The organism is Planktothrix serta PCC 8927 (genome assembly GCF_900010725.2).
Lineage (GTDB): Bacteria > Cyanobacteriota > Cyanobacteriia > Cyanobacteriales > Microcoleaceae > Planktothrix > Planktothrix serta.
In genome coordinates, this window is sequence record NZ_LR734878.1 from 1 (window position 1) to 57,671 (window position 57,671).

Here is a 57,671-nt window from a genome sequence, read left to right on the forward strand (position 1 = left end):
CTTGTTAAGGGGGGTTAGGGGGGATCATTGACTGGGAATCAGATAGCGCGTGAATTCGGGTTTGAGCGCCTACTTCTAGCGTTAAGTTGACACGCTTTGGGGGTTCCCCCGCCCCTACAAATTTGTGATCTCCTCCTACAATTTCCCAGTAATTTGTTGCAAGATCTGAAGACTTTTTAAGGCGCTGCGAATCAGTTTTAATGCCTTAAAAGGATGTTTTAACATGATTTTAAGTAAGGGAATGGTCTGTAATTTTCCATCGCAACTAATGGCTGGGGTTAAATCAGGTAAATTTTGATCATAATCATCACTAACAACTCGTACTATTGCCACTTTAATTCCTGCTTGTGTTAAAATTTCTAATAAAATTATCCCTTCCATATCCACCACTTGAACGGGATAAAGTTGACCTAATTTTTGTTTTTCGTCGGCGGTTATAATCACCCTTTCGGTCGTTAATCCCCAAACTAAATAGGAGGGAATTAAGCGGTGGTGTAAGGCAAGAGTTAAGTTAAAATCGCAGGGAATCACACTATTTTTATCGGGGGAATTTTGAATAGAATTTTGTGAAATCAGAGGTAAACAGTTTTGATAAACAACAATATCTCCGACTTGTAGCTTTGGAGATAAACTTCCACATAATCCCAAAACTAAAACTTGAAGGAAGGACTGACTTTTAACCGCTTCTGACTCTAGCCATTCCTTTAAATAAACGCTTAAATATTTACCGCCAATGGGAATCGGTAAAACTTCAATTTTCGAGGATTGAATCGGTTGTAATCCTCGGATTACGGCTTGATATTCTTGACCTTGGGGAACAAGAATAAAATTCAATGGCTGCATCCTTCGCTCTGATTTTGATTCTGTTTCAGCCCGGTGAGACTCAGGATGCAATTATATCATTTCAGTTAGACCAATACTAATTTTTTAACCGTTTTTTCCAAAGAGGAAGTGTAGGTCAGAATTGGTGATTGAACAGCATTCAAATCAGGCATTTCTTGCCAACAGTGGCGACACCGCCAAACTAGATGACCTCTATGAAAGTGTCGCAGCATGGGATGAGCACAACAAGGACAGTTAGGCATAAACGTTTGTTAAACCTCGTCAAAATTGATCATGGATGGTTCCCCGACTAGGGGTAAAATCTAAAAACTGAATTAAAATATTGACTTGAGGATAAAAAAGAAATTTGAAGAAGTTTTGAAGATTGGGAAAATCCCGAAAAGTGTAACAAATCTATACATTTAAGCTGAATTTTCAAAGGTTTTGCTAAATACACAGACGCGATTTCTTCCCTGTTGTTTAGCTTGGTACAACGCAGAATCTGCCGCCCGCACGACAGACTCACCCGTTAAACCTTGGCTGGGAAACAGAGCAATTCCTAAAGATAAAGTAATCTGACCTAAATCTAGGTCATGATGTTTTAGCTTTAATTTTTGCACTTCAACTCGAATATTTTCTGCCCTTTCCTGAACAATTTCCAGAGAAACTTCGGGTAAAATCAGGGTAAATTCTTCACCTCCATAACGACAAGCAATATCTGATCCCCGAATATTTTTTTGTAATACATTACCGAGTTGTTGTAAAACAATATCCCCGGCTTCATGACCAAAAGTGTCGTTATAATGTTTAAAATGATCAATATCAATCATGATCACCCCTAAATTAAACTTTTGACGTTGCGCTCGGTTAATTTCTCGTTCTAAAGATTCTTCTAAATAACGACGATTATATAACCCGGTCAAACTATCTCGAATGCTTTGATATTCCAAGGCTTCTCGTAGTTTCAAGTTAGCTAAAGCTAAAGCAATATGTTCAGCAACGGACGTGGCTAACCGTTGTTGATCTTCAGAAAGTTGTCCCGATTTATGAGATGCTAAACACAACAATCCTAACGCATCTCCTTGAGCAATCATCGGAACACAAAGATGTTCAACCATCGGTGAAGAAATAAAAGATAATTCAGTTTCCGTTAATGAATTTATGGGAATATCACTGGAATTAAGCAGATTTAATTGATGTTGATGTATCTTTTTAGGAATATGTTTACACAATAAACTACTTTCACAAGAAGCTACAAAATGTCGTCTTCCTCGTCGCAATGCCCAGCAATCTTGAGGAGCAAAAATACTCTCGCTCACCCCACTTAACTCCCCCCAACTGGCGACCATTTCCACTAGATTTTTAGAATTTTTGATCACAAATAAATTACCGGATAGATTCGGAAAAAAAGGCTTGAGTAACTCATTAATCACTTGATAAGCTTCTTCTGTGGAATTACAAGCCTGTAAAAATTCGCTCATTTGACCTAATAACAAAGTTTCACGGTTGCGTTGTTCCAAATCATTGACCCAGTGAGTCAGCTTTTCATTCACTTCTTGGGCGGCTTCTTCAGTTTGCTTGCGTTCAGTAATATCTCGACAAGTCACAGCAATGCCATCATAAAGAGGAACAACTTGCAGTTGCACCCATTTCGCTTTAACTGTCGGGTTAGAAACAGCTAATTCTTCCTCAAATCCTTTATGGGTTTTAAACACACGCAAATATTTATCAATATAGCCCAATTCACACCCCCAAGGAAAGACATCACAGAGTCCTTTTCCTATCAGGTTTTCTTTATTTTGTAAAATCATTTCTTCCGCTTTAGCATTCATATCAACTAAAATAAAATCGGTTGATTTCCCGGCTTCATTTCGATAACTTTGTAATAAAAAAAACGCATCTAAACTGCCATCAATAGCCGCCCTAAACCGGGCTTCTGATTCTTGGAGGGCTAGGGTGGTTTTTTGTCGTTCAATCGCTTCTTGTTTCAGGTCTTCAATGGCTTTCCCTAACTCATTGGTTCGTTGTTCAACCCGTTGTTCTAGTTGTTCATTAATTTGATGAAGTTTATTTTCCAGAAGTTTACGTTCAGCGATTTCTCGGATTAATTCATCATTGGAAGTCGCCAGTTGTATTGTCCGTTCTTGAACTTTACTTTCTAGGTCTTCTTGGGCTTTTTGAATTGCCATTTCAATTTGTTTGCGATCGCTAATATCTCGCATAAAAACCGTTAAAATTTTCCCTTTATCTAACAACAACTGAGAAATAGAAACTTCAGCCGGAAATTCACTTCCATCTTTACGGCGACCCCTAACTTCAGCATATTCTTTAATATGTTTAACTAAACCATTAGACGGAAATACTTCGGAATTATCTTGACCCTGATTTTGAATCAATTCTTGAGAAATTAATAAACTAAAGGGCTGTTTTAAAATTTCATTAGCCGTATAACCAAATATTTTTTCCGCCCCTTGATTAAATAAGGTAATTTCTTGATCTTCATTAATTGAAATAATAGCATCCTGAGCCATATCTAAAATACCAGCCAAGCGTAAACCCGAATCAATGATGGCTTGTTCCGCTTGTTTAGCTTTAGTAATATCCCGATTAATTTTAAGAATAGAAATAGGATTTCCGTTCACATCTTTCTTGAGTGACCAACTACTATGAATAATCATAGAATTTCCTTGACAGTTGGTTTGAATTAATTCTCCTTCCCAGTTTCCCTGCTCAAACAGTTCTTGTTTAATTTTGTCTAAGGATTTTGGGAATTGAGTTTTCAGAACTTCAACTAAATTTTTTCCTAAAACTTCTAATTTAGAATATCCATAAAGTTTTTCCGCGCCTTGGTTACAATAAGTGATATAATTACTCAAATCAACTACAATAATTCCATCATTGGCTAAATCTAAAAGTTTAGCCTGATCTTGTAAAACTTGTTGAGTTCGTGCTTGTTCTAATAATTCTTCTTTTAATCGACTATTTAAAGATTCTAACTCGGCGGTACGTTCAGAAACTTTGAATTCCAGATCTTCATTGATTTTTTTTAACGCTGCTTCTGCCCATTTTTGTTCTGTAATATTCGTGAGAATAATCACACAACCTTTAAGATTATTATGGGGAATTGAGAGGGGACTCGCACTCAATAAAAAGTTAAATTTTTCTCCATCTTCTCGAATAAATTCTACCTCTTGTCCTTGATAGGGATTCCCATTAATCACAGAAACAATCGAAAACGTGGAATGGCGTTGTTTTTTTAGAAAAGGTTGACTCCCATTTTGCTTAGGGAGGAGTTCAAGTTTAATCATGTCATCAAAGTTAGAAAGCAGTAAATTTTTACCTAAAATTCTGTGGGCTTCTTCACTCGCTCGAATAATTTTTCCTTGATGATTACAAACAATAATTGACTCCGCCGCTTTTTCTAACAGTAATCGCGTTAACCGTTCTTGAGAAATAATTTCTTCATCTCGTTTTTGTTCTGATAAATCCGTAACAATTAAACAGCCAACATCAACTCCTTGTTGATTTAAGATACTAATCGAAAGATAAACGGGAATCTCCGTACCATCACGAGCAATTAAGGTTAATTCTCCCTTTCCTGAACCTGAATGAGCCTTCTGACATAAAGCTTCAAATAGCATTAAATCAGCAGGTAAAATAAAATCCTTAAAATCCGTCCCCATTAATTTTTTTAACGGTGTTTTAACTAAAGCAGCCAGTCGCTTATTGCAATAGAGTAATAAGGTACTATCGGGGGTAATAGTAGCCGCGCCTTCCTTCATTTCTTCTACTAACAGCCGATAGGAGGAGTCCGCCCCTTGTAGGGTATAAACTTGTTCTCCCTGTGACCCTGCAATCACTAAAGCGTCTACTTCTCCATTCCCGATCGCGCGTAATGTTTCCTGTGCAGTTTCTAACTGATAACGAAGATTTTTAACTTCTTCTTGTAATTCTTTTTCAGATGATCTCCCGTTAACCATAGTTAACTCTCAACGCCTACAAAAACATCATTTAAAAGGATAAATTTAAAGCCGTGAGAATTCTTTCTTTTTGAGATAAATCCCCAATAATTCTTTGTAAGGGTAATGGTAAAAGCCGAATCAAAGTCGGTACAGCAACAATGGGTTCGCCTTGGGTGAGTTCAGGTTGCTGATAAACGTCAATCACTTCTAAATCATAATGATCTTTCAAGTGAGTTTCACAAATATACTTGATGGTTTTCAGAGCCAAAATTGACTTTAAATTAGTTCCAGCAATATATAAACGCAGACAATAATATCCTTCCTCAATGGAGGGTTGAGAGTTCTGTTTGGGTGACAAATAATGGTCTTTCATTAGAGTTTTCCTCTGGGTTTTCAATTAAGAGCTTTCAAGGGTTTTTCCATTCTTCCCCTTTCCATAGTTCTAACCCCACTAAGATTTTTTCGGGATTCGATAAATCTCCAATAATTTGCTTAAAGGGAGGGGGAATTGTTCTAACTAATGTCGGAAGTACGAAAATTTGATCTTCCTGGGCGAGGTGGGGATCTTCTAACAAATCAATGATTTCAATGTTATATTGACCCTGAAGATACTGCTCACAAATTTTTTTTAAATTTGTAAAGGCGGTAATCGCTTTAGGAGTTTGTCCAGCAACATATAAACGTAATTCCCAAAGTTTTGGTTCATTTGGTTTCAAGTTTTTTTGATTATCCATGATGGCTTTCCTGGGCGCAATAACTTTAAATTTCAGGGTCTGGATTTTAAAAAATAGCTTCTAAACAATTCAGTAGCAGCAGGATGAAAAACAGAAGTTTACCATTTTAAGGCAAGTCTAATCTGTTCAATCAACACAAAGGGATCAAAGGGTTTCATGATCACATCAACCACACCTAAATTTAAGAATTGGCTTTTATCAATCTGTTCGGCTTTAGCCGATAAGACAACAATTGGGATGTGTAGATGCTCAAATTTTTGGTTGAGTAACTGCACAAATTTTAACCCATCAATCCCCGGCATCATTAAATCTAAAATAATCGCATCTGGTTTTTCAGATAAGGCTTTGAGCAGTCCTTCTTCCCCATTGTTTGCGGTCAATACTTGCCAACCTGCAATTTCTTCAAAACAGCTTTGCATAATTTCTAAAATGGTTTCATCATCATCAATGAGCAATAGCTGTTTGGAACAAGTAAAATTTTCCTTGATGGGGTTAGATGAATCCATTAAAACTGATGAAAACATGGTTTAGACTCAATTGGAATATTAGGAATTTTCGTAATTGATTTCCAACGCTTGAGATAACTGGTGTAGAGTTGGAGAACAACGGACTACGATTCCTTGATGACAGGACGAACCGGGTTGTTGTTTCGGTAACGTCAGCACTAATACATTCTTATGTAATATTGCGGTTACGGTTTCGGGATGAACCGGATAGGGTAAAGGAATCAAACTTTGAAATTGTTGGGCGGGATAGGTAAAATCGCAATAGCCCAACACTGTTACCTGTTCAATTTGTTCTCCCGATAAAAACACCGTTTCTGATGTCACCTGAATTTGTAAATTTTCGGGTTTAAGACTAGGAATTGAGACTTTTAACAGAATATTGGTGGCGGTTTCTTGCATTTTCACATCCCGAATGGGTGTTGTTCCCTCCTGAGCAACCCAAAGAGTTAGAGGGGAATTAATCGCCGTCGAACGATTGGTGAAAGGCTGTATCCGTTGATACAGATTGCTGAAAAACCGCCCAATGTTTAAATTCTCTAAAATCATGATGATTTCTGTTAGTCTGTTAGCGTTTCCAGAGGAATTCCTGTCAGGGGATTGAACAGGATTCCGTTTGACTGTCATTACCTATACGCTATCAAGGAAATTTGAGGAAAATTTGAAGTTGAGTATTGATTTCTGAAAGTTTTTCAGAGAAATGTACTCCTCCTGTAGATAGGGATTTGCAGACGAGATCGACCCTAGAAACAGCGAAGTTTGTAGCCTAGCTAATCTGGCTACCCTTCAATATCCCAGCCCAAAATAGAGGCAATTTGCTGATGCAAGCTCATGGGGTCAAAGGGTTTCTTAATCAAACCTGCAATATTAAATTGGGAAAAGAGAGCTTGTTCTGTGGCTAATACTTTAGCCGTTAATAATATTACGGGTATTTGCCGATTGATCGGATGATCCTGCAATTGTTTCAACGTTTCAATCCCATCCATCTCTGGCATAGAAACATCTAATAATACTGCATCTAAAGGCTCAATGGCTGCTATTTTAAGCGCTTCTTGACCGGAATTTGCAACGTGAATTCCCCATCCGACTAAATCTTCTAAACAAGCTTGGACGACTTCGAGAATCAACTCTTCGTCATCAACAACTAAAATTTTTTTTGTCATAATTCAGGGAACAGTTACGAAATATTTTCGGTTTCGCTTTACCCTGGGGATGTGGTTGAATTCGGGGGCAGGGGGAGTGTAAAATAGAAACAACTACCTTGATTAAGCTGACTTTCTGCCCATATTTGACCTCCATGTTGTTGAATAATCATTCGACAGATTGCTAATCCTAACCCCGTTCCTCCTTTCTGTCGGGAATCAGACGCATCAACTTGTTGAAACTGTTCAAATATGATTTTTATTTTATCATTAGGAATGCCTCTGCCTTGATCTTTGATACGAAATAAAACATAAGGAGGGACAGGACACAAGTTAAGAATATTCTCATTGGGCAGATTGGCATTTATGTCCTCATCCGTTGTGATCAATTCAGCTTTGATCTCAATGGTGGTTTGAGGAGGAGAAAACTTAATAGCGTTACTAATTAAATTCGTTAAGGTTTGAATAATAGAATCTGGTACTGCCCACACCCTAGCCTCACAGGGCTGAACAGATAATATAATTTGGTGAGATTCCGCAAGTGCTGTCATGGCTTCGGCCGATTGTTCGAGTAAATCAGAGACAAGACAAGCTTGAAATAGGGGTTTAACTTTTCCCGATTGCAATCGTTCAAAATCTAAAATATCATTAACTAATCGCACTAATCGTTCCGTTTCTCTGTGGGCAATATTTAACATTCGTTTTCTCTTTTCTGGTTTCTGATCATAAACCCCATTCGCCAATAATCCTAATGCTCCGAGAATACTCGTTAACGGTGTCCGCAATTCATGACTAACAACTGAAATAAACTCCCGTTTCATCTGTTCAATTTGTTGTTGTTCCGTAATATCTTCCAGCGAACCAACATGACCGATTAAATTACCCATTTTAGACACAATTGGAGCCATTTTTAGCCTCGCAAATCGAACCGTACCATCCCGGTGTTGATAGCGGAATTCATCTTGATTTTTGGGGTTTTTAGGCTTATTTTTTGATGAATTTTCTATAACCCGTTCTCGATCTTCAGGATGAATAAAATTCTGCCATCCTTGACCTAATGCTTCCTCAAAAGTATAACCTGCAATTTCTTGAGCACGAGGGTTAACATAGATGCAATCTTCCTGATGATTAACGAGAAAAATCCCATTAGGGGCGAATTCAATCAAAGTTCTAAACTGAGCTTCACTTTTCTCTAAGGCATATTGAATTTTTTTAGTTTCTGTAATATCAGTATTAATTTCTAAAATTTTAATCGGAACATCCTTCTGATCTCGTTGTAATACCCAACGACTCAAAACAATTAGACCCGTCCCATCTTTTTTGCGATGAATTAATTCTCCTTCCCAATATCCAGTTGCTAAAAATTTGCCTTCAATATCAATTAAGGGTTCAGGAAATTGTGTACAGAGGAAGCTATGGGTTGATTGTCCTAACGCTTCTATTTTTGTCCAACCATACATCATTTCTGCCCCGCGATTCCAGAAGGTAATAATATTATTCAGATTGCGGGTAATAATAGTATCATGGGCAAGATCTAATAATTGGGCTTGTTCCTGAAGCCGATCTTGAATCATCTGTTGGTCTTCAAGGATCAGTAGTAAACGTTCATTGATCGCCTGCAATTCTGCTGTTCGTTCTTGAACTTTATCTTCTAATTCTAATTGATATCTTCTCAATTCTATTTCAACTTTTTTGCGTTCTGTAATATCCATCGCAGCACAAGTGACCCCCACAATTTCACCCTGTAGATTTCTTAAAGGCTCCACCGTTAAATCATAGTAACCCAATTGTTGCTTCAGGGTGACAGAAACTTCCGTTCTCATTCTTTTTCCCGTTGACAAAACTGATTGTTTAATTTCCGTTAATTTTTGAGCCTCTTCAACCGTCATTAAGTCAGCATCCGTTTTGCCTAGGGTAAAATTGGGATCTAAATTTTCAACCGGATTATAAATCCAAGTATACCGCAATTGTAGATCTTGATTAAACGCAGTAATTGGTGAATTTTGCAGGGCGACTCGAAATCGTTCTTCACTTTTTTGCAGACTTTCTTGAAGTTGCTTAATATCGGTAATATCAACCGCATTTCCGATAATTTTATTCGGTATTCCTTCCTTATTTCGAGAAAAAACCATCTCCCAAGTATGGAGCCAGCACCATTCTCCCGCCACATTTTTTACCCGGAATTCATTTTCGATTCTCTCCCCGTTTTGAAGTTGAACTAAACGCCGGGGAAGTTCCTCTAATTTATACAGATCATCAGGATGAATGATTTCTTGAAAAAAGGCTAATCCCCTTTCTTGAATTTCAGAAATTGACCGACCAAAAAACTCACTTCCTTTGGGGTTAAGATAAATATTTTTTTGATTTAAAACATCATAAACATATAAAAGATTGGGCGTAGTATCTGATATTTTTTGAATAAATTTCTGGGTTTCTTGTAAGGCTAATTCTGTAGTTTTAAGCTCAGTAATATCGACAACAATTCCATTCCAAAGCATACGACCATCGCTTAAACGACGGGGAGCAGAGCGACTATGTGTCCAGCGAATTTCTCCAGAAGTAACTTGTTGACGGAGTTCGGCATCGAAAAGAGATAAATTTTGATAAGCTTCTTCCATCTTTTGTTGCCAAACAGAATAATCTTCCGGCAAAATTTGGCTCATCAGCAAACTAGGTTCCTTTAAAATATCTTCCGGTTTAAGCCCTGTAATTTGTTCAATCCCAGCACTAATATAGTTAAAACAGAAACTTTTATCTAACTCTTGAATAATCTGAAAAATCGCCCCATTTGGTAAATTATCCCCAAGGGAACGTAACATCATTTCCCGTTCTTGTAACGCAGTTTCGGTTTGTTTGCGTTCTGTAATATCCCGTTGAATTGCAATCCAATGGGTATACCAACCCGTTTCATTTTTTATGGGAAAGAGATTCAGTTGCACCCAAAAAGGAGTTCCATCTTTACGATAGTTAATTAACTCGACCTCTATCGATTGCCATTGCTGCAAAGCCGCCCGAATTTGATCCAAAACCGCCCGTGAACATTCAGGGCCTTGAAGTATTCGAGGGGTTTTTCCCAGCACCTCCTCCAAACTGTAGCCCGTCATCCGGGTAAAAGCCGGATTTGCATACAGAATTCGGGGGCCCGGAAAATCAATCGGTTCAGCTTCTGTAATCAAGATGGCATCATGGGTGCAGTGGACAGCAGATTCCAATAGTTGCAGTTGGGCTTCCTTCGCCTGATCCAAAGCCCTCGGTAGTTGTTCCTCTGGCTTCTGACTGACATCATCATCGTTCATCTTTCTTCCCCCCTGCTTGCTTCTTGTTATATAGCAATCGGCGCCTTCGAGACCGAGGTTGTAATATTTTAGGGTCGGGTTGGCATCATCGGTGTCAACTTTAGCCAAAAACTTCGATCCCCCTAAATCCCCCTTAACAAGGGGGACTTGGATGTCCTCTTCCCCCCTTAACAAGGGAGACTTGGATGTCCTCTTCCCCCCTTTTTAAGGGGGGTTAGGGGGGATCGTTTAAGTTGACCCGTCAACCGTCAACACCTCACCTGGGAATGGGTTGCAGACGTCTAAGAACTTGAACAATTAGAGTTTCGGTTGCTATGGTTTTACTGAGATAGTCGGAAGCTCCTACTGCAAAAGCTTGAATAATTGTATTTTCTTCAGTATGAACCGAAAAAAAGATAATCGGTAGATTCCGCCAGCGTTGATCTGTTCGCACCGCTTGACAGAGATCTATGCCATTGAAACCCGACATTTCCCAATCTAAAATTAACAGGTCTGGACGACAATCTAACAACACTTCCCAAAAATGTTCGGGATTTTCTAGGGTCGTAACTGTTAAACCTGTTGCTTCTAAAACCCTAGCAACATAGGCCAAAAGACTGGGATCATCATCCACAATTAAAACACGATTTCCCTTACCTGGTCGAGATTGAGAAAGTACCTCAGTCACTGTTTTGAGGATTTCATAAGCGGGTAAAGGTTTTTGGAGAAAAGCTTTGACTCCTAAACGAGCAACGGTGACTCGATCGGTTAAGCTTTGTCGTCCTGTTAAAGTAATTACAGGAATTTGAGGAATCCGATCCGTCAATTCTTCTAATAGGGTTAAACCGTCCTCCTGAGCATTGGGAAAAGTCAAATCTAGTAAGATAATATTGGGGGGGTTTTGAGCAATCATTTTACGCGCCACAGAAAGATCCGTAGCAATTTCAATTCTTAATCCCCAAGCGATCGCTTCTACCCGAATTCGTTCGGCTAACATTAAGTCATCATCAACAATTAAAATTAAGGGAGAATAGGCGACAGGTTCTGAGGAAAAGGGCGTTAATAGGGTTTCTCGACTGGCTTCAAGACTCAGCGCCACAACTAAATCAGAAATTAATTGAGCTTGGCTAATGTCTAGGTTAGGGTTTTCGAGAAGATCTTCAATTTCTCGCGCCACTTGGGAGCCTTCTCGGAGTCCAAAAACTCCTAATGATCCGGCTAATTTATGGGCTTCCTTTTTGGCTTCTTGCTGGAGTTTTGCACTCAGTTTGCCGTTAAGTAACGCGGGAGAAACTTGCTCTAAAATAGAAATTTGTACCCTAACTTTGTCTTTAAAATTTTCCCAAATCCTCGAAGTAATCGCCGTCATTTCTTTTCGAGAGTTTTGGGATTGATCCACAGGTTGGGACTCTGGAAGATTAGAGGGCTCTCGCAAACGATATCCCAAACCGTGAACGGTTTCAATCGGGTCTGAACTGCCAGCAGCTTTGATTTTTTGGCGTAAACATTTAATATGGGTGCTAACAGTTTCTTCGCCAGGAGATTCGGCAAAATCCCACAATCGATCTAAAATTGCCCGACGGCTAAAAATTCGTTTAGGATTGAGTAGAAATAGTTCAAGTAAGCAATATTCTTTCGAGGTCAGATGCACTAAGCGATCGCCTGATTTGATCTCATTATTAATCGGATCAAAACAGAGGTTTTCCCAGGTCATAACCGCCCCAGAAACGGATTTTCCCCGACGCAATAAAGCCCGGATTCTTGCCATTAATTCGTCGGTGTCAAAGGGTTTAACCACATAATCATCGGCTCCCGCATCTAACCCCATGACCCGATCTGTACTGCTATCTCTGGCGGTTAATAGTAGGATCGGATTTTGATATCCTTTGATGCGGAGTTGTTTACAAACACTAATCCCATCGAGTTTAGGAATTTCAATATCTAATAGAATTAAGTCATAGATAAAGGTTTCAGCCATTTCTAAAGTTGTAATCCCATCTGCAACTGTATTAACGGTGTATTGATGAGCGTTCAAAATTTCAGCTAAGGCGGCACTGGTCAGCGTGTCATCTTCGACCAACAGAATTTTCATAAAAATTCCTCCGTTGCTGTTCTCTATTCCTATCCAGGGGTGATAACTCTATTGTATTCAAAGATGAGATTAAAAGGGAATCCAGGGAACTGATTCCCCGGAAAAGATATACACAATATTAGTCTGATTTGGGTTAGAAAACTCTTTAATTCCAATTCAACCGTATTCCTAAAAAATCCTCTAACTGCTGATTATAGGGTTGAAAATAATCTTTGAGCAAGGCGCGTGTTGATTTAGAGAGGGGGGGATAGGGCCTGGTATTATATTGATGATATTTTGATAAGTGATATTCAGGTAAACCCAAAAATTGAAGCACTTGTGTTGTTCCTCGATCGGGATTTGCATAAAAATCTTCACTTTTTAAAATTAAAAATTGTTCTCTGGGAAAGATTTTCATCCATTTTTCTAAGAAATGAATATACAACCCTTTAGCCAGATATCCTTGAAATTGAGGATGGGTGAGTTTTGTCCAAAAATCAATCGTTTGATCCTGTAATTGTTCTAGTTCTAATTCCATTGCTTCTTCCAAAGAATGCAACTCCCATTTTAAGCTCAACCAATGATAATAATGAGAAACAGCCCGATCAATGGGATTTCTTAACAGAAGAATTAATTTAACATTCGGAAAAACTTTGACTAAGTTTTCAGGAACTTCTGGATGATTAAAATTAAGGGGTGTTGCTTCTCCTACTAAACAATTATAGCCGGGAGGAATCGGGGGAAAATGAGAAAAATACCACTCTAAACCTCGATCAACTTGATTTGACCAAAAGGGCATTTCTTTAATCATTGAAGAGATGATATTTGGATGTTCAGACAGATAATAATTTAAAGAGGTTGTCCCTCCTTTTTGAGTTCCAATAATTACATAATCGAGGTGATTAACAGGTTGTAATATTTGCTCAATATTCTGCCATTGAGGACGGAATTTAGGGATAATTTTTTGACCTGCAATATGATTATATTCGATAGCAGATTTTAAATCGCCTTGAGAAGTATATAATACGGCTAAATTCAAATAAACAATAGAGGATTCTGGATTGATTTCAATCTCTTGATGGTAAATATTAATCGCTGTTTTGAGTTGATTTTGTGCTGCAATTAAATCCACAATATTTTGATAATTCCACAGAAATATATCGGGTTTAAGCTCTAAAAATTTGAGATAGGCACAAACCGCTTCATCCTGCTGTTGGTTGCGAAATAAAGCCATCCCTAAGTTGTAATAAGCTTGGGGATCATTGGGGTTAATTTGCACAGCACTTAGACATTGTTCTATTGCTTGCTCTAAAGCTTTCTTTTGCTCTAAAATAGCATTTATTTTTGGAGAAATATCTAAATTATTAGGTTGAATTTTTAAGGCAATGTGATAAAATATTAGGGCTGCAAGTTCATGTTTGTTTTGATTGAGAATTTCTGCTACTTTGATATAGAGTTCAACATCAGTTGGTAAAAATTTACTATTATCAGGTTTATTGACTACCGAGCAATACTCATTAATTACGGAATCTAATCCCTGTTTAATTTGAGATTGAAGCACTTCTGCAATTCGATTTAAACTCTCTAATAAATCCCGGTTTTGTTTCCAAGCGTTAAAATAAGCAACAACCGCTTCCTGTTGGTTTTGTTGGCGGTCAAAAGCTTCTCCTAAATAATAATAAGACCAACAAAACTCTGGGTTGAGTTCAATGGCTTTGGAATAAGCTAAAATCGCCTGATCCGATTGTTTTTGTTGAGATAAAGCTGTTCCTAAGTTATGATAAGACCAGGAAAAGTTAGGGTTAAGTGCGATCGCTTGACGGTAAACAACAATTGCTTCTGTCCACTTATTTTGCTGGGAGAAAATATCTCCCAGTTGATGATACGCCCAAGAAAAGTTAGGATCGAGTTCGATAGTTTTTTGATAAAGTGCGATCGCTTCTTCTAAATTTCCCTGATTTCTATAAAGTTCCGCCTGTTCGTATACGGTGGAAGCTAAAATCGGATTTTCAGGTAATAAGTTAAAATCAAAACTCATTAAAATTTATTCGGATAACTTTTAACCTTTGGTCAATTGATACACCAGATAAAACACTAAACCAGCAATAGCAGGAATTGCCAGTAAATAGATCAATAAAACTTGAGAAATCCCACTCGCTACATATAATAAACCACCGTAAAGCCCAAATACAAAGATTAAGAATAAAATCAGTTTAACGGGAGTCCATTTAACGGGTTTTAGGGTTTGCATATTTTTGCCCCCTAAATTGGGTAACATTACAGATTTAGGGGGAGTTCCAAAGTTATCATGTTTTCCCGATGGCTTTTGTTTTGTCATTAGGCATCAATTTACTTTTTTAAACAATTGATCATCGGTCTCAATAAGAGTTATAATAACAGATTGATTATCTAAAACTTTAAATTTATGTCTAGTGTATTCTCCCAAGTTAGCGTTATTATTCCGGTTTATAATGGCGATCGCTACCTTAGCCAAGCCATTGATAGTGTATTAAGTCAAACCTACTCAAACTATGAGATTATTATAGTCGATGATGGCTCAACAGATAACACTTCTGAAATTATACAACATTATGTGGAGAGTTGCCAAGACTCCTCCCTAATTCGTTACATTTTTCAATCTAATCAGGGAGTTGCAGCCGCCAGAAATCGAGGAATTGAGGAAGCTAGAGGAGAATTAATTGCTTTACTGGATCAAGATGATGTATTTTTGCCCAAAAAATTAGAGCATCAAGTAGCTTGCTTTGAAGCCAACCCCAATGTAGCAATTGTTAATAGTGGTTGGCGTTTAATTGATCACAATAATAACAAAATTTCTGATATTGAACCTTGGCATAACTTACCGAATTTAACATTAGAAACTTGGATAACAAGAACGCCAATTTTACCCAGTGCTTTGATGTTTAGGCGTTCAGCTTGGCAACAAATTGGGGGATTTGATTCTCGGTTTAATGGAGTGGATGACGTTGATTTTATTTGGCGTTTAGCATTGCATGAATATTCAGCAATTTGGTTAACTGAAATTACCGTTAATTATCGACAACACGAGGAAACAGTTTCTAATCAAAAAGCCAGAGAAAGAGCTAATTTGATGATAGATCTTCATGACAAATTTTTTAGTCAACCTAATTTATCCACTGAAGTTCGGAAACTGGAAAAAATAGCTCGATATGAATCTTTGACTTGGATGGCATGGCATTTATATCATACGGATCATCCTCAACAAATGGCTGAATTTTTACAACAATCTTTACCCTATACTCCTTATACTGTAGCGATTACTATTTCTGATTGGGTACATCGATTTATAGGTTATTGTCGGGGTTATGGTTATGAATTTAATTTTAAAATCTTCTATAATTTACCCGAATGGAAACAATTAATTGCTGAAATTAATCCCCAAAATAAACCTAGAGTTAGTGTGATTATTCCAGCCTATAATTGCGATCAATATATTGAACAATGTGTAAAAAGCGTTCTCGAACAAACTTATACAGATTATGAGGTTATTGTTATTGATGATGGTTCTCAAGATCAAACTCAACAAATTCTAAAACCTTATTTTCCTGTGATTAAATATATTTATCAAGAAAATCAAGGCGCCGCTAAAGCCAGAAATCAGGGTTGTGAAATAGCTCAAGGTGAATTTTTAGCTTTTTTAGATGCAGATGACTTTTTCTTACCCCAAAAATTAGCAGATCAAGTAGCATTTCTTGATAATAATCCTGCGATTGATTTAGTCCAAAGTGGTTGGTATTGTGTTAATCAAGAAGGGCAAAACTGGACAGCCATAACACCTTGGAATACTGCACCAGAACTCAATTTAGAAACATGGATTTTACATAAATGTGTGCGTCCCAGTTGTCTGATTTTACGTCGAGAATGGTGGGAAAAAGTGGGAGGATTTGATCATCATTATCCTCCTACAGAAGATTTAGATTTTGTCTTACGTTTATCCTTAATGGGATGCAAAACCGCTTGGTTAAAAGAAATTCATGCTGGTTATCGTCAACATGATAAAAATTTAATGTCAGGAGGATTAAAAGTTATTAAAAATACTGAAATGATTATGGATAATTTTTTTAATCACCCTAATCTTCCTAACAAAATTCTTCGCTTACGTCGAAAAGAAAGTTATGATCGCTGGGTGTGGTTAGCTTGGAGAATGTATCGAGATGGTTATCATAATTTAATGATAGAGTGTTTAGAGAAATCCATAGAATATACTTTCTTTCCTCTAACAGAAACGATTTCTCACTGGCTTGATGCTTTTCAAAATATTGCATCAGACTATGGAGAAAAAGTAGATACTTATGCTTTAATTAACTCTCAGGAATGGAAATCTGTTATCGATAAAATTATGAATCCAAAACTTAGCACTCAATCTAAACCCACTTTAACATCCTCCCCGAATAAACCCCACATTCTGTTAATGAATACGGATGATCCTGGTATTGGCGGGTTAGCCCAATATGATCATTTAATTTTGTGTGAATTAGCAAAATTAGGATATCGAGTAACAGCCGTTAGACCCCAACATGATAACCCCTTAGTTGAGGGGGAAAAAGACTTAGGAATTCAGCAATATTGGTTGGAATATAGCACCAGCCAAGATTTACCTCGAATTTTGAGAAATACCCAAGATGCAGAAACCCTTTATAATGAAATTAAGCCCGATTTTATTATTTTTAGTGATGGCTGGCCTTACTCCCATTTTGCTGCTAAACAAGTGGCAATTCAGCGCAATATTCCCTATATAATTGCTTTAGGATTAGCGATGCCAGAACATATTGATTTTACAATGGGAGATGGTGTTCCCTACAGCAAAGGGGTATTATATCAATATGGATTAGCCCGTACTTTTAATACCGCAGCTTATGAACATATTCGGATTTTACAAGACCAATTTGGCTTACCCAAAGATAAAGGAAATATGGTGTATTATGGGCGATCAGAACAATATTTTGCCCCGCCTAATTTAGCCACTCGTCAACGGTTGCGCCAAGAAATAGGTATTCCTGAAGAGGGAATTATGTGCTTAACTACAGCACGGTTAGCCCCCATTAAAGGACATCGATTTCAATTAGAAGCGATCGCCCAATTAAAACACACTTCTATCTGGGAAAAATTATACTTTGTTTGGGCAGGAACGGGACAGGGAAGTGATCATGATTTAGAATCTGAATTAAAACAAAAAGTTGAGGATTTAGGAGTTAGCGATCGCGTCATATTCTTAGGACAACGGTGGGATATTCCCGACTGGTTAGATGCCTGTGATATCTTTATCTTAACCTCCTTAGCAGAAGCCGCTCCCTCCTTTGCAATTATGGAAGCAATGGCGAAAGGATTACCCATTATTGCTTCGGCTGCGGGCGGTATTCCTGAAGGTTTAGGAGATACGGGGAAACTCTTAACTGATCCCAATATTGATCCTCAAAAAACAGTTAATGAACTTGTTCAAACCCTGCAAGAATTAGCTGTTAATCCTCTGTTATTATCTAAAATGGGTGTAGCGTCTAAACAACGGGCGGAAGAACTCTTTAAAGAAGACCGGATGTTAAAACAAACCCTAACTATTATTCAACAAGCCCTAGAAGCAGAATTTGATTCTAACTTTGCCAATCAACCCCAAATTAAAAAAGGAATTAAACAATTAAATCAACAGTTAAATTATGCTTCCTGTCTGTGGAATGCTTGGTTTGCCTATACCCAAAATAATCAAACCGATATGTTAAAATACCTGCAAGCATCCTTAAAGGTTTCAACCTCGGAATTTATTACCGAAACCCTATTAGATTGGATTGAGGATTTTGTCAGACTCTCAACCTATAAAAATCAACCCTTAAACACCTTAACCATAACCCAATCTTCTCAATGGAAATACCTGATGGAAACCCTCCTCGGTATTCATTCTTAGTTAGCCATCCTATCCCTTCCTGAAAAAATGTTATATTAAGATGAAAACCCCATACATAAATCCACTTTAAGCTATGTCAAATCCTACTCAAATCCTATTAGATATTCCAGAAATTGAACTGCCTCCTACCCAAGATCAACTCCCCTATGATGATGGAATTCCGATGGAAACAGCGCGCCATAAACTGCAAATGGACTTATTAATAGAACCCCTCAGTCATGCTTTACAAGATCAAGATATTTATATTGGGGGGAATATGTTTGTTTACTATAGTCTCGCCCAAGTTCGCAATCAAGACTTTCGAGGGCCAGATGTTTTTATCGTTTTAGATGTTCCTCGTAAAGAACGAAAAAGCTGGGTGATTTGGGAAGAAGGAAAAGGGCCTGATCTAGTCATTGAACTACTTTCTGAAAGTACCGCACAACGGGATAAAAACGAGAAAAAATTAATTTATCAAAATCAAATGCGAGTCACCGAATATTTTTGGTATGATCCATTTAATCCCAAAGATTGGCAAGGATTTCGTTTAGACGGAGGTGATTATCAACCCCTAGAACTAGATACTAAAGGACAGTTAGAAAGCCAGAAATTAGGCTTAAAATTAGTTCGCTGGTCAGGAATATTTTATAATATTGATACTGTGTGGTTACGCTGGGCAACCTTAGAAGGGGAACTATTGCCTAATAGTCAAGAACGAGAAAAAACAGCCCAAGAAAATGCAGAAACTGAACGTCAACGGGCAGAAACTGAACGTCAACGAGCAGAAACTGAACGCCAACGGGCAGACAAGGCGGAACAAAAAGCTAATCGTTTAGTCGAATTACTACGGGCTGCGGGGATTGATCCTGATCAAATTGAATGATTAAATTTTATAATTTTAACAGGTAAAATACCTGTTCCGCCCATCTTCTTAATCACAGAGGAATAGTCAAGCTCAAAATCCCTATTTATTAAGATTTATGGGGATCAAACTATACACATAAAATAGTAGATTAGTTATGAAAACAGCATTAATTTCTGGGGTATCGGGACAGGATGGAGCTTATTTAGCCGACCTTTTATTAAAACAAGGTTATTCTGTTTATGGCACATCCCGCGACGCTCAAATGTCTTCTTTTAGCAATTTATCTCGTCTCGGAATTCGAGATAAAATTAAATTGAAATCCATGATTTTGACGGATTTTAGAAGTGTATTACAAACTCTAACTAAAATTCAACCCGATGAAGTCTATAATTTGGCAGGTCAAAGTTCAGTAGGATTATCCTTTGAACAACCTGTAGAAACTTTAGAAAGTATGGCAATTGGAACCCTGAATTTATTAGAGGCTATTCGATTTACTGGGGCTAAAATTAAACTTTATAATGCTAGTTCCAGTGAATGTTTTGGTGATACTAAAGGAATTCCTGCCGATGAAAATACTCCCTTTCATCCTCGTAGTCCCTATGCTGTAGCTAAATCAACTGCTTTTTGGGAAGTCGCAAACTATCGAGAAGCTTATGGTTTATTTGCCTGTTCTGGTATTTTATTTAACCATGAATCACCCTTGCGTCCTGAACGATTTGTAACGCAAAAAATTATTAAAGCCGCGATTGATATTGCAGCCGGAAAACAAGATAAACTCTATTTAGGAGATATTTCTATTCAACGAGATTGGGGTTGGGCTCCTGAGTATGTAGAAGCCATGTATTTAATGTTGCAGCAGGAAGAACCTGATGATTATGTAATTGCAACGGGAGAAACCTATTCTTTGGCTGAATTCGTGGAATCTGCCTTTGCTTGCGTTGGTTTAAATTGGCAAGATTATGTAGAATCTGATAGCAATTTATTACGACTTACGGATATTGCAGTGGGTCGAGGAAATCCCAGTAAAGCAGAACAAAAGTTAGGATGGAAAGCACAATATAAAATGCCAGATGTTGTCAGAATGATGGTAGTAAGCCCTTCAGGGCTTCAATAAGCTGTTGCTACATACAATCTAGCGCCAAGAGAAGAGGGTTGGGAGACCCAACCCCTACGATCAAATTTACAACCTGCGTCTCAAAGGCGCGGATTGCTATATTTTAGGTACTTAACAGCTTATTCAGTCAAAATGGTTAAATTCATGAGATTAAAATTATGTCTAATTATATACCCTTAAAAACAACAATTCTTCCGTTAGAAAATGGCGATCGCTTAACCCGTCCAGAATTTGAACGGCGTTATCAAGCCATGCCAAATCATCAAAAAGTAGAATTAATTGAAGGAGTAGTTTATATGGCTTCCCCATTACGTTTTCGTAGTCATGGAGAACCCCATGCTCAAATTAATACATGGTTAGGGGTTTATTATGCAGCAACCCCTGGGGTTTTAGCCGCCGATAATACAACAGTACGACTCGATGGAGAAAACGAACCCCAACCCGATGCAATTTTATTTATTAACCCCAATTTAGGAGGACAATGCCATATTAGTGAAGATGATTATATTGAAGGTGCGCCAGAATTAATTGTAGAAATTGCAGCTAGTAGTGCGGCTTATGATCTTTATGATAAAAAAAGAGCTTATCAACGGAATGGGGTACAAGAATATTTAGTTTGGCAGGTGTATGAACGTCAGATTTGTTGGTGGAAACTTCAAGAAGGGGAATATATTGCGTTGGAAACCGATGGAAATGGGGTGATAAAAAGTCAAGTATTTCCGGGGTTATGGTTAGAGGTGCGATCGCTTTTAGAAGGAAATTTAGCTCAGGTTTTAAAAAAATTACAGGAAGGAATAGAAAGTGTTGAGCATCAAGAATTTATCCGTCGATTGTGTTAGAATAGTTAATTTTAAACCCATCTATTATGAGTAAAACTCCTTTTAATACAGCTAAATTAGATGAAATTTTAGCAAATAAACGTTTTAGACTAGAAAAAGAACGCCAATTTTTGTTAAATAAAACGTTAGAATGGTTAGATAAATTTGGAACTGAGTATGGAATTGAGCAAGCTTACATTTTTGGTTCTGTAACTGAGTCTAACCGATTTCATGATCAATCAGATATTGATGTTGCTGTGGAACAAGTTAATCCTGAATACTTTTTTTCAGCAATTAGTATTCTCTCAGAACATCTAGGACGGGATGTGGATATTATTCGGCTTAATCAATGTCATTTTAGCGATCGCATTCGTCAAACAGGAATCCTATGGACAAAAACACCTTAGTTCTTCTTACGGTTGATTTACAAGCTCAACTCGTATTAATTAAAACCATTGATCAACGCTTAATTGAGCGTTCTAAAAATTTACAAGCCGATGATCAAATTCTTCTGGAGAGTATTGCTTATCAAATCCACAATCTCTATAATGCAACTGAAGATTTACTGAAAATAGTAGCTAAATATTTTGAAAATAATATTAGTGATTCTAGTCAATGGCATAGTTTATTACTAAAAAGAATGACGATGAATGTGCCTGAAATTCGTCCGGCTTTGCTAAGTTCTGAAACCCATAGTATTTTGAATGGTTTAAAAGGCTTCCGTCATTTCTTTCGTCATGGCTATGGTGCTATAATTGAATATGATCAGTTGCAAGCTAATTTAGATAAAGCTCTAAAATTAATGCCCTATCTTGAAGCAGATCTCAATCGATTTATTGAGAAGTTATCTAATGATTTAGACATAAATTCCCAATAAAATTAAACATCCCTAGCTCTAGGGTAAAAAATCAGAATCCAACAATTGATCAGCTTTAAAAGGACAATATTCAGGAAATATTGCAGCAGAAAGATCGGTTTTTTTAATCACTTGCTTTCTCGCTTTGGGATAAATTTCTTCTATCTCCTGTAAAAAATAATTATACAGGGTTTTAGACTTTAATAATAATTCCAATTCAAACCGAAAATTGTCAATTTCAGTTTGCCAACCTTTACCACAACGCTGTCGTTCTGATTCCCAATATTGGTAAAGCAATAAATGAATTAGTAATTGTCTTAAATAACTAGAAACTTTGCGTTTTTGTTCGTTACCTAAAGCCAATATTTCCTCCATTAAATGGATTAAATCTAGTCCATTTATATCCTTTTTTTCTAATTTTTGATAAGTGTCCTGTAACCAGAGATAATAATCTTGTTCATAAAGACTAGAACTCTCAATATTGTTCATTGAATCACCTTTGTTTTTGGGATTATTAACTACTTATGCTTGACCGCCACGCCATTTAAAAATGATCGTCTCCTCAGCCTGTTTAAACTCGATATCAAACAAATCAAACACCACCTCTCTACCCAAAAGTATTTCCTCACAAAAATCAGTTTGCGCCCAAGCGATAGGCGCAGCAAAAACATGACCATCCAACTGTATTTCTACCTGTCGTAATAGATACTCAATACTGCCACCAACTCCCTCAGCTTGATTATTAACTTCTTCCGATCCTTTAGTATAACCCAAATCTTCACCCAGTTTTTTGCTTATCAAGCTAAGTTCGGCTCCAGAATCCACCAGTATTTGGACATTTTCCGAGTTCTGAAATTTAATCGTCACTTCATATCTGGGCTGCCAATCGTGAGATTTCAAAGACCTCATTCTGATCGGGTAAAACTTAACAGGCTCAATAAATTCGCTTTCATGTATGCGATCAATTGTATAACTCAATTTAGCTGTATCTGGGGGAATTCCATCTTTCATTTTGTCATAATCTCGATCATGACTAATCACGCCTTGATTAGTATAAGCGATCCATTGGCCCCGATATTTTTTTAATTTAGGGCGATTGGCTTTATACCAATCATTTGTTGTGGCATATTCTGGTTCCATTATTAATGATCTCCCTTGAATAATATCCAGAAAAAATTGAATAATTGAAAATAATAAGCTAATATTAGCATATAATTAGGTTAAACTGGCGGGAATCACTGGGTTTCAGACAACTTTGGACTTGAGTAGAGGAATTGACAAGAAGACCAATTAATTGTAAATTCGATTTCAGTCACCAGTAACAAATACTATGCAGCCGGACACTTCTACAACCTATCTTAAACAAGGTCAGTATTTACAACGGGAAGGCCGACTGACTGAAGCGGAAGTCGCCTATCGTCAGGCTATAGAACTCAATCCTACCTTCTATGGTAGTTTTCGATATTTAGGAGAAGTTCTGGCACTTGAGGGAAAGTTGGATCAGGCGGTTGAGGCGTATCAACGGGCTAAGGAACTTAACCCTAAAGCGTTATGGGTGCATCAAGGGTTAGGTGAGGTATTTCTACAACTGCATAAATTAGGGGATGCGATCGCTTGTTTTCAAACTGCTATTCAGATTAACCCCGATTTTAGTTGGGCTTATAATGGTTTAGGGGAATGTTGGAGTTTGAAGGGAAATGGGGAAAATGCGATCGCTGCTTATCAAAAAGCGGTTGAATTGAATCCTGATTCTGAGACGTTTCGCCACAATTTGGAGAAAGTATTAGCTGAACAAGAATTAGTTTCTGAAGAAGAAATAACGGACAAGGTTGAAGATAGTTTGGAGTTAGAGAAAACTCGGATAGGACAAAAAACTATAGAAGAAGCGATCGCCGATTGGCGACGTAATGGTGAGTTAAATTCACAAGCAGATAATAATAGCTTTTTAAATAGCTTAGAACCAATATCGAGTTTCCATATTTATCCTGAACAGTTAGCTATTCGTTCAGGTCAACTTGTTGAAAAAGGCACTAGAAAACAGTTAATTAGTCCAACGGGAAATCAAGGCTTAGTTTCTTTTGGCCCTTATATCAGAGTATCTGATGGTTTGTATCTGATCAATATAGATTGGGAATTATTAGAAAGCTTAGAAAATTATTTAGAGAATGAAATATCCCAAATTGTATTCAATTTTGATATTGTTTCAGAAGCAGCTATTGTGGTATGGCACGCCTCAACAGTGAATATAGAACAAAAAAAATTGGAATTTTTTCTGGAAATTATAGGTGTGGATAATTTAGAAGTTCGATTTTTTGCTAACGGCATTGGTTTTGCAGTAAATTTTATTCAGTTTACCTTTCTATCACAAAAGTTTAATTATTTAAAAGAATTAGGCGGTTTTTTAACTCGAAATGGTTATCAAGAAGAAGCGAGTGTTGTTTATTACAAAATTGCAAACTCTAATAACAGTAGTTTAGAAGAAAAAATTTCTGCTTGTGAATCAGCACTAGAAATAAAACCTCAATGGCTAGAGATAACCTCCAGATTATCTGAACTCCATGAAAACCTAGGACAGTTAGAGAATGCCATTCAAAATTATCAGAAACAACTAGAAACATCACCTGATTGGATAGAAGGCTACTTAAAGTTAGCAGAAATTTATGAAAAAATTGGTCAAATAGACTTAGCCATTCATCTTTATCATAGAATTTTAGAGATTGAATGGGATTATCCAGAAGTCTATGCAAGAATTGGAAAGCTAGAAAGAAAACAAGGTAAATATAAGAGAGAAATTAGCAGAGAGCCTTTTCCTGATCAGGAATTAAAGTTAACTGTTGTTATTCCAACGTATAACCGATCAACAAGACTTAAGCACTCCCTAGAAAATAATCTCAAAACGGATCGATCTGATATTGAATTTTTAATTATTGACAATAACTCGACTGATAATACTGCTGAAGTGGTACAAAATTTCATGGGAAACGATCAAAGGATTAGATATATAAAGAACGTTGCCAACCTAGGCGCTGCAAGGAATATGTTTTTGGGATTGGTCAGTTCTAAAGCTCCATTAGCAATGATCTTAGCAGACGACGACTATGTTACAGAAGGATTCGTTGACTTAGTGATTTGGATCTTTGACACTCATCCTACCGTTGGTGGTGTTTTTAATTGCTCGCTAGAGGATATTAAGAAATCTATGTTTTCAACAAATCCAAGAGGGGGGCTTCTTTACCAGAAAGGATTGGAGGGAAAAGACGTTGCAGGGTGGGCTGGTACTTTATGTGGTAGTGCATTTAGGCAAAGCTTTGTAAATTATCATGCGTTTAAATTAGATGCTTCCATCATCCCTCAACAGTGGTTTAGCCTTGATCTAGTTATGCGACATGATGTTTACGGTGTTTTTTCAGAAACAGAATATAGTAGGATTAACGCCTACATAAGCATTACAACAACCGATGGACAGACAGGGGCAAACAATATGTTATGCCGAGTCCAAAATGGATTTATATGGGATGTGGGAGCTTATGAGATGACCAATTTTAATTTATATAGATTAGCAAAACTTGGTCTTAAGGAACCTGTAGGTAGATATGTTGATGGATGGATCTTCGCACATTTTAGGATTTGGCTGGCAGATGGTGATCCAGAAGGTGCTTCGATTCTAATTAGTAGAGTAATTAGAAACCCTTACATAAGATACTCAATAGTCTTTTGGAATTCATTGATAAACATAGCTTTTTCTGGAGAAGTAGCCTTGCCAATGCCTAACAAATTTTGTCTGGTTCTGCTAGGTTGTTTTATGTTAATTTGGAGATTGATTCTTAAATTAAGAGAGTATACAGACTCAGGGTTAGCAGATATTTATTATGTTGGGGCATGGCCTCGTAAGGATACCCCTGAACTGAAACACTCTAAACTTGACTGGGAGGCGGAAGGTTCTGCTGATATAGGTTATTCAGCTATTACTGTTATTTTTGACTTAGAGTGCGAGTTGGGCTAAGGTAAGGGAACAATCTTAGATGATTGAAGCTAGTATCAGGTATATATCTGACCCTAACATTACCATGTTGATTTCGAGAAAGGTCACAGGGAGCAACTACAGTCATATTCGCTGCCCCCCCTTATGAATCCAACAAATATCGGTTCCATGAAATAGTCCGCTTAATAGCTGTCTCAATATCAACCTTCAATCCCAAACCCAATGTTTTTTGAGCTAGGGTAATATCAGGAACAAACTTAGAATGATTTGAGTTAGGATCTTCTGCAACACGCGATATTATCTTAGGTCTGAGGGGGAAGTGGTTGGCAATCTTCTCTGCAAGTTGCCTTAACGTTACTCCATAAGGACTACCCACGTTATAACTTAATCCTACCGTTCCCTGTACTAATATATTCAACAGCCAAAAAGCCATATCACTAGGATACATATAGCTTCTAACAGTTTCTCCATCCCCTAAAATACGAATTGGCCCTCCTAATAAACCATCTCGAATAAAGTTATTAATGGCCCAGGGTCTATCTAAAAGCTGGTAAGGGCCGATAAACGCAAAAGGACGAGCATTAACTATCGGTAGTCTATGTTGATTTCGATAAACGGCACACAGAGTTTCTCCCATCCGTTTAGCTTCCGCGTAGGCAGAACCAATAGAAGCGAAATCTAAAGTTCCGCGAAAACTCTCAGGAATTGTCTCTAATTCTAAGGGTTGGGAACCATAAACTAACCCAGAACTAATATTGAGAAATTTTTGTAAATTTGGCAAGCGAGTGGCAGCCATTAAAACTGATTCTGTTCCCTTAACTATGACATCCATTGTTTTTAATGGATCGGAAGCATGAAGGCGATTATCAGGATTAGCAGCGGCATGGATAATCCAACTCACATCACTCGAAATATCCAAAAGACTGCGGATATCTCGCTCTATAATCACTACATCCTTTCTCATTGCCAAGTGGGGAGCTTTAGCACTAAAATTATAAGCCCTACCTGATAGGAGAATTAATTTTGTATTGAAGTTATGAGTGTCATTTAAAAAGGCAACTAATTCAGTTAGCCAAGTCCCAATAAAACCCGTACCTCCGGTAATTAAAACGCACTCACCCTTCAAAGCCGATAAAGCATTAGAGACACCCGTTGTTACCTGCTCGCAATCTTCTTTAATAATCTCAATTAAGTCTTGTCTCATGACTTCACTGCACCTTCTGCTGCTAGTTTCATCGCCACCTCAATAATTAAATCCTCTTGACCTGCTACCACCTTACGGCGGCCTAGTTCAAAAAATACATCCTTCGCATTAACTTTATACTCCTTGGAAATGCGTTCAACGTGTTTGGCAAACCCTGAAAAAACTCCAGATAAGCCACTAACTACACTCAGGGATTTAATACTAGGAATAACAGGCATTAATTCTTTCTCAGCAATATCTGCTGCATCTAGCATTTTATATAAATCAATGCCTGTTGAAAATCCCATTCTTTCTAACACCGCTACCAACACTTCAAGCTGAGTATTTCCTGAGCCAGCGCCAAAACCACGAGCCGTACCATCTAAGATAGTTGCTCCCGCCTGGACAGCCGCCACGGAATTAGCAACTGCCATTCCTAGATTATTATGCCCATGAAAACCCACTGGAATAGTTAAACTTTTTACTAGCTCTGCTATTCTCTCCGTCACATCACTCGGAAGGTAAGCACCTGCTGAGTCCATAATTACAACGGCTTCAGCACCGTAAGATTCCATTTTCAAAGATTCTTCCGCCAAAAGCTCCTTTGATGCCATGTGGCTCATCATTAGGACTCCATACACCTCTTTCCCTTTATCACGAGCATAACCAATATGTCGCTGAGTGATATCTGCTTCGGTGCAGTGAGAGGCAACTCTGACCAAATCTACACCAATTTCTATGGCAGTTTTCAAGTCTTTGTTAATCGTGGCAAAACCAGGAATAACATGAATGCTTAACTTCGAGTTGACTAGATTCTCCCTAGCTACTTCCAGCATTTCTCGATCGCCGATCAGACTTTCTCCTACTTGTAGGGAAGAAGCACCGAGGCCATTACCATGTCCCACCTCAACTATTGGAACACCAGCAGCATCGGCCGCCGCGGCATAGAGAGCGATTTGACGGGCATTTAACTGATGACGAACGGCATGATTTCCGTCCCGCAGAGTGGGGTCACTAATCAATACAGTTGACATAAGGCTCCTCTACTGAGTCACAATCATCATAGTCTAAGTTTCTAATATAGTCTTTGGCATATTCTTCGGCTGTGGCGATCGCAGCACAGTTAATAATATCCAGATTGCCAGCATATCTTGGTAGGTAGTCGCCCAGCCCTTGAACTTTCACCGTAATTACAATCCGGTTATTCTCGAATACTGGAGGTACCACGAGTTGATATCCGGGAACATATAACCGAATATTATTAACCATCTCATTAACAAGAGTATTAAGCTCCTCAATATTAGGCTGATCTACTTTGGCAAATACGGTAGTCTGCATATCAATGCAGGGCTGTGCTGGGTTGAGGATGAGAATTGCCTTAGCGCGATCGCATCCCGAAAACTTTTTAATTCCCTGTTCGGTCGTTTCAATATATTCATCAATATTAGCACGGGTAGCTGGCCCGGCGCCTCGGGAAGCGATGCTAGAAACCACCTCTATATACTCAACATTTGCGTGTGTGCGCCCGATCAGATAGGCTAAAGGTATAGAAGCCTGACCTCCGCAACTCACCATATTAACATTCTTGTACAAGCTGCATTTTTGGATATTCACAGCCGGAACGCACATTTCTCCCACCTTAGCAGGTGTCATATCAATCACAATCTTACCTAGCTTTTCTAGTAAAGACCAGTGATAAATGTGATCTCTAGCGGATGTGGCATCAAAAACCAAATCACAGCAGTCGGGTTCTTTAATAATAGCCTCAATACTCTGGTCAGAAATTTTGACCCCCAGACTATTTGCCTTTGCCATCCCTGGAGATCCCATATTGCGCCCAATAAATAGAACGCACTCAAGAAAAGGCGATCGCATTGTCTTAATTAAAAGATCCGTACCGATATTGCCACTTCCCAGTATTGCTACCTTTAGTTTTCGCATCTTTTTACCTCCTAATTCTTGCCAAATTCCTATTTATTAATACCAGAGAAATTGGGAAATTCTACACAATTTTTTCACGGACGCAATTTTCTAAGTATTCTTCCCGGGGCAGGAATGGAAACATATCATCATAAGGCATTGACATCATTCTACCGTCATCCATCTTTTTAGAAGCCACTCTCGGAATCAGTAATTGGTTGGGCGGTGTCATCACTTCACAAATTACTGCACCCTGATAATTAATAAGTTCAGCCAGTTTAGCATCCAAATCATCAAGACCTAAAATCCTGATAAATTTAATTCCATAGGCATAGGCAATCTTTTCCATATCTGGACAACTCACACCGCTATCTTTATCTACACCGATAAAACGACCCTCCTGAAAATTATTTTGGGTGAGTCGAATCAAGAGGTAGCCATTATTATTTAAAATGACTAATTTGACGGGAAGATTGTTCTGAGCGATGGTTTGCAACTCTTGGATATTAAACTGAACTGAGCCATCTCCAGTAATGCAAAAAACATCTTTTCCCTGACTAGCTGCTGCTACACCTACCGATCCAGGCATATAACCCATTGTGGATAGACCACCTGTGATAATATGTCTCTGTCCGAACTTTACTTGAAATGCCTGGGCGAAAACATGAAAACAAGAACCTGTATCAACTAAGAAAATTGCATCTTCAGAGACTTTTTCCGAAAACCGCCGCATAAAGTGATAGGAGTTAATGCCATCTTTTTCCTGTTGATACTCCGGTAAATCAACGGGATACTTTCCTTTCCAAATTTGGGTTTGTTCTCTCCATAGATTATTGTCTAACTGATAATCACCTAATCTTTCTAGGAGTAAATCTAAAAACAACTTTGCATCTGTCTGGACTGCTATATCTGGGATAACAGAAGGCTTGGTAAGCTCTTGCTCGTCAACATCAACACAGATTTTTTTGGCATGACGGGCAAAGTCTTGAAAATCGTAACCTACTAAACCGATACCCAGACGACAGCCAATATTAAGTAATAGGTCAGAATTTTGAATAGTAAAGTTAGCTGCGCGATCGCCATAAGTCCCAGGTCTACCCACAAACAAAGGATGGGAATGATCAATTAAATCCATCCCTAGTCTCGATGTCATTACGGGAATGCCAGTTTTTTCTGCTAATTTGTGAAAATCTTTAATAGCACCTGAAAGTCTAATTCCCGCTCCACCCAAAATACAGGGTCTTCTGCTTTGGCGAATCGCTTCGACAACCTGATCAACCTTCTCCTTCAGGTCATTACTTGACTGCTGTAATTCTGGGGGTGTAAATCCCTCAAATTCATCGGGGTCAAAGTAAGCACCTTGAATATCAATGGGAGATTCAATCCATACCGGGCCTACACGATGGGAGGTTGCCAGGTAAATACACTTTTCGACTTCATATCTTACCCTAGATAAATCGTTAAGCATGACGGCATATTTAGTCACCTGTTCAAATATGGGTAAGGTATTGAAACCTTGAAGTGCAAATTGTCTCGGCCCTGTAACAATGGCTTGGGATACCTTAGACTGACCCGAAACAATAATACAGGGGGAAGAATCTACATAAGCTCCCACAACTCCTGTCAATGTATTTAATGCCCCAGGCCCGGCGGTAACATAAGCAACTCCCAGTTTTCCTGTGAATCTCCCATAGGCTTCCGCCGCCATAACTGCGGATTGCTCATGGTGACAGCAGACAAATTTCTGTTTCCCATGCTGATACAGTGCATCGGTCAGGTGCATGATCATGCCACCTGTAATCAAGAATACATACTCTCCACCCGCTTCATACAACTTCTTTGTTATAAAGTCTGCAACCCGCATTTTCATTTTTTTTATGACCACCTAATAGGTTTTATATGAAGTAAATAATGCCTAATTATTTTTACTTATCGAATTTTTTTGTGCTTATATCGTTTCCGCAAATGATTGCTACAAATAGAACTGGTAAGCCTCCGCCTAGTCAACCCATTATGTAGCAAACATTTGGGTAATCCATATTACTTAATAAGCTCAATCAAATTCTTACACACGAAGTCAATATCTTCCTCTACGAGATTAGCTGCTGAAGCCAATGAAATACCTCGTTCCCATACTTTCTTGGCAACCGGATTAGGAAAACGTTGCTCCAATACTGGAAACCGACTCATTTGGGGAAAGCCAGGGCGACAATGAATATTTAATTCCTTAAGCTTCTGCAAAACGACATCGCGACTGGCAGAAATACTATCCTCTAACAAAATTGATGGATAGCAATAATTGCTTTTACAGCCTTCCTTTTCTTTAATAATTTTGATACCAGATACATTTTTCAACCTTTCATAGTACCAATTAAAAATCTGACGTTTCTTGCCCATTAATTCTTCAATACGCTCTACTTGAGCTAGTGCTAATGCAGCAGTCAGATTGGCAATTGTGTATTGATAACCGAGCATATCTGACCAAAAAACTGCTTGAGAGTCAGTTCGCCCCATTGAAGCTAATAATTTAGCTTTCTCATACATTTCTTCGTTATTAGTTACGAAAATTCCGCCTTCACCACTGACAGTCAGTTTTGCACCATGAAAGCTAAAACAACCTATATCCCCAAAAGTTCCCACTTTTTGACCTTTAAATTCTGCTCCCATCGCAGGTGCTGCGTCTTCAATAACATATAGCCCATATTTATGAGCAATAGCCATGATCTCATCCATCTGTGCTGGATGTCCGAAAGTATGAACTAACATAATAGCTTTAGTCTTCGGCGTGATAGCTTTCTCAATGGCTTGAGGATCGATACACCAAGTATCTGGATCTATATCGACAAAAACACATTTAGCACCCGTGTAAGCAATCGCATAAGCGGTAGCTACCCAACTAAAGTCTGTGACAATAACTTCATCTTCCTTGCCTAAATCAAGTACGGTGGCTGAAAGGTGAAGTGCTAAAGTACAACAATGAGTTGCCAGCGCATATTTGACACCCAAATAATCTGCTACTGTCTTCTCAAGTTTCTTGGCATATAGATCATAAGTTTCATAGAAACCATTAAGGGTGGCATCCGTGACATAATCTACCTCTTTTTGAGTAATCCAAGGCCCTGCAAAACTAATTTTCTTTCTCATGGTTTAGCCTCTTTATAGTTTTAACAATTGTTCACACGCTTGTTCCAAAATCGCATTCGATTTCGCAAAGCAAAAACGCACTAAATTTTCACCTTTGTTACTAGCATAGAATGCTTCACCTGGCACTGTGGCAACACCCACTTTTTTCAGGATAAACATTGCCTTTTCTTTACTGGTTTTACCTGGCAAAGAACTCACATCTGCCAGTATATAGTAGGCACCGTGTGGAATGTAAGGGGTTATTCCAATCTTTAATAATGTTCCACATAGTTGATCACGCTTTATCTGGTATTCATGAGATAACCATTGATAATAATCGGGTAGCAACTGGTTAATACCTTCTGCTACCCCCTTTTGCAAGGGTGCAGGACTGCAAACATAGATTAAATCACTAACATAACCAATCATTTGTGCCCATTTTTCGTGACAAACCGCATAACCCACACGCCAACCTGTAATGCTAAAAGTCTTGGAATAACCTGATATTGTAATAGTGCGCTCCGCTATACTGTCTAATGAAGCGGGGCTGATATGTTTACGTCCATCATAAAGAAAATACTCGTAAATTTCATCCGTAAACACAAATAAATCATGTTTTATAGCCAAGTCTGCTATTTTTTCTAATTCATCTTTCGTAAATACTTTACCACTCGGATTTGCTGGTGTACAAATCATAATACCTTTTGTTTTTGATGTAACAACTTGCTTCAGTTCATCCATATCAAAAGTCCAGTCGGGGGGTGATAATGTCACATAGATAGGCACTGCACCAACTGCTAACAAGGTACTTATATGATAACCATAGTAAGGTTCAAAAAAGATAACTTCATCTCCAGGGTTAAGTAATGCTAAACACGCAGAGTAAAAAGCACCTGTAGCACCGCTAGAGACAATAATATTTTTTTCTGGATCGGTTTTAACGTTATTGTAGGAAAGCATCTTATGCTCAATAGCCTTCCGTAGTGATTCAATGCCATCATAGCGGGTATAATGATTTTCACCTTGTTCTATAGCCTCTATTGCACCTTGCTTAACAGGAAGAGGTATCTCTAAATCACAAACTCCTTGAGACATATTAATGCCACCTATACGATCACACTCAATAGACATATTTCGTATCTCAGACTGAGAGATTGACTGAGAAAGTCTGCTAAACATTAAAGGCATCTTAGTATTTCTCCCTTAAACAGTTAAAGAGTTTTTGGCACATATTTCATACACACAAAATAATTGTCAGGAGGTTCCTGATCATCTTGACTTAAGGGTATATGATTGATTTCACCGTTGCTTTCTACACGACGCAAGGGTTGTTTTCCTTCTATAATAAATCCCAGATTGGTATAGAAATTGATAGCATGAGTATTGTCTTGGAGGGTTCTTAAACAGAAACCTTTTGGAATAATGGTAGACTCAGCCCAATTTAACAAGGATTTAACCCCATAAGACATGATGCCTCGTTCTACACATTGAACTCCCCGAATAACATTATCTAGTTCCATCAAACCTTCTTCATTTAGTGAATTTGCAAATCCTAAGTGTCCAATGGGATGACCATAGCAATTCACCACCAAAAATAATATCCGGTCTGGAACATCTAAGACAAGTTTACGTAGCCACTGTTTAGTCCCTTCTAGGGTTACTTTAAATTGATTATGAAAAGTAGTAGCTTCTTCTCGCCATTGAGCTAACTTTGCGATCAAATCTTCATCTTCTGCGTACAATTCACTAACACAAAGAAGGTAGCCTTTCTCATCAGCTAACCTTATGCTACATGATACCAATTCATCAAAGCGGTAGATTGACTTGAGAGAGGCAAATTCTGCTATAACTTTTGCTTGATAAACTTTTATTTCTTCCGTACAAATGTTACTCATATTTAACGAATCCTTTGAAAACATTTACCACATAAGCTAACATTTCCTCAGTCAACCCTGGAAATAGCCCAATCCAAAATGATCTTGCCATAACTTGATCGGTTTTTGGCAAATCTCCCACAATTCGATAATTTAACCCTTCATAAGCAGGTTGCTTAATCAAATTTCCACCAAATAATAATCTAGTACCAATCCGTTTTTCTTCCAAATATTGGACTAACTCATTCCGAGTAAAAGGAGCATTTTCTTTAACAGAAATAAGAAAACCAAACCAACTAGGTTCGGAACCAGGAGTAGACTGAGGCAATTGTAACACATCCTGTAAATCTTGCAACTGCTGATACATAAAATCAAAATTATGCTGACGTTTTGCCACAAATTCAGGTAATTTATCCAATTGAGCAACACCGACAGCCGCCTGCATATCGGTTAGTTTTAAGTTATAACCAACATGGGAATAAGTGTATTTGTGGTCATAGCCCAAAGGTAAATCTCCTAACTGCCAACCAAAACGCTTATTACAGGTATTATCAACCCCAGGAGCGCACCAACAATCTCGACCCCAATCTCTAAAGGATTCTACAATTTTTTTTAGGCGTGTATCATTGGTTAAAACTGCGCCTCCCTCACCCATAGTGATATGATGGGCAGGATAAAAACTGACAGTTGATAAATGACCGAAACTTCCGGTTTTTTTGCCTTGATAAACACTCCCTACCGCATCACAATTATCTTCAATTAACCACAAATCATGTTTTTCGACAAAAGCCATCACCGCTTCTAAATTAAAGGGATTTCCCAAGGTATGGGCAATCATAATCGCACGGGTACGAGGCGAAACTGCTAACTCTAATTGATCAATATCAATATCATAAGTAGGCAGTTTCACATCCACAAATACGGGGACTAACTGATTTTGAAAAATCGGATTCACCGTTGTAGGAAATCCTGCCGCCACCGTAATTACTTCATCTCCGGGTTTCAGTTGCTTATCCCCTAATTTGGGCGATGTTAAAGCAGATAAGGCAACTAAATTAGCAGAAGACCCGGAGTTAACCAGTAAGCAGTGTTTAACCCCCATCCACTCTGCAAAACGTTGTTCAAATTCCGCAGCATAGCGTCCTGTAGTTAACCAAAAATCCAGTGACGCATCAACTAAATGTACCAGTTCTTGCTCATCAAACACTTTACCCGAAGCCGGGATATAGGTTTGACCTGGGATAAAGGTTTTGTGAGTAAACTTATATTGGTAGTAGTCTTTGACCGCAGCAAAAACTTGTTCTCTGAGTGCTTGTTCTTGATCGGAGGTACTAGCAGGACGAGGTAAAGATTGAGTCATGATCACTTCCTAAAATTAGCGATTTCTCTTTATTTTAAAGATTTTTTAGCAAAATAAGGACTTGCTGGATTCACAATTAACCGTTGTTGACGAGGATCTATTAATACATCCATATCCTCCACAGGAATAGCCCCTAATAAGACCTCAGTATCTCCTGATAATACCATTGCTCGACAAGTAGTAGAACGATTTTCAAAGCGCACTTCTACAGGGCCAACAATCTCTAGTTTCAACTTTGAACCATCTGCTAATTCAGCAATTTGTTCTTCTAATTTCGGTAAATCTAGCTGGAGTTTAATGCTTTCATTAATAGCTAACATATAAGCACCACTATCAACTAAAGCATTCACTGTTATTTTCTTGACATTTTCCGGCTGGATATATCCCCGTCTTGCTAAAACCAAATCATCGCCACTAATCAATTCGATTTCTGCGTAGGTAAGTCCCATGAGATTTAATTGCACTCCTTTTTTAATTTAAGCGATCGCGTAAAAAATCTTGATACCATTTTATCGTCTCCTGTAAACATTCATCAAGGGAATATTTAGGCTTCCAATTCAACATTTCACGAGCTTTTTTAGCGGAAAGATACTGATGCTTAATTTCATTTTTGGCTTGATTCAAAATAATAGGTTCTAAATCCCTCTTATCCATCAAAGCTAGAATTTTCTGCACCAGTTCTAACACTGTAATTTGCAGTTCATTACTAAAATTGAACGCCTCGCCCCAGATTTCTTTTCTTTCCATTTGTTCCGCCAAATGCAGATAGGCTAATACCCCATCCCTAACATAAAAATAATCCCGAATATAACTACCATCACTACGGATAGTAACAGGTTTATCGCGCAATGCTGAACGAATAGTATCCGGTACAATCCGGTTAAAATTCAAGTCCCCACCGCCATAAAAATTGCCACAGCGAGTAATACAAACTGGCAATCCATAACTAACATAATAAGTGCGACAAATCAAATCTGCACAACTTTTAGACACATCATAAGGGTGTTCCCCTTGTAAGGGTGTGGTTTCATCGTAGGGCAAAATTTCTTGATCCCCGTAAGCCTTATCACTAGAAGCCACTACAATTCGACTCACTCCCCCCACCCGACGACAGGCTTCTAATAGGTTCCAAGTTCCTTTAATATTGGCTTCAAAGGTCGCTAAGGGTTCACGGTTAGCTACTCCGACAATGGTTTGAGCCGCTAAGTGAAAAACAGTATCGACTTCATACTCATTAATCGCTCGTTCTAGGGTTGGTAAATCTTCAATACAACCCCGAACAATATTAATTTGATGATGCCAGTTTTCAGTATACAATCGAGACTGGGGAACACCATCTCGGATTAAAGCCGTTACCCTAGCTCCTCGCTGCACTAACTCCGCTACTAACCAACTTCCTAATAACCCCGTACAACCTGTGACAAACACAGAGCGATCGCGCCAGAATTGACTCATTTCCATACCTTCCAAGGAGCTTGTTGAGTTTCCCACATTTTATTCAGTTCAGTGTATTCTTTAAAGGTATCCATAGCATAAAAAAAGCCGTGATGCTGATAACTCATTAACTGACCCTCCGCCGTTAAACGTTCTAAAGGTTCCCGTTCTAATATACAATGCCCCCCCTCTAAATAATCAAATACTTTGCGGTTAAAGACAAAATAACCCGCACTCACCCATTTGTTATCCTTAATCTTCTCCCCAAACTTCAAAACCCTAGCTTCTCGTTCATCAATATCCACAATTCCATAACGAGAAGGCGGTTGTACTGTTGTGACGGTTGCCAGTTTCCCATGTTCTTTATGAAAACTGAGTAATTCTCCAATATTGACATCAGCCAGACCATCTCCATAAGTGACCATAAACAGATCATCTTCGATATATTTCTCGATCTGCTTAATTCTTCCTCCGGTCTGGGTTTCAAGTCCTGTATTAGCTAACGTTACCCGAAAATTCTGCTCATCGTGATTATTCAGATAACTAATTTGGTTAGGAACTCCTAAACCGATGGTAAAGTCATTGTTCATCGCTTCATAGTTGAGGAAATATTCCTTGATCATATTTCCCCGATATCCCAAACAGGTGATAAAATCTAAGAACCCATAATGGGCATAGAGTTTCATAATATGCCAAATAATCGGGCGTCCGCCCACTTCAACTAAAGGTTTAGGACGATATTCTGTTTCTTCTCGAAGGCGAGTTCCCAGACCTCCGGCTAAAATTACAACTTGCATCGCTTGCCCCAATATTTAATAAACAAACTTATAATAACCGATTAGAAAGATCAAAATTGATTGAATCAATCAGAACTGCCACTTGATGTTAAACTACATATAGCGATCCTAAATGATTTGTGATCAAAACCTGTAGGGGTGATGTCCCTCCAAACCCTCTTTGCGCCTGGGTGGGGAGAACACCCCTACGATAAAATATTACAACCTATTTAGGATTGCTATATAATGAAAACCTATTCAGCCTGATGACAAAATGACGGTAAGCATTTTCACTGAAGCCAACCAATTTCTTAGAACTGGTCAACTGGATAAGGCCGTTATAGCCTATCACCAAGCCATTGATCAAAACCCTAATTTTTATGCTTATTATCAGAATCTCGCAGAAGCTTTAGCTAAAAGAGGAGATTGGCAGGAATCCGTCGCGGCTTACCGTCAAGCTGTCAAGCTCAATCCTCGCTCGGCTGGCTGTGTGTATGAGTATGGCACCGCCTTACTGCACACGGGGAACTTTGATGAAGCGGTGGTGATGCTAGAAAAAGCTATTAGTCTCAACCCGGAATCATCGGATTTGTATTACAGTTTAGGAAAAGCTCTACAACAACAAGGTCAACTGGATACAGCCCTAGACTATTTTCAAAAAGCCCTGAATTTAAACCCGCAATTCCCTAAACTTTACGAACAGATTGGCGATATTTTGATTGCTCAGGGGAAAGGAGAAGAAGCTATTAGCTATTGGCAAAATGCCCTAGAATTGGGGGTTGGGGGTTGGGAACTTTATATGAAACTGGGGGAAACCAGGCAAGAGCAAAAAGACATAGATAGTGCCATTAACTATTATCAACAAGCCCTTGAGTTAAATCCTAATTCCCACTGGCTACACTATAAGTTAGGAACAGCTTTAGTTACCCAAGGTAAATCCCAAGAAGCGATCGCAGCTTACAAAAAAGCCATAGAGTTAGAACCAGGGGCGGCAATTATTCATCACTATTTGGGACATACTCTATCTGCTTTGAATCAGTGGGAAGATGCGATCGCCAGTTATCGTAAAGCCCTAAAACTTGCCCCCGACGCGGCTATAATTTATCAACATTGGGGAGATGCTTTAGCTGCCATGCAACAGTGGCATGAAGCCGTTGAAAAATATCGCAAATCTGTTGAATTAGAACCTAACTCCCTAGAAGCTCAGGATCATTTGGGGTTTGCTCTAGCTCAACTTGGAGACGAAAAGGAAGCGATCGCTTGCTATAACAAAGCCCTTGAACTCAGTCCCAATTCCGATGTTGTCAACTCCCATTTAGCGGACACCCTGCGGAAACGGGGAAAGCCTTCGGATTTAGATGCAGCGTTTAGCTACTATCTCAAAGCAGGTGAGCAGAATGAACTTAACTTAGAAGCGTGCCAAAAAGCCGTTGAAATGAGACCCCATCATGCTCATGCTCGGTTACGCTTGGGGATAGCCCTAAGCAAACATGGACGTTGGCAAGAAGCAATTGTCGCTTACCACCAAGCTATAGAAATTGACCCGCTCAACTTTTGGGGGCCTCATTTGTTGGCAGATGCTTTATCAACTAGCGGTCAAAGACAAGAAGCCATTGCAGCCTATCAAACTGCCATAGAATTAAATCCTGATTTTTCTTGGACCCATCACAATTTAGGCGATCGCTTACGAGAGCAAGGTGAATATGATCAAGCCATTGCAGCCTATCGTCGCGCCACTGAGATCGAACCCGATGTCGCTAAATTCCATTACGATTTAGGGGATACCTTAGCGAAGATAGGGGAAATCAATGAAGCCAGTTTATGTTATCGTCGGGCTTTAGAATTAGAAAGTTAGCTTAACCCATGAGAATTCCCAAATCTCACCCTCCCTTATCGAAAATTTTGGGTTTAAAACCCCGTCCCTTCGACAGGCTCAGGGCAAGCTCTTTCAGGACGGCTTTATGATACAATAGAAAGGCTTTCAGGTTGAAATCCCGCTCACATCGTGAAAATTCTGCTGAAACAATGCAGCACTTTTGAGGAGAAAACAAATAAGCAAGAGCCACTGAATACTCTTTAAACAAGACAGTAACCAGTTGACATTGGTGAATGAATAACTAGGTCAGCTTTTGTCGCCAGATAGATAGGGTAGGGCATACCCGAATCTTGGTTGAAATACCAAAACGCTGGGAGAGCCATCCAGAAACAGGACACTAGATAACAAGTGATCTTCTAGCAAGTTCGGATGGGACATAACAGTGTAAGACCTAAGTATGGGGAACCAAAAAGGGCGGTTGTTAGCTCAAGAATCCCCGCCGTAAAACGGCGAGGGAGTGTCAACTGGTGAGATGAATCGCGAGCCAACAGCGGTAGGTAGTTGCCAAAATTTCAGTTTGTCCTAAACTAATAATGCTAAACATGATGGAGGGAAAATTTTAATTTGAATGCTTTGATTTTCGGTGCTAACGGACAAGATGGATATTACTTAAACGAGCTTTGCCAAGCCCAAGGAATCAACTCAATGGGAATAGCGCGCTCTGGAGATTTTATTCGCGGTGATGTTTCTGATTATGAACTGGTTCAGCAATTAATCAAAGAATATAATCCAGAATATATATTTCACTTAGCGGCAAAATCAACAACGCGACATGATGCAATGTTTGAAAATCATGGAACAATTTGTACAGGTACACTGAATATCCTAGAATCAGTGTACAGGCACTGTCCTCGCTCTAAGGTTTTTATTACTGGCAGTGGCCTTCAATTCTATAATGATGGCACTCCCATTTCAGAAGATAGTCCCTTTGAAGCAAACAGTGCCTACGCCTTTGCCCGTATCCAGTCTGTCTATGCGGCCCGATACTATAGAACATTGGGGGTCAAAACTTATGTAGGATATTTATTTCATCATGAAAGTTCCTTGAGAAAGCCTCATCATGTCAGTCAAAAAGTAGTACAAGCTGCTAAACGTATTGTGCATGGTTCTGAGGAAAAGTTGTGCCTGGGTGACATTTCTGTAGAAAAAGAATGGACTTTTGCGGGTGATGTTGCACGAGGTATAATGATTCTTATGCAACAGGATAATGTTTTTGAAACAGTCATCGGCTCCGGCAAAACATATACTATTCAAGATTGGATAGAAATATGCTTTTCAATGCTAGGTTTAGATTGGCGAATCTATGTAGATCAGACTGAAAATTTTCAACCCGAATATAAGCGGTTAGTCTCCAATCCGTCACTCATACAGAGTCTGGATTGGCAGCCAAGGATAAGTCTGCAAGAACTGGCGGCAAAAATGATTCATAATTAGTTAGGGATTAAAGTAACACTATGCACTTAACACATCGGAAAACCTGTCGGGTATGCGGTTCCTCAGCCCTCACACCAGTGATCAATTTGGGAGATCAATATCTACAAGGTTCTTTTGTCAAACCAGGTAAAGAGGAACCACCGCAGAGAAAAATTCCCCTTTCTTTGGTGCGTTGCGATCCAACGCGAGATGAACACGCTTGTGGTTTGCTACAAATGCAACACACCGTTCCGCCGGAGATTTTATATTCAGCTTACTGGTATCGCTCCGGTACTAACCAAACCATGCGAAGTCATTTGCAGGGAATTGCTGAAGATGGAGTCTCAATGGTTAGCAAAAGCAAAGCTTTTGTTTTAGATATTGGCTGTAATGACGGCACTTTACTGAAGTATTATCCCCAAGATTTTATCAAATTTGGGGTCGATCCTTCTGATGTGGCTCAAGAGGTTGGGGATGATATTACTGTGATCCAAGATATCTTTCCCTCCCCAGAATTGCTCAAGAGAACGGAAGGCGAAAAGTTTGATGTGATTACGTCAATTGCCATGTTCTACGATTTGGAAGATCCGGTGACTTTTTGTCAAGAAATTAAGGCAGTTTTGGCTGATGATGGTGTGTGGATTTTTGAAATGTCATATATGCCATCAATGCTGAAAATGAACTCCTATGACACTATTTGCCATGAGCATTTAGAGTATTACAGTTTAGCGGTGCTGGATATTATTCTGAAAAAAGCTGACTTGAAGATAGTGGATGCGGTTCTCAATGATATTAATGGTGGTAGTATTCGCTGTTATGCGACACACATTGATAATTTCACCTTTAAGAAACAAGAGGCTTTGCAGCGCCTCCAGCAGTTGCGCCAAGAAGAGTTTGATATAGAGCTTGATACTGACAAGCCGTACAAAAACTTCCAAGACAGAATTAATGTCCACAAAGAGCAACTAATAGGAATGCTCAAAAACCTCAAAAAAGAAGGCAAAAGCATTCATATTTACGGTGCTTCGACCAAAGGTAATACAATCTTGCAATGGTGTGGCATTGACAACCGCATTATTGATTATGCGGCTGAACGTAATCCTGATAAGTATGGGGCTTATACTTTAGGTACTGATATTCCGATTATCAGTGAGGCGGAATCAAGAGCCATGAATCCAGATTATTATTTAGTCTTGCCCTGGCACTTTAAGGAAGAGTTTCTCAAGCGTGAGGCAGAAACATTAAAAAGTGGTGTGGGAATGATCTTCCCCCTGCCAACAGTTGACATTATCAAATACTAAGTACCTATGGTAGAGTCAGCGATCAAACCACATTTTGGTGTCAACGTCATCGGTTATGCTACCGGTGAATTTGGGGGGGGAGAAGGTCTGAGATGCACTCTCAAGGCTTTGGAAGCTGCCGGGATTCCCTTCAATCTTCAAAATATTAGTGTACCCTGGCATCGGAATTTAGATTCTACATACACTAATTTTTCTGACGATAACCCTTATCCCATTAACCTTGTACATCTCAACCCCGATTCTTTTTTGCTTGATAATAGCGATACCCAATATTTGCAAAAACGGTACAATATTGGATTCTGGGCATGGGAATTACCGAAATTTCCTAGTAATTGGGAGTTTGCCTTTGATTTGTTTGATGAGGTATGGACTTACAGTAATTACGGCACTGAAACTATTTCAGAAGTCTCGCCGATTCCTGTACTGAAGATAATGCCTAGCATCGAACTTCCACAGCCATCTTTGGACAGGGAATCTTTGGGATTACCAAAAGACAAATTTATCTTTCTGTTCATGTTTGACTTTCATAGTACCCTAGAACGTAAAAATCCGCGAGCAATTATCAAAGCATTTAAACAAGCTTTTGGGAATTCAAATGAAGATGTATTACTTGTGATCAAGTTTTCTAATGCCGAGCATCATCCCCAAAAACTAAGTCAACTCAATGCACTATCAGAAAATGATCCATCAATTCGATTTATAGATGGGCATTTCACAAAAAACAAAGTAAATGCCTTAATCTACAATTGCGATTGCTATGTATCGCTGCATCGATCAGAAGGTTTTGGCTTGACAATGGCTGAAGCAATGTTCTACGGTAAACCCGTAATAGCTACTGGTTACTCGTCTAATACTGACTTTATGAATGTTGGCAATAGTTTTCTCGTCAAATATGAATTGGTAACAACCACTGAGGAGTATTTGCCTTATCCCAAAGGTAGTATTTGGGCAGAGCCAGATATAGCTCATGCTGCGTCTTTGATGCAGTATATTTTTCATAATTATCGAGAAGCTCAAGAAATAGGATCGAGAGCTTCTGAGGAGATTAAATCTTTACTAAGTCCGCACTCGGTAGGGATAAAAATTAAAAATCGCCTCGAACATATTATTAGGAAAATTAACCCTTCAGCAGCAAGTCATATCGAAGAGATTAAGACTGAAATAAATTGGCGGGCTTCCCAACTCAAAGCTTGGCGACAGACAGCAGAGCAAGCTCAAATCGAATTGGAAGAATGCCGAAGACAAATTCTCCTAACCCAGTCTCAAAGGTAACAGTCTTGATTGAAATAAATTTAAGATGAATAAAATCTGCGGCTTTCAAAAGTTACAAACACTAAAACATTTGGTGTGTTAAACAAGATGGTAAATTCTTCTCTAGGTATTAATATTGCGGGCCATGTGAAGGGTGACTTTGGACTTGGGGTAGGTGTGAGGGGGAACATTAGAGCCATAGAGGCTGCTGGTATTCCCTATGTCATCAATAATCTCTTATTAAACTTTAAACCGCCAGAGACAGATACAACTTACACAAATTTCTCTGAGGATAACCCTTACCCAATTAATTTGGTACAGACTAATCCTAATATGATGGGGCAATCAATTAATAAAGATGGCTCACCAGTTTTAACTGAGAAATATTTTCAGGGTCGATATAATATTGCACTATGGCTTTTTGAATTACCACAAATTCCCCCAGAGTGGGATTTTGCTTTTGATTGGTTTGATGAGATATGGGTGATGAGTAATTTCTGTGGAGAAATCTTTGCACCATCGTCACCTATTCCTGTGTTCAAGGTAATGCCAAGCCTGAATCTTCCCAAGCCATCGCTGAACAGAGAATCGCTCGGATGGCCCAAAAATAAATTTATTTTTCTGTTTATGTTCGACTTCACTAGCTGTTATGAACGCAAAAATCCTATAGCTACAATTAAGGCGTTTAAACAAGCTTTTGGTCAATCGAATGAAGATGTCTTACTTGTAATTAAATACCGCTCGCCTCAATATTATCCGCACCTGCGAGATCAAATGGTGGCAGAGGCAGCAGACTGTCCATCGATTCGTTTCATAGACGGCAATTTGAAGCGAGATGAGACGAATGCCTTGGTTTATAATTGTGACTGCTATGTATCTCTGCATCGGGCTGAAGGTTTCGGTTTGACAATGGCTGAAGCTATGTTTTACGGTAAACCAGTGATTGCTACTTCTTATTCCTCCAATGTTGATTTTATGAATGTCAACAATAGTTTTCTAGTAAAATATAAGCTGGTGACCACGACTGAAGTACATCTTCCTTATCCAACCGGAAGTATTTGGGCAGATCCCGATATCGACCATGCTGCGTCTTTGATGCGCTATGTTTTTGATAATTATCAGGTAGCTAAGGAAGTAGGAGCTAGAGCATCTCGCGACATTAAGTATTTATTAAGTCCTCAGACTGTGGGCTGCCAAATTAGAAGTCGCTTAGAGTATATTATGAAGAGGATGAATCAAACTCCGCAATCGAGCAGATTACACAAGCTGATCACAGAGAAAGAAGGACTGATATCCCAGGCAAAAGCTTGGCGACAAACAGCACAGGAGACGATCGCGGAACTAGAGCGATCGCACCGCCAACTACAACAGGCTCAATCTGAGTTGAGGCATAGATAAGCTCCAATTGACACATTCATTCATAAATGTGGTTAACTATACTACTTGTTGACTTAGGAGTTAGCTAGTAAAAATCAAGCCCAAACGAGATTCACAAATTACTACAGAGTCAAAAAAATTATGTTAAACAGTTCTCTAAATTCGGCTTTTGGTATCAATGTGATGGGTTACGTCAGTGGTGAATTTGGGCTTGGGGAAGCTTGTCGGTCTCATATTAGAGCAATGGAAGCTGCGGATATTCCTGTTGCAATTCAGGATTTTCAGGAACAATCACAACTTAACCTAGATAATAGCTATGCAGGTTTATTATCCAAGGATCGCCCCTATCCTATCAGCTTGTTACACGCCAATCCGCACCCTCAAGGAGTCATGGATAAGATTAGTCCTGACTATTTCAAAGGTCGATACAATATTGGTTTCTGGGCTTGGGAACTGCCCACACTTCATCCGGCTTGGCTGTATGCTTTTGATTTGTTTGATGAGATCTGGACTTACAGTAATTATTGTGCGGAAGCTATCTCTGTTGTTTCGCCTATTCCAGTAATTAAAGTAATGCCCAGCATTACTTTATCGCCAGCATCATTGAGCCGCAAACAATTAAATCTACCAGAAAATAAATTTATTTTCTTCTTCATGTTTGACTTTGCGAGCATATTTGAACGGAAAAATCCTTTAGCGATAATAGAATCTTTTAAACAAGCTTTTGGTACGTCAAATAATCGTGTTTTGCTCCTAATTAAATACCGACCGCATCCTCTATTTGGACACCAGGAACAGCAAATGAAAGCTCTGGCTGAGTCCTGTCCATCTATTCGCTTTATTGAGGGAGATTTGAGAAAAGATGAACTAAATGCCTTGATGTACAATTGTAATTCCTATATATCCTTACATCGGGCTGAAGGTTTCGGCATGACAATGGCTGAAGCAATGTTTCTCGGTAAGCCAGTAATTGCTACTGCTTATTCGTCTAATGTTGACTTTATGAATGTCGGCAATAGTTTTCTTGTGAAATATAAACTGGTAACAACTACGGAAAATTATGGCCCTTATCCAGCCGGGAGTGTGTGGGCAGATCCCGATGTGGATCATGCTGCTTATCAAATGAAATATGTGGTTGACAATTCCTATGAAGCGAAGCAAGTAGGAGCAAGAGCTTCTGAGGAGATTAAATCTTTACTGAGTCCCCAGGTAATCGGTCAAAAAATGAGAAGCCGTCTGGAGTATATTATGAGTAAAATTAATACTCCTACAGTTAAAAGTAGACAAGAAATTCAGCTAGAACCTTACAACCTAGCAGGAGAAGTTACAGTTAAAAATCAGTCCGCGTTACAGGGTCAAGCCGAGTATGATTTAACGATTCTTTCTATCTTTAGACAAAGTGAAAGATATGTCTATCGATATTTGCAGCAGGTAACTGAAGCCTTCGAGTTAAATGGAGGAAAATGCCATGCTGTGTGGTTAGAGGGTGATAGTACCGATAACACTTATAAAATTTTGCAACAGGCGAAAGAAAAGCTGGAGCAAACTGGAAATGTTGATGTAACACTCATTAAATTCGATAATGGTGGCCCTTATTGGGGAAGCATTGTCGATTCAGATAGATGGCTTCAGATCGCAACCTGTTGGAATAATTGCTTGGCAGGTCTTAAACCTTCCAAAATCACAATCTGTGTAGAAAGCGATTTGATTTATAATCCGGCTATCATTAAGCCCTTGGCTGACAAAATTGATGACAAACATCATGTCATATATCCCATGCTAATGACCTATGATGGCAGTTACGAAAGAACTCCCGATCACGAAGATTTTCACGATACCTGGGGCATGAGAAGAGGGAATACACATTTTATTAAAGTTCCCCCCTATTGGCCAGAAAGCGATGAATTAACAGAAGAAGAGGATTTATTAGAGTTAACTAGGGGAGGTGGCATGATTGTCACTACCTATGAGCATCAGCAACGTGGTCACTTTGAAACTACCTGCTGTGTAATGAAATATCCTTCTGATGTCAAGCTATTTATGCACAAAGGATTGAGGATATATCATCCTATGCCGGGAGAAGCGAGATATTGGACACCATCTATTCTTTTAGCAGATTGGGAGCGAGCTCAGTTGCAAGTGCGTCAGACTAGGGCTGAGAAAATTTGGTTAGAGGCTCAAGTTCAAGCATGGAAGAAGACGGCACAGCAGACTCAGATGGAGTTGGCTCGCTTTCAACGGGAATCTTTGTTAACACACTCTCAATTCTCAAAATAGACTTGACATTATTTTTGAAATTTACCTTGATCTTAACTACAATTATCTGCCTAGAAGTCGCTCAAAAAAGCTATAGAGGCAGAGCCATCAGGTCAAGGTGTATTCTGTCAAAATTCAATTTTTCAGCTAATTTTTCCCAAAATTTTAACCCATCTGGGTCAGCTTCGCGTCCAAGGATTACTTGATATGCCATCCGCAGATAGCATTCGTCATTTTTGGAGAGAATGGAAAAAATATCTTCGATCATAATAACAATATTTCCGAGTCTAACTCATGATATCATAAAATCTATATTATTTTAATAACTTAGACTAATTTAGGTTAATAAAATTTCTTCTGATGTAATATATTCTCTGTTCTTATCATCTTTTCTGTGACCCCCACTAATATCTGAACCATATTTAGGAGAATTGTAAATCAAAAATATATTATTTGTATCTTTAAAATAAGGTTCAATTTGACTTAATATTGAACTCTTTACAAAAAATAGATTAACACCTTGATTGTTTGCATAAATTAAAGAATACCCTTTAAGTTTTCCTAAGTTATATAATGCTCTGATACTAGCACCAAAGTAATTCGTACTATCCCACACAGCATTCGGATCGTATTTAACAACTTTATCTTCCGTTGGTAAGTGGGAAGCATTATATTCGATAATGACAACACGAGGCTGATAGATTTCATCTAAACTTTTCCAAATATAAAAATCATTATAATCAATATCAATAGATAATAAGTCTAATTCTTGAGGTACCTTATATTTTTTGAATAGCTCGTTGATATTTTCAGCAGTAATAAACTCTTGATATAAACCTATTTCTTTGTTTTCGTAACCCCCATCCATTAATAATCCAGACCATCCGCAATTTTCTCTCAAATTTCTGGTATTACATTCATTTGCATTTTCAACTCCAAACTCAACATAATATTTATTAGTGGTTTTTATCACTTCAAATATTTTTTTAATCACACCATCTTCCCCATTTTGGGAAAATATTTTCCTTTCATGTTGGGAAAGATCAATCTGCTGATTATTAACTGATAAAGAATCTTTTAATTTATCCCATTTTTCATTGTCAATGGTAACATATTGATCTGGATCAAAACCATTCTCTTGAAGAAAGTTAATGACATCATTATTGATAACTTTATATTTATGTAACAACTTTATGAGTAATTTTTTTGACTTGTTTTTATAGAAATTATTTTTAAATTGCGGGAGTTTCATTATAGTTTTGTAGTAGCCAAGTGCCGCATAGTATTTACCCTGGCTATATAACATTTCCATTAATCTATAATGCAACCAAAATGAATGGGGGTTTAAATTGATAGCATGGTAATAATTGGTAGTCGCCTGATTGATATTACCTTGTTTCTCTAAAGCATCTCCTAAATTGTAATATAACCACGACAAGTTAGGGTTTAACTCAAGAGCATGGCGATAGTTGGCAATAGCTTCTATTAACTTTCCTTCCCGTTTAAGTTGGTTGCCAATCTTGATTAAATTACCCGCAGTTCTAGGTAAAATTTGTACTGTAATAGTTTCAGGTTTAGCTCCCTTGTCCTCAAACCAATAATGACCTTCTGCTACCACATCAAATACTAATCTAATTTTTCCTTGCTTTAACGGCTTAGTATCAATTACACATTCAAACTCAATAGTTGCACCATCAACAAATTTATCTACACATAGGGATCTCCTAAATTCCTGACGTCCAGGTTTATTTTCTTCATAAACCTGAATGCCTATTTTAATAGTTTCCTTATCATCAATAAATATATCCCAATCTCGACCACTAATATTTTTAAGTTTACCTGAAACTTTAAGTAAATCTCCCGGTTCTAAAAGCGCAGGGGGTTCAGAAATATTTAACTCATACTGATGAGCATCAAGAGCGATCGCATTCTGTAAATGTCCTTCTCGTTTCAGTTGATTCATTTTTTGATAATTTCCTCTATACTGGCTAAATGGTCGTGTGACTAATGGAACTTGGGATTATTTTGAATCGCTTCATCCCATTCACCTTTTTGTTCCTGTCGATTAGCTTCTCCCAGAAGTTCAACAGCGGTTTTAACCGCCTGAGTTCTTTTAGAATCCGTAAGAATAACCATCCTTTTTATGAATTGATTGACAATATTTATGACTAATNTACTCGATGTTGTAAAGAAGGTGCTAACCATCCTTTTGAACGTTTTCGATTGAGAAATCGAGGTTGACGATATCGAGTTTTACGGTTTCTTCGGGAACGACGTAATGAACGTCGAGATTCCAAAGACATTTTAATTGTTTGACCTCGATGAGTTAATTCTGCGCCCCAAATTACTTTGTTTCCCTGAACTAATGCAATTCCGGTGGTTTTTGAACCGGGGTCAATTTTGAGAGTTATTTGTTCTATTTCTAATTCGGGTTTTGACTCCTTTAAGATAATAGTAAATGGATAACGGCGATAAACAGCAGCTTGACCTTGATTCAATAACAATCGAGCTTGAGCAGGATGTATTGGGCTTTGAGGTTGTTTATTCGGAGCAATTACAAAGACGTAATTGGACATAAAATAACTCCTATTTCTAGGGTAATGTTCGCTTCGCCAATGTTTTCTGAACTTTTGGCGCTAACAACACTGTCTTACCCCTCGTAAAACTGTTTAATTGTTAACAATAGAGCTACAAACTAGCGTCGCATTTTGTAGGTATTATGATCCAGAAAACGTAGCTGTTAGGCTTAGGCTGGTCAGTTATCTAAAGTTAGAGGCATGAAGCCCCGTCTCTTCAGAGCGGGGTGCTGACAGACTGAATTACCTTTTCTACTTATCGTTAACCAGCATATCAAACAAAGCCCCCTATTGGATCGTTGTTCACCAATCAAACCATCAAGTTGTGAGCAATTTGATTCGGGGTAATCAATTACTGCCGAGTGGTAAGCTAGATGAAGCGATCGTGAAGTCTCTGGAGACGAGAGATGGTTTACCCGAAAAAGGCGGACTTTGAGGGTCTTTAGATTCGGTTTCACGGAATAAAACGTTCGGTTATCCGTACTTGATAAATGTTATTTTATGTTTAATGTTCGGTGCGGGTGCTGCGCTTACACACCCTACGATTATCTTTAAATTAATCCTAACCAAGCTCGCAAGGACTGCTCTAGCCTCTCTCCATCTGCATCAGATAGCTTGCCAATAGCCTTAATAATCAAACTCTCATGGGCTGTATATAAACCCCGCTTTACCACTGTAGCTACATTGAGCCCAGCCGCAGACCAATCAGAGAGCAAAAACTCCCCATCCAGTAAAGATGCAGTTCTGCTCGTTAGGGGTACGATCAAAATATCTTGAGAGGGGTGTGGCGTACTCACCACAACCGCAGGTCTGACCTTTGAACTTGACAAGTCTGAAAACGGATAGTGAACCAAAATGATCTCATTTTTTGAGTAATTCGGCATAAATATCATCCTCAGCGTTGTCCCAAACTGCATTTAATGAAACCTGACTGGTTTGCCGCCAAAACTCAGCTTCATCATTAGCAATCAAAGTCACCAATACCTGTGTTCCTTCTACTAACTCTGCTGAATCAAGCAATTCAATTTTTCCTTGTCTAACAGTACCCCAAAATGTTCTCAGCATATTTACAACTCAACAACTTGTTGTTAATTAATTATAGATTTTGACATCCGCCCCGCCGTAAAACGGGCGGGGATTCCATCTATTTCAACAAATCAAAGATTGACAATTGTTGAAATGCTGGACGGGTTGACGCTTCGCCGAGACGATGCTCTCTTTGCAGAAAGTCTTACCTTCTCTCCACGTCCGTTTAGAGTCTCCGAAAGCCCTCCGGCGACTAAAATATTTACTGCGGCGTTAATATCTCGATCATGAGAAATGCCGCAATTAAGACAAATCCACTCTCTAACATTTAACTCTTTTTTGCCACCTTTAAAACCACAACAAGAGCAAGTTTGAGAAGTAGGAGTCCATCTATCAATTACTCGAAAATCACGTCCATACATGACTGACTTAGCCTCTAGCATAGTTCTGAAATACTGCCAACCTAAATCAGAAATAGCGCGAGACAACTTTCGGTTCTTAACCATCCCTGAAACATTTAAGTCTTCCAAGACTATTGTTTGATTTTCACTAATAATCTTAGTTGACAACTTATGCAAAAAATCGTTTCGGGTATCAGAAATTTTAGCGTGAAGTTTGGCTAGTTTCTTTCTAGCAACTTCCCTTCTTCTGCTACCCTTCTGTTTTCTTGACAAATTTTGCTGTAATCTCCTCAAACGCTTTAATTGTTTCTTTAAAGGTTTAGGTGATTTAATTTTTTCACCGTTACTTAATGTAGCAAAATCAGTGATTCCTAAGTCAATTCCAACACTTCTTCCATTCTTTGCTAATTGTTGAGGATTAAACTCAACTACAAAGCTAACAAAGTATCGATCAGCACTATCTTTAATCAAGGTAAGACCCGAAGGTGTTGCGGGTAAATCTCTACTCCAGACTACTTTAATATCACCAATTTTAGCGATGTAAATGTAATCTGAATTGGGATAGAGTTTGAACCCGTTATCTGTAAACTTAGCAGACTGTTTAGACTTACGCTTCTTAAATTTAGGTGGCTTAACTTTCTTACCTTTTCTTTGCCCTTTACAGGATTTAAAAAAGTTTGAATAAGCCTGCTCTAAATCTCTCAAAGACTGCTGCAATGGAACCGAGGAAACTTCTGTTAACCATTCTTTTTCCTCGGTTTTCTTGAGTTCTGTAAGTCTTTTAGAAAGTTCATTGCTGGAAGGTTTTTTATTGCCAGCACGATATTGCTCTTGACAATAGGCTAAGGCATCGTTAAAAACCACCCGACAACAACCAAACAATCGGGATATTAGCCCCTTTTGTTGGTCTGTTGGGTAGATTCTATACCGATACCTTAACTTCATTCTTTGCTCTTAAAATCTTCTTCTTCAGTATACAATACAATTGAATAAAAAGCCTAAGTAGAACTTAGGGGTTTTAAACCCATTTTTTCGATAATAGGGGTTTATTTCCTTATTTGAAATATTTTTTCGGCTGTTGAATTGAGTTCTAAGAAAGTAAGCGATCGCATCCCCACCCTACAATTGTTCACCGATGCTCCAGGCTGTGGTTATGAGGATTGGGGACGAGAGATGGTTTACCCGAAAAAAGAGGACTTTCGGGGTCTTTAGATTCGGTTTCACAGGATAAAGCCTTCGGTTATCCGTACTTGACAAATATTATTTCATGTTTATCTATCGGTGCGGGTGCTGCGATGGAGTATCCTAGGATTTAACCGTCGGGTAATTAAAAGGCGATCGCACTTCAACCCGCGTCGGCGGGTTTTGTTTGTGTAGACGCGGTTTCAACCGCCTTTGTTTAAATAAAGCTTTCAGGCTCTTTAGATNGCTATAATTTAGGAAATTATTCCCAATCTTGGCTAGTATCGCAAATAAAACTATCTGCGATCACTTCCTCAAACTTGTATGGACATTTGGCTGGAAACGTTCTCAATGGCAAGTTTGTATCTCGGAGTGCCAGATCAACTCCTGCCTCAAAGCCATCTTCTAAAGCATCAAGGATGCGAGACTTTAAGCTAGGATTGCGGTGAAAATGACGCTTAAGTGCGCGCCTTTGTTCCCTAATGGTCAGAAACCAACTGCGAGAACGGTTTTCTGGCTGATATTCCCATTTGAGGAGATGACCTAACAAGACACTAAGACGGCTGACCAATTCTCGATACTCCTGTCTCCCCAAAGCTTGTATTTCCTCCTGTAGATTTTGCCAGTCCAATTCTGATATTTGTTTTTGTGCTAATACTTTTACTTGCCACTGTGTCCAGCCATAAAAATCTTGTTCATATTGTGAAACTGTTTCAGAATTCATAACATTGATAGTTAACGATAAGGACAAAAGCGTTTATTAGTGGGTTCTGTTGATTCTATTCGACTCCCTGATACAATAAAATCCGAAAGCTTTCAACTTCAAGCGACCCTCCGTCAACAACCCACCACTGACTTGAGTACAAGTACAGTGGGGGCTTGAAATACAGCCCTAGTTGACCAGCCTAAGTCTTAACTGACTCCGTTATTTAGGTGACGACACCGGAGGATGCGTAGCTAGTCTTCCGCTCTGTCGCTGAGTATTAAACAACCATTTGGGAGGCAGTGTACTCAGCCTAACAAGCCTTGATAACATTGGCGAAGCTAACATTACCCTAGAAATAGGAGGGGGAGAAATCCCCAAACCCAATTAAACGCCCTACCGAGGCGGGTCTAAGCAGAACAATATCGGTAGCCTCAATCCTGTAATGTCAGCAGGTATGCCGGGGAGTTTCGCCACTTCTGAGGCACAACGGTTTCCTCCAAACCCTAAGAATTCACTATGTTGCATAGACCCCGCCCTCCCTTTCCTCTCACCGCCAAGCTGAGTACAGCTATGGCGGGAGTCTCCAGGGAGGAAGAAAGATGAAACTCGACTTCTTCAATCTCTGTCAACAACACAACATCACCCCACGCGGCATTATCTTAATTGGTGCTTATGATGGTAAAACTGTCAAGCGCCTCAACCTCCCCAATACCGTTAAAACTTTACTCATCGATGCCAACCAAGGCGCCGTTAAACGACTGCAAGAGAATTTCGCTGATAGTCCCCATATTCAAGTCGTTCAGGCGGCTATTGCTAACCATAACGATACCGTTACCCTGCACCTAACTTCTCTGGAGTCTAGCAGTTCTATTTTGCCCTGGAAACAGTACAGCGAAATTTACCCTAATATTAAAGAAATTCAACAACTCACCCTTTCCTCGCGCACTCTGGATACTCTCCTGGAAGAATTGAACCTCTCTCCTAGTGATTTTAATATTCTGATTCTCGATATCCAAGGTGCTGAACTTTTGGCTTTGGAAGGAGCTACCCAACTTCTCAACACCCTAGATGCTATTTACACTACCGTTCACTATCAAGAACTATTTGAAGGGGGTGCATTAGCAGAAGAAGTTAATCAGTTCCTCGCCGACTATCAATTTGACTGTGTAGCAGAGGGAAGTCCCTACCATCCTGCTTGGGGAGAAGCGTTCTATGTCCGTCAAACTGTTAGGACTGAGGATGGGGTGCATCCGGTTAAACCCCTATCCCAAACCTCCCAACTGCTTCAAGAAACCCAACAACAGTTAGAAACTCTCCAGTCTCAGTACCAAGATGTTTTGGTAACGTTAGAAGAAACCCAAGTTCAACTGCACGCGAGTAGAGGAAATTTAACTGAGTTAGAATCTCAACGAGATCAAATATTAGCAGAATTAGAACAATCTCAATCTCAACAACAACAATTACAAACCCAGTTAGAACAAACCCAGAAAGAATCTGATCAGTCTCGTTCAGAACTCCATGAAGTTCGAGAAGAATTAGAATTAACTCAATTTCAACTGGATGAAGTGCAGGTCGAGTTAGAACAATATGTTTCCCAGTTTCATCAACAGAAAGAAGAAATCACCCAATTAAAAACGGAACTTGAACAAGCTAAAACTCAATTAACTCAAGTTCAACACCAACCCGAACTCACCGTGAGTAAAAAAGCTAAATCGGATAATGCAGTCCTAGTTAAATTATTAGCAAAAGTTCTAGCAGAAACCATTGAAGATTAGCGAGGATATATTGTGACAGCAACCGCCAAAGAGTTTGGTTTAGGCTATATTTCTGCGGTGAAACTTAATTCTCAAGGCACTCCTCTAGGTGACACCAAACAAAAACCCGCTAACTCCTGCAAGGAGGACGGAAAGCCAAAAATTCACAGGTTGACCCCAAAGCCACAGGTTTAGGCTATTGAGGAGAACATGGGTTAATCCTACACATAACCCGGCTAAAATACCTGCCTTAAGAGATTCTAACCGTTCAGTTGCCGTAAAATTTGAGGAGGAGTTCAGATTCATGCGATCGCTCCGTTTCAAGTTATGATCGATAGTGCAGTTATTTTGCAGCGTTTTTAATACATTACTATGGATATTGTCTCACTGGGCTGGGTTTCGATGTTAGTGTTGTTTACTTTTTCAATTTCAATGGTTGTTTGGGCTCGTAACGGATTCTAACGTTGATTCCACATCTAACCCTTACAAAATCTGTAGAGACGTTGCATGCAACGTCTCTACAATTATTAGGGGGTGCATCTCTATAATTATTCGGACAAATCCCCATATTGTTCTCGATAACGCTGCAATACCGCTTCTAATTCTTCAACTTTTTGTCGTTGCTGTTCTGTCCTTAAACGTTCCTGTTCTATTTGTTCTGTCGGTGTCGGTATCCAGTTCTGATTTTGATCATACCAACGCAACCAACATCCTGCAATTCCTTGATAATATCCTTGCCATAATCCTAACCCTAATGCTAATTCGGGCATCCAAACCCGTGAATTTGAAACCGTTAATTCCTGATAGCGACTGGCATTATTTTGAAATACCCGCAGTTCATTTGTATAACGACTAAAAACCACATAATAAGGGATGCGTAAAATCCGTTCATAGACTTCCCATTTCGTCGGAGGTTGATGAATTTCTCGCAAGGTTTGACCTAAATCTTCGGCTTCTGTTCCCGGTGATAATAATTCTACTACCACAAACGGATTTACTCCTTCTTGCCAAGTCACATAACTTAAGCGTAAATCCCGTTGTTCATACAACCGAGATACCCCCATAACCACAAACCAATCTGGGCGTTTATACCAGTTCAAATGGTGAGGGTCATAATAGAGATTAAGGTCACTGGCAATAAAAATCGAGTCGGGAGAATAACCGGGAGGATGAAAAGTTATTCTCAATAATTCGGGTTGTAAATCATGGAATTCGTCAGGCAAACCGGGTTCCTCCGGGTCTTCACTTTTGAGGTCATACATCGTCGGTAGGACTTCTTTCGGGGAACGTGGGGGGTCAGTTTGATACATAGCAGACTGTATGAATGCTTAAATATTAGGATAGCATAAAATAACCAAAATAGCCATTAATTTAAAGAAAATTATAGCCCTTCTCAATCGTTGATGAATTCCGACCAGAAGCTCAGTTTTTAGCTTGTTTATGATCTAAAATAATTATTAATAAAAATCCAACTACCCAGATCAGCCGTTATTGTAGACATACATCAAAATCCAGTCCGTCTTTTTCCCCAAACCCCATTTCTCCCCATGTCTCCGCCAAAACAATTGATTCGCATCTTAATTCAAACGGATAACACTAACCCGATGATTTTAGAAGGGTTAGAGGTTTGGTTACGTTTGGGTTTATTATCCGATGCACAAATTCGCCAAATTGGGGAACAATATTTAAGTGAACCTCTCCCCCCAAAAATTGTTACTTCTGCCAAAACTAAAGTTTTAGAAGCAGAAAAAATAACTCAAAATCGTGTTGCTTCTAAACCTCCTAAACCTGCTTTTGAATTTCCGGCTATTATCACTGATCTTGTTCAATCTTTAAAAGCTGAGTTGAGTGTTCGCTGGCTATTATTTTTAGGATTATTTTTAGTTATTGTTTCCTCTGGGGTTTTAGCCGCGAGTCAGTGGGAAAGATTTCCATCAACGGGACAATATTTAATTTTATTTGCCTATACTTTTGCTTTTTGGGGAGTGAGTTTATGGGGAAACAAACAGTCTAGTTTACCCGTAACCGCCACTGCCTTAAAATTAGTAACATTAGTCTTAATTCCTCTCAATTTCTGGGCAATGGATGGGTTGAAGTTGTGGTTAGAACCTTTGGGTTTAATTACGATGGCGATCGCTACTTTAGCCCTCACTACTTTAACCATTATTTTATATCGAAATCAAGGACAATTGCAACACCGTCCTCTGTTCAACCATTTAGGATTAAGTTATTTAAACTGGGGGTGGCAGATTCCAGGGTTTCCCGTGATAGCGGTTTATTTAGGAATTATCATCACTGGAATTTTAACTATTGCTAACCCTCCTCCTAATTCCTCCAATCAAAGCCAACGCATTGATCCCAAAATTGTTGTTATTTATCTTCTAACTTTGCTATTCAGTCGGGCAATTTTTGGGGTTAATGTCGAGATTAGTCAATTAGGATTAGCATTAGGAATTTTTTCGGGATTTTTATATGTTTCTCCCTCCTTAATTTTACATCGCTGTAGCTACGGTATTCTATTTTTCGGTTGGTTAATTACGATTTTTACTCAACCCGGGCAAGCTTTTTTAATTAGTGGAATTGGAATTGGAATTTTTACTAATAATTTATTAAAATATTGGAAACGACAAGATTTAGCAGCAATCTTTGGTTTGGGATTATCAATGGTGGTATTAGTCGGTCGTTTAATACCACCTGAATTCAGACAAACAGCGATTAGCGTTGGAGTAGAGGTTGCTAATTCCCAGAATTCTCCTTGGGCTTTACTCAGTTTAACTTGGTTTCCCTATTTAATATTTATTGTTGCTTTAACAGATTGGATTTA

Annotated in this window: 50 protein-coding genes and 1 pseudogene (1 of these 51 running past the window's edge); 16 read left to right on the forward strand and 35 right to left on the reverse strand. The window is 38.7% G+C overall.

Annotation, left to right across the window (positions count from 1 at the left end; all coding sequences use genetic code 11):
• Window positions 1-135 precede the first annotated feature (135 nt).
• The 12 genes from PL8927_RS19525 to PL8927_RS19580 form a co-directional block, all read right to left on the reverse strand.
• Window positions 136-843, reverse strand: coding sequence for a phosphorylase family protein (locus tag PL8927_RS19525; protein WP_083624922.1), 708 nt, complete (start codon window positions 841-843; stop codon window positions 136-138).
• A gap of 65 nt (window positions 844-908) precedes the next feature.
• Window positions 909-1,085 carry a P-loop NTPase family protein gene (locus tag PL8927_RS19530; protein WP_156093257.1) on the reverse strand — a complete coding sequence of 59 codons (177 nt, stop codon included), beginning with the start codon at window positions 1,083-1,085 and terminating at the stop codon, window positions 909-911.
• A gap of 159 nt (window positions 1,086-1,244) precedes the next feature.
• Window positions 1,245-4,802 (reverse strand): PAS domain S-box protein, encoded by a 3,558-nt coding sequence (locus tag PL8927_RS19535; RefSeq protein WP_083624923.1) that lies wholly within the window; start codon window positions 4,800-4,802, stop codon window positions 1,245-1,247.
• Between the two features lie 31 nt (window positions 4,803-4,833).
• Window positions 4,834-5,157, reverse strand: coding sequence for a circadian clock KaiB family protein (locus tag PL8927_RS19540; protein ID WP_083624924.1), 324 nt, complete (start codon window positions 5,155-5,157; stop codon window positions 4,834-4,836).
• Window positions 5,158-5,191: 34 nt separating this feature from the next.
• A complete protein-coding gene (locus PL8927_RS19545; RefSeq protein WP_083624925.1) occupies window positions 5,192-5,518 on the reverse strand; it encodes a circadian clock KaiB family protein in 327 nt (108 codons plus the stop codon).
• Window positions 5,519-5,616: 98 nt separating this feature from the next.
• On the reverse strand, window positions 5,617-6,042 hold the full coding sequence (locus PL8927_RS19550) for a response regulator (protein WP_231506075.1): 426 nt from the start codon (window positions 6,040-6,042) through the stop codon (window positions 5,617-5,619).
• Between the two features lie 21 nt (window positions 6,043-6,063).
• A complete protein-coding gene (locus PL8927_RS19555) occupies window positions 6,064-6,570 on the reverse strand; it encodes an Hsp20/alpha crystallin family protein (protein WP_197047485.1) in 507 nt (168 codons plus the stop codon).
• Between the two features lie 230 nt (window positions 6,571-6,800).
• A complete protein-coding gene (locus PL8927_RS19560; RefSeq protein WP_197047486.1) occupies window positions 6,801-7,184 on the reverse strand; it encodes a response regulator in 384 nt (127 codons plus the stop codon).
• A 38-nt stretch (window positions 7,185-7,222) separates the two neighbouring features.
• Window positions 7,223-10,459: a PAS domain-containing sensor histidine kinase gene (locus tag PL8927_RS19565; protein ID WP_083624928.1), complete on the reverse strand. Its 3,237-nt coding sequence runs from the start codon at window positions 10,457-10,459 to the stop codon at window positions 7,223-7,225.
• Between the two features lie 256 nt (window positions 10,460-10,715).
• Window positions 10,716-12,530 (reverse strand): response regulator, encoded by a 1,815-nt coding sequence (locus PL8927_RS19570; protein WP_083624929.1) that lies wholly within the window; start codon window positions 12,528-12,530, stop codon window positions 10,716-10,718.
• A 145-nt stretch (window positions 12,531-12,675) separates the two neighbouring features.
• Window positions 12,676-14,547 (reverse strand): tetratricopeptide repeat-containing sulfotransferase family protein, encoded by a 1,872-nt coding sequence (locus PL8927_RS19575; protein ID WP_083624930.1) that lies wholly within the window; start codon window positions 14,545-14,547, stop codon window positions 12,676-12,678.
• Window positions 14,548-14,568: 21 nt separating this feature from the next.
• Window positions 14,569-14,847, reverse strand: a complete 279-nt coding sequence (locus tag PL8927_RS19580; protein WP_083624931.1) for a hypothetical protein — start codon at window positions 14,845-14,847, stop codon at window positions 14,569-14,571.
• 87 nt (window positions 14,848-14,934) lie between these two features.
• On the opposite strand from PL8927_RS19580, the gene PL8927_RS19585 reads away from it, so the two are divergent.
• From PL8927_RS19585 to PL8927_RS19610, 6 genes are all read left to right on the forward strand, one after another.
• A complete protein-coding gene (locus tag PL8927_RS19585) occupies window positions 14,935-18,444 on the forward strand; it encodes a glycosyltransferase (RefSeq protein ID WP_083624932.1) in 3,510 nt (1,169 codons plus the stop codon).
• A gap of 73 nt (window positions 18,445-18,517) precedes the next feature.
• Window positions 18,518-19,306: a Uma2 family endonuclease gene (locus PL8927_RS19590; protein ID WP_083624933.1), complete on the forward strand. Its 789-nt coding sequence runs from the start codon at window positions 18,518-18,520 to the stop codon at window positions 19,304-19,306.
• A 136-nt stretch (window positions 19,307-19,442) separates the two neighbouring features.
• Window positions 19,443-20,402 (forward strand): GDP-mannose 4,6-dehydratase, encoded by a 960-nt coding sequence (locus PL8927_RS19595; RefSeq protein WP_083624934.1) that lies wholly within the window; start codon window positions 19,443-19,445, stop codon window positions 20,400-20,402.
• Window positions 20,403-20,560: 158 nt separating this feature from the next.
• Window positions 20,561-21,241, forward strand: coding sequence for a Uma2 family endonuclease (locus PL8927_RS19600; RefSeq protein WP_083624935.1), 681 nt, complete (start codon window positions 20,561-20,563; stop codon window positions 21,239-21,241).
• Window positions 21,242-21,267: 26 nt separating this feature from the next.
• Window positions 21,268-21,627 (forward strand): nucleotidyltransferase family protein, encoded by a 360-nt coding sequence (locus PL8927_RS19605; protein WP_083624936.1) that lies wholly within the window; start codon window positions 21,268-21,270, stop codon window positions 21,625-21,627.
• Window positions 21,609-22,097, forward strand: coding sequence for a ribonuclease toxin HepT-like protein (locus tag PL8927_RS19610; RefSeq protein ID WP_083624937.1), 489 nt, complete (start codon window positions 21,609-21,611; stop codon window positions 22,095-22,097). Before PL8927_RS19605 ends, PL8927_RS19610 begins: the two co-directional genes overlap by 19 nt.
• Before the next feature lie 18 nt (window positions 22,098-22,115).
• On the opposite strand, the gene PL8927_RS19615 is transcribed toward PL8927_RS19610, so the two are convergent.
• On the reverse strand, window positions 22,116-22,565 hold the full coding sequence (locus tag PL8927_RS19615) for a DUF29 domain-containing protein (protein ID WP_083624938.1): 450 nt from the start codon (window positions 22,563-22,565) through the stop codon (window positions 22,116-22,118).
• 33 nt (window positions 22,566-22,598) lie between these two features.
• Complete coding sequence (locus PL8927_RS19620; protein ID WP_083624939.1) at window positions 22,599-23,216, reverse strand: aspartyl protease family protein; 618 nt, start codon at window positions 23,214-23,216, stop codon at window positions 22,599-22,601.
• Between the two features lie 190 nt (window positions 23,217-23,406).
• Here PL8927_RS19620 and PL8927_RS19625 point away from each other — a divergent pair, with 190 nt between their 5' ends.
• The gene (locus PL8927_RS19625; RefSeq protein WP_083624940.1) at window positions 23,407-26,079 is read left to right on the forward strand and encodes a tetratricopeptide repeat protein; all 2,673 of its coding nucleotides are present in this window, start codon (window positions 23,407-23,409) and stop codon (window positions 26,077-26,079) included.
• Window positions 26,080-26,200: 121 nt separating this feature from the next.
• On the opposite strand, the gene PL8927_RS19630 is transcribed toward PL8927_RS19625, so the two are convergent.
• The 11 genes from PL8927_RS19630 to rfbF form a co-directional block, all read right to left on the reverse strand.
• The gene (locus tag PL8927_RS19630) at window positions 26,201-27,262 is read right to left on the reverse strand and encodes an NAD-dependent epimerase/dehydratase family protein (protein ID WP_083624941.1); all 1,062 of its coding nucleotides are present in this window, start codon (window positions 27,260-27,262) and stop codon (window positions 26,201-26,203) included.
• Entirely contained in the window at window positions 27,259-28,275 is a 1,017-nt protein-coding gene (dmpG, locus tag PL8927_RS19635; protein ID WP_083624942.1) for a 4-hydroxy-2-oxovalerate aldolase, read from the reverse strand. Before dmpG ends, PL8927_RS19630 begins: the two co-directional genes overlap by 4 nt.
• Complete coding sequence (locus PL8927_RS19640) at window positions 28,256-29,182, reverse strand: acetaldehyde dehydrogenase (acetylating) (RefSeq protein WP_083624943.1); 927 nt, start codon at window positions 29,180-29,182, stop codon at window positions 28,256-28,258. Before PL8927_RS19640 ends, dmpG begins: the two co-directional genes overlap by 20 nt.
• 61 nt (window positions 29,183-29,243) lie before the next feature.
• On the reverse strand, window positions 29,244-31,031 hold the full coding sequence (locus PL8927_RS19645; protein WP_083624944.1) for a thiamine pyrophosphate-binding protein: 1,788 nt from the start codon (window positions 31,029-31,031) through the stop codon (window positions 29,244-29,246).
• Window positions 31,032-31,201: 170 nt separating this feature from the next.
• Window positions 31,202-32,305 (reverse strand): DegT/DnrJ/EryC1/StrS family aminotransferase, encoded by a 1,104-nt coding sequence (locus PL8927_RS19650; protein ID WP_083624945.1) that lies wholly within the window; start codon window positions 32,303-32,305, stop codon window positions 31,202-31,204.
• A 12-nt stretch (window positions 32,306-32,317) separates the two neighbouring features.
• Complete coding sequence (locus PL8927_RS19655; protein ID WP_197047488.1) at window positions 32,318-33,379, reverse strand: pyridoxal phosphate-dependent aminotransferase; 1,062 nt, start codon at window positions 33,377-33,379, stop codon at window positions 32,318-32,320.
• Window positions 33,380-33,495: 116 nt separating this feature from the next.
• The gene (locus PL8927_RS19660) at window positions 33,496-34,179 is read right to left on the reverse strand and encodes a GNAT family N-acetyltransferase (protein WP_197047489.1); all 684 of its coding nucleotides are present in this window, start codon (window positions 34,177-34,179) and stop codon (window positions 33,496-33,498) included.
• Window positions 34,172-35,518, reverse strand: coding sequence for a lipopolysaccharide biosynthesis protein RfbH (rfbH, locus tag PL8927_RS19665; RefSeq protein ID WP_083624951.1), 1,347 nt, complete (start codon window positions 35,516-35,518; stop codon window positions 34,172-34,174). Before rfbH ends, PL8927_RS19660 begins: the two co-directional genes overlap by 8 nt.
• A 29-nt stretch (window positions 35,519-35,547) precedes the next feature.
• On the reverse strand, window positions 35,548-35,967 hold the full coding sequence (locus tag PL8927_RS19670; RefSeq protein WP_083624954.1) for a clan AA aspartic protease: 420 nt from the start codon (window positions 35,965-35,967) through the stop codon (window positions 35,548-35,550).
• 22 nt (window positions 35,968-35,989) lie between these two features.
• Entirely contained in the window at window positions 35,990-36,973 is a 984-nt protein-coding gene (locus tag PL8927_RS19675; protein ID WP_083625416.1) for a GDP-mannose 4,6-dehydratase, read from the reverse strand.
• On the reverse strand, window positions 36,970-37,749 hold the full coding sequence (rfbF, locus tag PL8927_RS19680) for a glucose-1-phosphate cytidylyltransferase (RefSeq protein WP_083624956.1): 780 nt from the start codon (window positions 37,747-37,749) through the stop codon (window positions 36,970-36,972). Before rfbF ends, PL8927_RS19675 begins: the two co-directional genes overlap by 4 nt.
• A gap of 253 nt (window positions 37,750-38,002) precedes the next feature.
• Between rfbF and PL8927_RS19685 the strand changes: the two genes are divergently transcribed.
• The 6 genes from PL8927_RS19685 (at window position 38,003) to PL8927_RS19710 (ending at window position 47,223) form a co-directional block, all read left to right on the forward strand.
• Entirely contained in the window at window positions 38,003-39,583 is a 1,581-nt protein-coding gene (locus tag PL8927_RS19685; protein ID WP_083624958.1) for a tetratricopeptide repeat protein, read from the forward strand.
• Between the two features lie 585 nt (window positions 39,584-40,168).
• Window positions 40,169-41,038 carry a GDP-mannose 4,6-dehydratase gene (locus PL8927_RS19690; protein ID WP_083624960.1) on the forward strand — a complete coding sequence of 290 codons (870 nt, stop codon included), beginning with the start codon at window positions 40,169-40,171 and terminating at the stop codon, window positions 41,036-41,038.
• 20 nt (window positions 41,039-41,058) lie between these two features.
• Window positions 41,059-42,318 carry a class I SAM-dependent methyltransferase gene (locus PL8927_RS19695; protein ID WP_083624962.1) on the forward strand — a complete coding sequence of 420 codons (1,260 nt, stop codon included), beginning with the start codon at window positions 41,059-41,061 and terminating at the stop codon, window positions 42,316-42,318.
• A gap of 6 nt (window positions 42,319-42,324) precedes the next feature.
• Complete coding sequence (locus tag PL8927_RS19700) at window positions 42,325-43,590, forward strand: glycosyltransferase (RefSeq protein ID WP_156093258.1); 1,266 nt, start codon at window positions 42,325-42,327, stop codon at window positions 43,588-43,590.
• 87 nt (window positions 43,591-43,677) lie between these two features.
• Entirely contained in the window at window positions 43,678-44,967 is a 1,290-nt protein-coding gene (locus PL8927_RS19705) for a glycosyltransferase (protein WP_083624964.1), read from the forward strand.
• A gap of 120 nt (window positions 44,968-45,087) precedes the next feature.
• Window positions 45,088-47,223 carry a glycosyltransferase gene (locus PL8927_RS19710; RefSeq protein ID WP_083624966.1) on the forward strand — a complete coding sequence of 712 codons (2,136 nt, stop codon included), beginning with the start codon at window positions 45,088-45,090 and terminating at the stop codon, window positions 47,221-47,223.
• A 70-nt stretch (window positions 47,224-47,293) separates the two neighbouring features.
• Here the strand turns inward: PL8927_RS19710 and PL8927_RS19715 are convergent, their stop codons facing one another.
• From PL8927_RS19715 to PL8927_RS19745, 8 genes and pseudogenes are all read right to left on the reverse strand, one after another.
• Window positions 47,294-47,470, reverse strand: coding sequence for a DUF4214 domain-containing protein (locus PL8927_RS19715; protein ID WP_083624968.1), 177 nt, complete (start codon window positions 47,468-47,470; stop codon window positions 47,294-47,296).
• A gap of 69 nt (window positions 47,471-47,539) precedes the next feature.
• The gene (locus PL8927_RS19720) at window positions 47,540-49,165 is read right to left on the reverse strand and encodes a tetratricopeptide repeat protein (protein WP_083624970.1); all 1,626 of its coding nucleotides are present in this window, start codon (window positions 49,163-49,165) and stop codon (window positions 47,540-47,542) included.
• 41 nt (window positions 49,166-49,206) lie between these two features.
• Window positions 49,207-49,338, reverse strand: coding sequence for a hypothetical protein (locus tag PL8927_RS28880; protein ID WP_269322028.1), 132 nt, complete (start codon window positions 49,336-49,338; stop codon window positions 49,207-49,209).
• 38 nt (window positions 49,339-49,376) lie between these two features.
• A pseudogene (gene iscB, locus PL8927_RS19725) lies at window positions 49,377-49,778 on the reverse strand (RNA-guided endonuclease IscB); the annotation flags it as partial.
• A 551-nt stretch (window positions 49,779-50,329) separates the two neighbouring features.
• Window positions 50,330-50,662, reverse strand: coding sequence for a type II toxin-antitoxin system PemK/MazF family toxin (locus PL8927_RS19730; protein ID WP_083624974.1), 333 nt, complete (start codon window positions 50,660-50,662; stop codon window positions 50,330-50,332).
• Window positions 50,640-50,843 (reverse strand): hypothetical protein, encoded by a 204-nt coding sequence (locus PL8927_RS19735; protein ID WP_083624976.1) that lies wholly within the window; start codon window positions 50,841-50,843, stop codon window positions 50,640-50,642. Before PL8927_RS19735 ends, PL8927_RS19730 begins: the two co-directional genes overlap by 23 nt.
• Window positions 50,844-50,935: 92 nt before the next feature.
• Complete coding sequence (locus PL8927_RS19740; RefSeq protein ID WP_156093259.1) at window positions 50,936-52,150, reverse strand: RNA-guided endonuclease InsQ/TnpB family protein; 1,215 nt, start codon at window positions 52,148-52,150, stop codon at window positions 50,936-50,938.
• A gap of 499 nt (window positions 52,151-52,649) precedes the next feature.
• Window positions 52,650-53,111, reverse strand: a complete 462-nt coding sequence (locus tag PL8927_RS19745) for a DUF29 domain-containing protein (RefSeq protein WP_083624978.1) — start codon at window positions 53,109-53,111, stop codon at window positions 52,650-52,652.
• 581 nt (window positions 53,112-53,692) lie between these two features.
• Here PL8927_RS19745 and PL8927_RS19750 point away from each other — a divergent pair.
• The gene (locus PL8927_RS19750; RefSeq protein WP_083624979.1) at window positions 53,693-54,868 is read left to right on the forward strand and encodes an FkbM family methyltransferase; all 1,176 of its coding nucleotides are present in this window, start codon (window positions 53,693-53,695) and stop codon (window positions 54,866-54,868) included.
• Between the two features lie 84 nt (window positions 54,869-54,952).
• On the opposite strand, the gene PL8927_RS19755 is transcribed toward PL8927_RS19750, so the two are convergent.
• Entirely contained in the window at window positions 54,953-55,153 is a 201-nt protein-coding gene (locus PL8927_RS19755) for a hypothetical protein (RefSeq protein WP_083624981.1), read from the reverse strand.
• A 66-nt stretch (window positions 55,154-55,219) separates the two neighbouring features.
• Here PL8927_RS19755 and petN point away from each other — a divergent pair, with 66 nt between their 5' ends.
• Entirely contained in the window at window positions 55,220-55,309 is a 90-nt protein-coding gene (petN, locus tag PL8927_RS19760) for a cytochrome b6-f complex subunit PetN (RefSeq protein WP_083624982.1), read from the forward strand.
• A gap of 86 nt (window positions 55,310-55,395) precedes the next feature.
• Here petN and PL8927_RS19765 read toward each other — a convergent pair whose 3' ends face one another.
• Entirely contained in the window at window positions 55,396-56,157 is a 762-nt protein-coding gene (locus PL8927_RS19765; RefSeq protein ID WP_083624984.1) for a Uma2 family endonuclease, read from the reverse strand.
• 237 nt (window positions 56,158-56,394) lie between these two features.
• Here PL8927_RS19765 and PL8927_RS19770 point away from each other — a divergent pair, with 237 nt between their 5' ends.
• Window positions 56,395-57,671, forward strand: partial view of a hypothetical protein gene (locus PL8927_RS19770; protein ID WP_083624987.1) — the 5' end (the start) only. 2,503 nt of this gene lie beyond the right edge of the window; only the first 1,277 of its 3,780 coding nucleotides appear in the window; the start codon lies at window positions 56,395-56,397; its stop codon lies off the right edge, out of view.

Coding starts and splice junctions, on each gene's coding strand:
- PL8927_RS19525 (WP_083624922.1), bottom strand. CDS start 843: ATGCAGCCATTGAATTTTATTCTTGTTCCCCAAGGTCAAGAATATCAA.
- PL8927_RS19530 (WP_156093257.1), bottom strand. CDS start 1,085: ATGCCTAACTGTCCTTGTTGTGCTCATCCCATGCTGCGACACTTTCAT.
- PL8927_RS19535 (WP_083624923.1), bottom strand. CDS start 4,802: ATGGTTAACGGGAGATCATCTGAAAAAGAATTACAAGAAGAAGTTAAA.
- PL8927_RS19540 (WP_083624924.1), bottom strand. CDS start 5,157: ATGAAAGACCATTATTTGTCACCCAAACAGAACTCTCAACCCTCCATT.
- PL8927_RS19545 (WP_083624925.1), bottom strand. CDS start 5,518: ATGGATAATCAAAAAAACTTGAAACCAAATGAACCAAAACTTTGGGAA.
- PL8927_RS19550 (WP_231506075.1), bottom strand. CDS start 6,042: ATGTTTTCATCAGTTTTAATGGATTCATCTAACCCCATCAAGGAAAAT.
- PL8927_RS19555 (WP_197047485.1), bottom strand. CDS start 6,570: ATGATTTTAGAGAATTTAAACATTGGGCGGTTTTTCAGCAATCTGTAT.
- PL8927_RS19560 (WP_197047486.1), bottom strand. CDS start 7,184: ATGACAAAAAAAATTTTAGTTGTTGATGACGAAGAGTTGATTCTCGAA.
- PL8927_RS19565 (WP_083624928.1), bottom strand. CDS start 10,459: ATGAACGATGATGATGTCAGTCAGAAGCCAGAGGAACAACTACCGAGG.
- PL8927_RS19570 (WP_083624929.1), bottom strand. CDS start 12,530: ATGAAAATTCTGTTGGTCGAAGATGACACGCTGACCAGTGCCGCCTTA.
- PL8927_RS19575 (WP_083624930.1), bottom strand. CDS start 14,547: ATGAGTTTTGATTTTAACTTATTACCTGAAAATCCGATTTTAGCTTCC.
- PL8927_RS19580 (WP_083624931.1), bottom strand. CDS start 14,847: ATGACAAAACAAAAGCCATCGGGAAAACATGATAACTTTGGAACTCCC.
- PL8927_RS19585 (WP_083624932.1), top strand. CDS start 14,935: ATGTCTAGTGTATTCTCCCAAGTTAGCGTTATTATTCCGGTTTATAAT.
- PL8927_RS19590 (WP_083624933.1), top strand. CDS start 18,518: ATGTCAAATCCTACTCAAATCCTATTAGATATTCCAGAAATTGAACTG.
- PL8927_RS19595 (WP_083624934.1), top strand. CDS start 19,443: ATGAAAACAGCATTAATTTCTGGGGTATCGGGACAGGATGGAGCTTAT.
- PL8927_RS19600 (WP_083624935.1), top strand. CDS start 20,561: ATGTCTAATTATATACCCTTAAAAACAACAATTCTTCCGTTAGAAAAT.
- PL8927_RS19605 (WP_083624936.1), top strand. CDS start 21,268: ATGAGTAAAACTCCTTTTAATACAGCTAAATTAGATGAAATTTTAGCA.
- PL8927_RS19610 (WP_083624937.1), top strand. CDS start 21,609: ATGGACAAAAACACCTTAGTTCTTCTTACGGTTGATTTACAAGCTCAA.
- PL8927_RS19615 (WP_083624938.1), bottom strand. CDS start 22,565: ATGAACAATATTGAGAGTTCTAGTCTTTATGAACAAGATTATTATCTC.
- PL8927_RS19620 (WP_083624939.1), bottom strand. CDS start 23,216: ATGGAACCAGAATATGCCACAACAAATGATTGGTATAAAGCCAATCGC.
- PL8927_RS19625 (WP_083624940.1), top strand. CDS start 23,407: ATGCAGCCGGACACTTCTACAACCTATCTTAAACAAGGTCAGTATTTA.
- PL8927_RS19630 (WP_083624941.1), bottom strand. CDS start 27,262: ATGAGACAAGACTTAATTGAGATTATTAAAGAAGATTGCGAGCAGGTA.
- dmpG (WP_083624942.1), bottom strand. CDS start 28,275: ATGTCAACTGTATTGATTAGTGACCCCACTCTGCGGGACGGAAATCAT.
- PL8927_RS19640 (WP_083624943.1), bottom strand. CDS start 29,182: ATGCGAAAACTAAAGGTAGCAATACTGGGAAGTGGCAATATCGGTACG.
- PL8927_RS19645 (WP_083624944.1), bottom strand. CDS start 31,031: ATGAAAATGCGGGTTGCAGACTTTATAACAAAGAAGTTGTATGAAGCG.
- PL8927_RS19650 (WP_083624945.1), bottom strand. CDS start 32,305: ATGAGAAAGAAAATTAGTTTTGCAGGGCCTTGGATTACTCAAAAAGAG.
- PL8927_RS19655 (WP_197047488.1), bottom strand. CDS start 33,379: ATGTCTCAAGGAGTTTGTGATTTAGAGATACCTCTTCCTGTTAAGCAA.
- PL8927_RS19660 (WP_197047489.1), bottom strand. CDS start 34,179: ATGAGTAACATTTGTACGGAAGAAATAAAAGTTTATCAAGCAAAAGTT.
- rfbH (WP_083624951.1), bottom strand. CDS start 35,518: ATGACTCAATCTTTACCTCGTCCTGCTAGTACCTCCGATCAAGAACAA.
- PL8927_RS19670 (WP_083624954.1), bottom strand. CDS start 35,967: ATGGGACTTACCTACGCAGAAATCGAATTGATTAGTGGCGATGATTTG.
- PL8927_RS19675 (WP_083625416.1), bottom strand. CDS start 36,973: ATGAGTCAATTCTGGCGCGATCGCTCTGTGTTTGTCACAGGTTGTACG.
- rfbF (WP_083624956.1), bottom strand. CDS start 37,749: ATGCAAGTTGTAATTTTAGCCGGAGGTCTGGGAACTCGCCTTCGAGAA.
- PL8927_RS19685 (WP_083624958.1), top strand. CDS start 38,003: ATGACGGTAAGCATTTTCACTGAAGCCAACCAATTTCTTAGAACTGGT.
- PL8927_RS19695 (WP_083624962.1), top strand. CDS start 41,059: ATGCACTTAACACATCGGAAAACCTGTCGGGTATGCGGTTCCTCAGCC.
- PL8927_RS19700 (WP_156093258.1), top strand. CDS start 42,325: ATGGTAGAGTCAGCGATCAAACCACATTTTGGTGTCAACGTCATCGGT.
- PL8927_RS19705 (WP_083624964.1), top strand. CDS start 43,678: ATGGTAAATTCTTCTCTAGGTATTAATATTGCGGGCCATGTGAAGGGT.
- PL8927_RS19710 (WP_083624966.1), top strand. CDS start 45,088: ATGTTAAACAGTTCTCTAAATTCGGCTTTTGGTATCAATGTGATGGGT.
- PL8927_RS19715 (WP_083624968.1), bottom strand. CDS start 47,470: ATGATCGAAGATATTTTTTCCATTCTCTCCAAAAATGACGAATGCTAT.
- PL8927_RS19720 (WP_083624970.1), bottom strand. CDS start 49,165: ATGAATCAACTGAAACGAGAAGGACATTTACAGAATGCGATCGCTCTT.
- PL8927_RS28880 (WP_269322028.1), bottom strand. CDS start 49,338: ATGGTTATTCTTACGGATTCTAAAAGAACTCAGGCGGTTAAAACCGCT.
- PL8927_RS19730 (WP_083624974.1), bottom strand. CDS start 50,662: ATGCCGAATTACTCAAAAAATGAGATCATTTTGGTTCACTATCCGTTT.
- PL8927_RS19735 (WP_083624976.1), bottom strand. CDS start 50,843: ATGCTGAGAACATTTTGGGGTACTGTTAGACAAGGAAAAATTGAATTG.
- PL8927_RS19740 (WP_156093259.1), bottom strand. CDS start 52,150: ATGAAGTTAAGGTATCGGTATAGAATCTACCCAACAGACCAACAAAAG.
- PL8927_RS19745 (WP_083624978.1), bottom strand. CDS start 53,111: ATGAATTCTGAAACAGTTTCACAATATGAACAAGATTTTTATGGCTGG.
- PL8927_RS19750 (WP_083624979.1), top strand. CDS start 53,693: ATGAAACTCGACTTCTTCAATCTCTGTCAACAACACAACATCACCCCA.
- PL8927_RS19755 (WP_083624981.1), bottom strand. CDS start 55,153: ATGAATCTGAACTCCTCCTCAAATTTTACGGCAACTGAACGGTTAGAA.
- petN (WP_083624982.1), top strand. CDS start 55,220: ATGGATATTGTCTCACTGGGCTGGGTTTCGATGTTAGTGTTGTTTACT.
- PL8927_RS19765 (WP_083624984.1), bottom strand. CDS start 56,157: ATGTATCAAACTGACCCCCCACGTTCCCCGAAAGAAGTCCTACCGACG.